General features: G+C 47.4%; 51 protein-coding genes (1 of these 51 running past the window's edge). 35 read left to right on the top strand and 16 right to left on the bottom strand.

The window, feature by feature from the left end; all coding sequences use genetic code 11:
• A protein-coding gene (recO, locus tag Q0171_RS01670; RefSeq protein ID WP_299325994.1) for a recombination protein RecO crosses the window boundary here: on the top strand, positions 1–216 show its 3' portion. The gene continues 585 nt to the left of window position 1, outside the view; the window shows 216 of its 801 coding nt (coding positions 586–801); the start codon falls outside the window, past its left edge; the stop codon is at positions 214–216.
• A gap of 20 nt (positions 217–236) precedes the next feature.
• On the opposite strand, the gene Q0171_RS01665 is transcribed toward recO, so the two are convergent.
• Both Q0171_RS01665 and Q0171_RS01660 read right to left on the bottom strand, forming a co-directional pair.
• The gene (locus tag Q0171_RS01665) at positions 237–1,757 is read right to left on the bottom strand and encodes a hypothetical protein (RefSeq protein WP_299325992.1); all 1,521 of its coding nucleotides are present in this window, start codon (positions 1,755–1,757) and stop codon (positions 237–239) included.
• 190 nt (positions 1,758–1,947) lie between these two features.
• Positions 1,948–3,492, bottom strand: coding sequence for a flagellin B (locus tag Q0171_RS01660; protein ID WP_150336946.1), 1,545 nt, complete (start codon positions 3,490–3,492; stop codon positions 1,948–1,950).
• A 153-nt stretch (positions 3,493–3,645) separates the two neighbouring features.
• Here Q0171_RS01660 and trpC point away from each other — a divergent pair, with 153 nt between their 5' ends.
• The 12 genes from trpC (at position 3,646) to Q0171_RS01600 (ending at position 14,992) form a co-directional block, all read left to right on the top strand.
• A complete protein-coding gene (trpC, locus tag Q0171_RS01655) occupies positions 3,646–4,446 on the top strand; it encodes an indole-3-glycerol phosphate synthase TrpC (protein WP_299325988.1) in 801 nt (266 codons plus the stop codon).
• Between the two features lie 48 nt (positions 4,447–4,494).
• A complete protein-coding gene (gene dapF / locus Q0171_RS01650) occupies positions 4,495–5,529 on the top strand; it encodes a diaminopimelate epimerase (RefSeq protein ID WP_299325986.1) in 1,035 nt (344 codons plus the stop codon).
• 302 nt (positions 5,530–5,831) lie between these two features.
• Entirely contained in the window at positions 5,832–8,042 is a 2,211-nt protein-coding gene (locus Q0171_RS01645; protein ID WP_299325984.1) for a TonB-dependent receptor, read from the top strand.
• A 234-nt stretch (positions 8,043–8,276) separates the two neighbouring features.
• Positions 8,277–8,777 (top strand): peptidylprolyl isomerase, encoded by a 501-nt coding sequence (locus Q0171_RS01640; protein ID WP_299325982.1) that lies wholly within the window; start codon positions 8,277–8,279, stop codon positions 8,775–8,777.
• A gap of 33 nt (positions 8,778–8,810) precedes the next feature.
• Positions 8,811–9,428, top strand: coding sequence for a lysophospholipid acyltransferase family protein (locus Q0171_RS01635; protein ID WP_299325980.1), 618 nt, complete (start codon positions 8,811–8,813; stop codon positions 9,426–9,428).
• Positions 9,429–9,431: 3 nt separating this feature from the next.
• A complete protein-coding gene (locus Q0171_RS01630) occupies positions 9,432–10,412 on the top strand; it encodes a hypothetical protein (protein WP_299325978.1) in 981 nt (326 codons plus the stop codon).
• The gene (locus tag Q0171_RS01625; RefSeq protein ID WP_299325977.1) at positions 10,412–10,981 is read left to right on the top strand and encodes a hypothetical protein; all 570 of its coding nucleotides are present in this window, start codon (positions 10,412–10,414) and stop codon (positions 10,979–10,981) included. Before Q0171_RS01630 ends, Q0171_RS01625 begins: the two co-directional genes overlap by 1 nt.
• 5 nt (positions 10,982–10,986) lie before the next feature.
• A complete protein-coding gene (locus Q0171_RS01620; protein ID WP_299325976.1) occupies positions 10,987–11,733 on the top strand; it encodes a hypothetical protein in 747 nt (248 codons plus the stop codon).
• A gap of 18 nt (positions 11,734–11,751) precedes the next feature.
• Positions 11,752–12,453, top strand: coding sequence for a hypothetical protein (locus Q0171_RS01615; RefSeq protein ID WP_299325974.1), 702 nt, complete (start codon positions 11,752–11,754; stop codon positions 12,451–12,453).
• Positions 12,431–13,159: a metallophosphoesterase gene (locus Q0171_RS01610; RefSeq protein WP_299325972.1), complete on the top strand. Its 729-nt coding sequence runs from the start codon at positions 12,431–12,433 to the stop codon at positions 13,157–13,159. The genes Q0171_RS01615 and Q0171_RS01610 overlap by 23 nt, the downstream gene beginning before the upstream one ends.
• Positions 13,160–13,272: 113 nt before the next feature.
• Positions 13,273–14,040, top strand: coding sequence for a flagellar basal body L-ring protein FlgH (flgH, locus tag Q0171_RS01605; protein WP_299325970.1), 768 nt, complete (start codon positions 13,273–13,275; stop codon positions 14,038–14,040).
• Positions 14,041–14,056: 16 nt separating this feature from the next.
• Positions 14,057–14,992, top strand: coding sequence for a pseudaminic acid cytidylyltransferase (locus tag Q0171_RS01600; RefSeq protein ID WP_299325968.1), 936 nt, complete (start codon positions 14,057–14,059; stop codon positions 14,990–14,992).
• Here Q0171_RS01600 and Q0171_RS01595 read toward each other — a convergent pair.
• On the bottom strand, positions 14,989–16,737 hold the full coding sequence (locus Q0171_RS01595; RefSeq protein WP_299325966.1) for a DUF262 domain-containing HNH endonuclease family protein: 1,749 nt from the start codon (positions 16,735–16,737) through the stop codon (positions 14,989–14,991). The genes Q0171_RS01600 and Q0171_RS01595 overlap by 4 nt on opposite strands.
• A gap of 84 nt (positions 16,738–16,821) precedes the next feature.
• On the opposite strand from Q0171_RS01595, the gene Q0171_RS01590 reads away from it, so the two are divergent.
• The 4 genes from Q0171_RS01590 to Q0171_RS01575 all read left to right on the top strand — a co-directional run bounded on the left by Q0171_RS01590 (position 16,822) and on the right by Q0171_RS01575 (position 19,505).
• Positions 16,822–17,001 carry a hypothetical protein gene (locus Q0171_RS01590; protein ID WP_299326102.1) on the top strand — a complete coding sequence of 60 codons (180 nt, stop codon included), beginning with the start codon at positions 16,822–16,824 and terminating at the stop codon, positions 16,999–17,001.
• 176 nt (positions 17,002–17,177) lie between these two features.
• A complete protein-coding gene (locus Q0171_RS01585) occupies positions 17,178–18,485 on the top strand; it encodes an argininosuccinate synthase (protein ID WP_299325964.1) in 1,308 nt (435 codons plus the stop codon).
• Positions 18,486–18,493: 8 nt separating this feature from the next.
• The gene (locus Q0171_RS01580; RefSeq protein WP_299325962.1) at positions 18,494–18,802 is read left to right on the top strand and encodes a TRL domain-containing protein; all 309 of its coding nucleotides are present in this window, start codon (positions 18,494–18,496) and stop codon (positions 18,800–18,802) included.
• A 148-nt stretch (positions 18,803–18,950) separates the two neighbouring features.
• Positions 18,951–19,505: a phosphatase PAP2 family protein gene (locus Q0171_RS01575; protein ID WP_299326100.1), complete on the top strand. Its 555-nt coding sequence runs from the start codon at positions 18,951–18,953 to the stop codon at positions 19,503–19,505.
• A gap of 92 nt (positions 19,506–19,597) precedes the next feature.
• Here the strand turns inward: Q0171_RS01575 and Q0171_RS01570 are convergent, their stop codons facing one another.
• From Q0171_RS01570 to Q0171_RS01560, 3 genes are read right to left on the bottom strand one after another with little or no spacing between them, the layout of a single operon-like run.
• On the bottom strand, positions 19,598–21,355 hold the full coding sequence (locus tag Q0171_RS01570) for a GDSL-type esterase/lipase family protein (protein ID WP_299325960.1): 1,758 nt from the start codon (positions 21,353–21,355) through the stop codon (positions 19,598–19,600).
• A complete protein-coding gene (locus tag Q0171_RS01565; RefSeq protein WP_299325958.1) occupies positions 21,348–22,526 on the bottom strand; it encodes a DUF459 domain-containing protein in 1,179 nt (392 codons plus the stop codon). The genes Q0171_RS01570 and Q0171_RS01565 overlap by 8 nt, the downstream gene beginning before the upstream one ends.
• Positions 22,527–22,563: 37 nt before the next feature.
• A complete protein-coding gene (locus tag Q0171_RS01560) occupies positions 22,564–24,003 on the bottom strand; it encodes an MBOAT family O-acyltransferase (RefSeq protein WP_299325956.1) in 1,440 nt (479 codons plus the stop codon).
• Positions 24,004–24,372: 369 nt separating this feature from the next.
• Here Q0171_RS01560 and Q0171_RS01555 point away from each other — a divergent pair, with 369 nt between their 5' ends.
• The 15 genes from Q0171_RS01555 to Q0171_RS01485 all read left to right on the top strand — a co-directional run bounded on the left by Q0171_RS01555 (position 24,373) and on the right by Q0171_RS01485 (position 43,140).
• On the top strand, positions 24,373–26,628 hold the full coding sequence (locus Q0171_RS01555) for a TonB-dependent receptor (protein ID WP_299325954.1): 2,256 nt from the start codon (positions 24,373–24,375) through the stop codon (positions 26,626–26,628).
• 127 nt (positions 26,629–26,755) lie between these two features.
• Positions 26,756–26,986 (top strand): hypothetical protein, encoded by a 231-nt coding sequence (locus Q0171_RS01550; protein WP_299325952.1) that lies wholly within the window; start codon positions 26,756–26,758, stop codon positions 26,984–26,986.
• A complete protein-coding gene (gene asnB, locus Q0171_RS01545) occupies positions 26,904–28,703 on the top strand; it encodes an asparagine synthase (glutamine-hydrolyzing) (protein WP_317279164.1) in 1,800 nt (599 codons plus the stop codon). Before Q0171_RS01550 ends, asnB begins: the two co-directional genes overlap by 83 nt.
• A 186-nt stretch (positions 28,704–28,889) precedes the next feature.
• Complete coding sequence (locus tag Q0171_RS01540) at positions 28,890–30,305, top strand: hypothetical protein (RefSeq protein WP_299325950.1); 1,416 nt, start codon at positions 28,890–28,892, stop codon at positions 30,303–30,305.
• Positions 30,298–30,822 (top strand): hypothetical protein, encoded by a 525-nt coding sequence (locus Q0171_RS01535; RefSeq protein WP_299325948.1) that lies wholly within the window; start codon positions 30,298–30,300, stop codon positions 30,820–30,822. Before Q0171_RS01540 ends, Q0171_RS01535 begins: the two co-directional genes overlap by 8 nt.
• 5 nt (positions 30,823–30,827) lie before the next feature.
• Entirely contained in the window at positions 30,828–31,175 is a 348-nt protein-coding gene (locus Q0171_RS01530; RefSeq protein WP_299325946.1) for a hypothetical protein, read from the top strand.
• Between the two features lie 26 nt (positions 31,176–31,201).
• Positions 31,202–32,770, top strand: coding sequence for a pilus (MSHA type) biogenesis protein MshL (gene mshL, locus Q0171_RS01525; RefSeq protein ID WP_299325944.1), 1,569 nt, complete (start codon positions 31,202–31,204; stop codon positions 32,768–32,770).
• Positions 32,771–32,809: 39 nt separating this feature from the next.
• Positions 32,810–32,950 (top strand): hypothetical protein, encoded by a 141-nt coding sequence (locus tag Q0171_RS01520; protein ID WP_299325942.1) that lies wholly within the window; start codon positions 32,810–32,812, stop codon positions 32,948–32,950.
• An 8-nt stretch (positions 32,951–32,958) separates the two neighbouring features.
• Positions 32,959–33,765: a hypothetical protein gene (locus Q0171_RS01515; RefSeq protein WP_299325940.1), complete on the top strand. Its 807-nt coding sequence runs from the start codon at positions 32,959–32,961 to the stop codon at positions 33,763–33,765.
• A 76-nt stretch (positions 33,766–33,841) separates the two neighbouring features.
• On the top strand, positions 33,842–35,449 hold the full coding sequence (locus Q0171_RS01510; RefSeq protein ID WP_299325938.1) for a type I restriction-modification system subunit M: 1,608 nt from the start codon (positions 33,842–33,844) through the stop codon (positions 35,447–35,449).
• Positions 35,449–38,481 (top strand): type I restriction endonuclease subunit R, encoded by a 3,033-nt coding sequence (locus Q0171_RS01505; protein WP_299325936.1) that lies wholly within the window; start codon positions 35,449–35,451, stop codon positions 38,479–38,481. The genes Q0171_RS01510 and Q0171_RS01505 overlap by 1 nt, the downstream gene beginning before the upstream one ends.
• 65 nt (positions 38,482–38,546) lie before the next feature.
• Complete coding sequence (locus Q0171_RS01500) at positions 38,547–39,674, top strand: restriction endonuclease subunit S (protein WP_299325934.1); 1,128 nt, start codon at positions 38,547–38,549, stop codon at positions 39,672–39,674.
• 116 nt (positions 39,675–39,790) lie between these two features.
• Positions 39,791–40,432 carry a hypothetical protein gene (locus tag Q0171_RS01495; RefSeq protein ID WP_299325932.1) on the top strand — a complete coding sequence of 214 codons (642 nt, stop codon included), beginning with the start codon at positions 39,791–39,793 and terminating at the stop codon, positions 40,430–40,432.
• 52 nt (positions 40,433–40,484) lie between these two features.
• Entirely contained in the window at positions 40,485–40,685 is a 201-nt protein-coding gene (locus Q0171_RS01490; RefSeq protein WP_299325931.1) for a hypothetical protein, read from the top strand.
• 1 nt (position 40,686) lies between these two features.
• Positions 40,687–43,140 carry a ribonuclease R family protein gene (locus Q0171_RS01485; protein WP_299325929.1) on the top strand — a complete coding sequence of 818 codons (2,454 nt, stop codon included), beginning with the start codon at positions 40,687–40,689 and terminating at the stop codon, positions 43,138–43,140.
• Positions 43,141–43,202: 62 nt separating this feature from the next.
• On the opposite strand, the gene Q0171_RS01480 is transcribed toward Q0171_RS01485, so the two are convergent.
• The 9 genes from Q0171_RS01480 to Q0171_RS01440 form a co-directional block, all read right to left on the bottom strand.
• A complete protein-coding gene (locus Q0171_RS01480) occupies positions 43,203–44,105 on the bottom strand; it encodes a hypothetical protein (protein ID WP_299325927.1) in 903 nt (300 codons plus the stop codon).
• Complete coding sequence (locus tag Q0171_RS01475) at positions 44,102–47,173, bottom strand: efflux RND transporter permease subunit (RefSeq protein WP_299325925.1); 3,072 nt, start codon at positions 47,171–47,173, stop codon at positions 44,102–44,104. The genes Q0171_RS01480 and Q0171_RS01475 overlap by 4 nt, the downstream gene beginning before the upstream one ends.
• A 47-nt stretch (positions 47,174–47,220) precedes the next feature.
• The gene (locus tag Q0171_RS01470) at positions 47,221–47,922 is read right to left on the bottom strand and encodes an HlyD family efflux transporter periplasmic adaptor subunit (protein WP_299325923.1); all 702 of its coding nucleotides are present in this window, start codon (positions 47,920–47,922) and stop codon (positions 47,221–47,223) included.
• Positions 47,923–47,931: 9 nt separating this feature from the next.
• Positions 47,932–49,410: a TolC family protein gene (locus Q0171_RS01465; protein ID WP_299325921.1), complete on the bottom strand. Its 1,479-nt coding sequence runs from the start codon at positions 49,408–49,410 to the stop codon at positions 47,932–47,934.
• A 181-nt stretch (positions 49,411–49,591) separates the two neighbouring features.
• Complete coding sequence (locus tag Q0171_RS01460) at positions 49,592–50,809, bottom strand: HD domain-containing protein (protein WP_299326096.1); 1,218 nt, start codon at positions 50,807–50,809, stop codon at positions 49,592–49,594.
• Between the two features lie 113 nt (positions 50,810–50,922).
• Positions 50,923–51,609, bottom strand: a complete 687-nt coding sequence (locus Q0171_RS01455; protein ID WP_299325919.1) for a hypothetical protein — start codon at positions 51,607–51,609, stop codon at positions 50,923–50,925.
• On the bottom strand, positions 51,606–52,373 hold the full coding sequence (locus Q0171_RS01450) for an MlaD family protein (protein WP_299325917.1): 768 nt from the start codon (positions 52,371–52,373) through the stop codon (positions 51,606–51,608). The genes Q0171_RS01455 and Q0171_RS01450 overlap by 4 nt, the downstream gene beginning before the upstream one ends.
• Positions 52,358–53,065: an ATP-binding cassette domain-containing protein gene (locus tag Q0171_RS01445; RefSeq protein ID WP_299326094.1), complete on the bottom strand. Its 708-nt coding sequence runs from the start codon at positions 53,063–53,065 to the stop codon at positions 52,358–52,360. Before Q0171_RS01445 ends, Q0171_RS01450 begins: the two co-directional genes overlap by 16 nt.
• Positions 53,066–53,178: 113 nt before the next feature.
• On the bottom strand, positions 53,179–54,285 hold the full coding sequence (locus Q0171_RS01440; RefSeq protein WP_299325915.1) for an MlaE family lipid ABC transporter permease subunit: 1,107 nt from the start codon (positions 54,283–54,285) through the stop codon (positions 53,179–53,181).
• Between the two features lie 141 nt (positions 54,286–54,426).
• Here Q0171_RS01440 and Q0171_RS01435 point away from each other — a divergent pair, with 141 nt between their 5' ends.
• From Q0171_RS01435 to kcuS, 3 genes are all read left to right on the top strand, one after another.
• Positions 54,427–54,573: a hypothetical protein gene (locus tag Q0171_RS01435; RefSeq protein ID WP_299325913.1), complete on the top strand. Its 147-nt coding sequence runs from the start codon at positions 54,427–54,429 to the stop codon at positions 54,571–54,573.
• A gap of 9 nt (positions 54,574–54,582) precedes the next feature.
• Complete coding sequence (locus tag Q0171_RS01430; RefSeq protein ID WP_299325911.1) at positions 54,583–56,805, top strand: carbon starvation CstA family protein; 2,223 nt, start codon at positions 54,583–54,585, stop codon at positions 56,803–56,805.
• A 130-nt stretch (positions 56,806–56,935) separates the two neighbouring features.
• Positions 56,936–57,169: a KCU-star family selenoprotein gene (gene kcuS, locus Q0171_RS01425; protein ID WP_299326092.1), complete on the top strand. Its 234-nt coding sequence runs from the start codon at positions 56,936–56,938 to the stop codon at positions 57,167–57,169.
• 114 nt (positions 57,170–57,283) lie between these two features.
• On the opposite strand, the gene rpsU is transcribed toward kcuS, so the two are convergent.
• A complete protein-coding gene (rpsU, locus tag Q0171_RS01420; protein WP_023949316.1) occupies positions 57,284–57,496 on the bottom strand; it encodes a 30S ribosomal protein S21 in 213 nt (70 codons plus the stop codon).
• Between the last annotated feature and the right edge of the window lie 175 nt (positions 57,497–57,671).

The following is a 57,671-nucleotide window of genomic DNA, read 5'->3' as shown; positions in this document are numbered from 1 at the left end:
GCAAGAGATAGAGCGCGCGAGACAGCGCGCCTGATACCACATGCCAACACGCCCATACGCGTGCTACATGCCTTTGTAAGCGCGCATGTAGAGTGTGCTACTGGGGAAATCCTGCCCTATGGCAAGCTAGAATCCTACCTGCGCAGCGCAAGCACCATAGCACTAGATGATGAGGAGATCGAGCGCGCTTATCGCGTGCTGCTATGTGGCATGTAAAGCGCAGAGACTAGGGAATGCTACTTGGATTGTGGCTTAAACTCTACCTTTATCTCACGGCGGATTATTCCAAACTGCCTAAGCGTGTGCGAAAATGCTGGGAAAAACCAGCTAGCCCAATGCTGGTGTGGCAGCTCGCGCGGGATAGTGATGACCACAGAATCTAGCCCTTTAAACTCTGCCTCTTGCATTTGCGCTACCCACGCTTTTGCATAGGCTCTATGCTGCAAGTAGGCATCTCTAGGGCGCTCATCATAGCCCTGAAATGGGTGCAAAAAGCTAAAAATCACAACAAACACCGCGGGTGCTATGAGCCTAGGCATAAAGCGCAGCAGCAGAGCAAGCCACACGCAAGCAGTGATCGCCACACTTAGTAGCAGCCCGCTCATTAGATAATGCTTCGCGCCACAAGATGAGACAATCCCCACATAGCCAATCGTCAAAATCGCAAGCCAAAGAATGTGCGCCGCAATAATGCCGCGAAGCTCTTTGTGCCTAAAGGCGAGATACACCACAAAAAGTGTCAAAGTAATAAAAAGCACCCAAAATCCCGCACGGAAGCTTTTGAGATGTTTTATCGCATAAGAAATCCCAAAGCCAAAGTCATAGCCCCCGCAGTAGCTCCCACGCCCCCCATGTAGCCCATACCAAACCGCCACGAGAAATAACCCCACACAAAGAGCTAGCACAAGCCCATAGAAGCCAAGGGATTTGATGAGGACTAGTGGGGCTAGGGACTTGTGCTGCTGGAGTCTAGCAAGGGTGGCAAAGAGTAGCGCGACTCCGCAGTAGCTTGATAGGATAAGCGCGGAGCTTGTCATAGAAAACTGCGCGAGATAGAGCGTTACCCCCCCCCCCCCGATTATGAGCGCGCGCGTAGTGGAGTCAAAGCTCTTAGGCAGGACTTGCTCGCTTGGGCGCAGAATCTGCGCAAATTGATAGCGCATAAGCAGGGTAAGCAATGCTAAATTTAGGAGATTTGGGATAATGTAGAAAGCTGTGAGAGTGAGCGTGTAACCCACACCCTCTTCTTGCAAATCTGCTGGGAGAAACAATGGCATAAACGAAGCCTTGCTCGCGCAAAAGCCGATGATGACAAAGCTGCTCGTGCTAAAAAGCGCTAGAATCTGGTGGCGCGTGATAAGCAGACTCAAGCGATAAAGAAGATAGCACACAGCAAGCGTAGAAGCACTTAGCACAAACGCGCAGGTATAGACCATCGCATCGACAAAATCTAGCCCACTAAGCGGCATAAACACATACGCACACAGCACGCCAAGCCCCGCGTGTGCAAGTAGCGGTAGAATCCTATCTGGGATCCAGCCATTATCGCCTGGCTTCATCGTGCCATAGACACTAAGGTATTGCCAATCATCACCCCAAAATGGCAGCGTAGGGTAGGCATAGCCAAAAAAGAGCAAAAATACACCCAAAAGCAGGGCGAAATACACCGCGGTAAGCACACGCGAGTGGTGAGAAGCTTGGGGGCTTGGAGATGAGTTTTGGGCGGATTTTGTAAGGGATTGTGGCTCATGTATCATGGTTAAACCTTATGTGAGACTATAAAAATTTGCGCATTATAGCTTGTCTTTATTAAAATGGGCTTGCCTAATTGCAGAAATAGGGAGACGAAGAGTCGCCTACGCAGAGGCAGGCAAGCAGTAAAATCTATGTAGCTGAAAAAATTCCACACTACTAATGTGTGAGCTAGCTGGTATAAGTGCTTTAGCCCTATTGCAAGAGCCTAAGGACATTTTGCTGCACGGCGTTTGCCTGCGCCATAGCGAAGCTTCCACTCTGTGCCAAAATGTTAAATTTAGAGAAGTTTGCTGACTCGCTAGCGAAATCCACTTCACGGATTTGCGATTCTGCGGCTTTGACATTGACTTGGGTAACAGAGACATTGTTGATAGTCGCTACTAGCTGCATTTGCACAGATCCAATGTCTGCTCGCACTTTATCAAGCTGCGTCCTAGCAGAATCTGCCATATCCATAACAAGCATAGCACCCTTCAGGCTTGTAACCCCAGCACCAATGCCCTTCCAGTTCAAATCGCTTTGCGCGGTGTTGGCGTTTGCCCCATAGGCACTTGCGACATTCGCGCCAAAAATCCCACGCAGCTCGCGCAAGTTTGCAGTGTATTCTGCGATACCTTGTGCGGAGTGGAATCCTATGTGGCTGTAATTTACCCCACTCACAAGAATATCCCTAGCATCCGTGCGGATAAGCGTGAGCCGCCCAACGATAGCGTGATTGACCCCAGAGATACCATTAAAATCCCCACCGCCAAAGACTTGCGCCGCTTCGCCGCCGCCTTGGATTTGGATAGCTCTGCCATCTGGGGAGCTAAGGTTTAGCCGCCCTGTGATGTCAAGGTAGGCATACACGCCTGTGCGCTCTTTGACACTATTTATCGCGTTAATGAGCCGTCCATCAGAGTCGTTTTTGCGCACATCATTGATATTCCCAATGGTTGTGCCGTTAATCACTAGATCTCGCACCGTGCCAGACATCACCGGCAGCGAGCTTGTGGCTTGGACATTATAAGAAGCGCGGATACCTAAAGTATCAGAAAATTTGTTGATAATCTCACTTAAAGCGCCCACACCTGTGCCAGCAGAAGTAGAGATTTTTGCCGCTTCGAGTTGGAAAGAATTGACCCCATCAGTTTGCAAGAAATTTAGGCTTACTTCGGAGAGATTTAGCCCCCCAGCACTCGCTAGCATTCCCTCGCCTAAGATTGAAGAAGACTCCATACGGACATGCCCGATTTTGTTGGAGTTGGTAGGACCGATAGAGGCTTTTACCGTGGTGTTAGAATACGCGCCGATTTGGAACTCTTTGTTAGAGAAAGAGCCAGAGAGCATTTGCTGTCCGTTGAAGCTTGTAGTGTTTGCGATATTATCAAGCTCTTCTAGCAAGCGTTGTATATCGCTCTGCAAGGCGCGGCGAGACTCTAGCGTCTGCCCATCTTGCGCGGCTTGGATAGCCTTTGTCTTAATCGTGTCTAAAATCTTTAGCTGCTCGTCCATCGCTTTATCTGCGACTTGGATCATACCAATGGCGTCATTGGCGTTGCGAATCGCCTGCCCCAAGCTCTCGCTTTGTGAGCGCAAGCTATCGGCGATCGCCATACCAGAAGCGTCATCAGCAGCTTTATTGACCCTAAGACCAGAGCTTAGCTTCTCTAGTGATTGCCCTAGCTCACGATTGACCTGCACGCCTGTGGTGTGCGCTGTCAGCGCGGCGATGTTTGTGTTTATCCTAAAGCTCATAATGCATCCTTTGCAATGTGATTGTGCTAAGGGTGAAGCAATAGGCGTTCCAAAATTAAAGGTAAATGGATTTTTGCCGATTAGGGTGGGCTATGAGCAGGGAAGAAAGATTGTGCTAGAATCCACTTTTAGATTCTAGCTAAAGGGTGGCAAATGGGCGATATGATACTCTCACGCATTATAGATAGCACCAAGGAGCGCGTAGCCCAGTGCAAAAAGCAGCTCCCACTACACGCCTTGCGCGAGCAGGCTGAAGCCCTGCATAAGGCAAAGCCCCATACAAGAAGCTTTGAAAACGCCCTGCGCACTAAGGGTTTAAGCGCGATTTGCGAGATTAAAAAGGCTTCGCCATCAAAGGGCATTATCAATGCTAGCTTCCCCTACCTTGACATCGCTAGAGCGTATGAGAGAGCTGGGGCAAATGCCATCTCCTGCCTCACAGAGCCGCACTACTTCCTAGGCAGTGATGAGATTTTCACACAAGTGCGAGAGATTTGCCCCCTGCCTATGCTACGCAAGGACTTCACAATCGACCCATATATGATCTATCAAGCAAAAATTATGGGCGCGGACGCGGTGCTGCTTATTGTGAGCGCGCTAGATTTGCCGCAGCTTAGGGATTTCTACGCGCTGGCAGAATCGCTTGGGCTATGTGTTTTGGTAGAGACACACACAGAGCAAGAGATCGAGCAAGCCTTAGAGCTTGATGCGCGGATTATCGGCGTGAATAATAGAGACTTGCACACCTTTAGTGTGAGCTTGCAAACAAGCCTAGATCTGCGCCCTCTCGTGCCAGAATCCAAAGTCTTTGTCAGTGAGAGCGGGATAGGGAGTGTGAGCGACTTGCGCAAACTGCTAGAATCTAAAGTCGATGCTGTGCTTATAGGCGAGTGGTTTATGAAAGAGGGTGCAAGCGCGCTTACAGAGCTTATGACTAGAGAGTTACAGGATTGAGCGCTAGAATCGGGCTTGCGCGATTTACCCAGAATCTAAAGGAGCAACATGACAATCCACAAATACTGCGCCAATGGCAATGACTTTTTGATTTTCCATACATTTATGCAGCAGGATTTCGCCACGCTTGCACGCGGGCTCTGTCATCGCCATAGTGGGATTGGCGCAGATGGGCTTGTCGTGCTGCTACCTCATCTGCCACCCCATACACTAGATTCTGGAGCTACATCAAGCACTAAGCCCCCAGAATCTACCCCCACACTCCCACCAATTGCCTATCGCTGGGATTTTTACAATGCTGATGGCTCGCGCGCAAATATGTGTGGCAATGCCTCGCGCTGTGTCGCACACTATGCCTACCACATGGGACTCGCCCCTGCTAAGCATGCCTTTATCACAAGTGTGCAGCACGATATCATCGAAGTATGCGTAGAATCTAGCTCACAAAATCATACACAAGCGCAAGAGTCTATGCCACAAGTCTCAGGCGCTATGGCTTGCGCGATTGTCGCAAGCAATCTCGGGCGCTATCGCGATCTCACTACACTCCCTGCCGGGCGCGATGTCCTGCCGGATATGCCTATGCCAGCGAGCTTGGCAGATTTGGGTATGGAGTGGGCATATATCGATACAGGCGTGCCTCATGTCGTGGGGTTTTTGCCAGATCATGGGCTTTTACAAGGCTTAATCGCTAAAGATACCAGCATAAGCGCAGAGATTCTAAGCTTCATGCGCGCCCTGCGGCGACACTATAATGCCAATGTCAATCTCGCATATGTGCAAAGCCCTGACCTCATCTATCTAGCCACCTATGAGCGGGGAGTGGAGGATATCACACTAGCTTGTGGGACAGGCATGGCTGCGGTGCTGCTAGTGGGACATATCATGCTAGGGCTAGATTCTCGCGCAACACTTATCCCACCAAGCGGGGAGAGACTCTGTCTCTGGTGCGAGCATGTAGGGCTAGAATCCAAAGCAGATTCTAGCGCGAGGGGTGTAGATTCTGCCTATCCAGCTATGCGCGTATTTTTGCAAGGAGAAGTGCGGCTAGTGGCGGTGTGTGAAACAGGGCTTGGCTTTTAGAAGTAAGCATTGATCTTGCGATTTTAAGAAGCTAGACTCTGCTTAGTTAAGCGGATTTATCCCGCATACTCCACAGACTAGAATCTGGTTTTGCACTAGATTCTAGTCTTTCATAGATATTCTTAGTCTTCCAACGCCCATTGTGAGCGGTATTTATGGAATTTATATTATTTATATAAAAATATTCACACTTAAGTCATAAAGTTTTTTATATAATCATACTTTGCATTCTGTCGCACTCATCGTATCAAATCACGAGAATTTGCGTTTGACTTGCCATATTTTATTATTTGGAGATTATCATGCGTGCTTTAGTTATGCTAGGTGGAGTTTTTATATGTATAGGGGCGGCACAGGCGCTAGAGAAGCCAGAGCAACGCACACTACACGAAGTCTCCACGATCGCCTCGCGCATTCCCGCCCCCATAGAGCAAGCTCCGGGTAATACCACCATAATTGACAAGCGCGATATTGCCCTGCGCCCAAATTATCGCTTCACCGATACGCTGCGCGGACACGAGGGCGTGCTTCAGCCTAAAGGTAGAGGTATGGAGACCTTTGATGGCGCGATGATTCGAGGCATTAGCAATGGTGCGCTGCTTATGGTAGATGGCGTGGTGCTAAATGATATTAACAACAACACCAAAATGCTAACCACAATGCGCGCACACGACTTAGAGCGCGTGGAAATCACGCGCGGAGCTAGCTCGGCTCTGTATGGTTCAGGCGCGCTTAGCGGGGCTATCAACTTTATCACCGCTATGCCTGATTCGCTCTCTGTGTATGGCAGCCTAGGCTATGGGAATCCATTTAGCCACAATGGCGCACCAGAGAATCTCACAAATTGGTATCTAAGCGTGGGGGATAGCTTTTTTGACAAATCCTTGCGTGTGAAAGCCACTTATGGCGGGAGCTTCTCTAGCGGCTATGCAGCAGATAATGCGTGGGTCAATGCAAGTGGTGATAATGGCATAGGCGGCTTAAGCGGCAGCGTCCCATCGCACAAAACCGATGGCACGCCGATTGTGCTTGTGGGCGATATGGGACGCCAGCGATACGCCACACACGATGCTAGACTCAAAGCCCAAGCAGATATTGGCAGTAGTGGCGTGCTAGATGCGTGGGTGCAATACTCTAACTACAACTATATCCACCACCGCCAGCAAAGCTATTTGCGCGATGAAAACGGCAATGTCGCGTGGGGTTCTGCCACAAGCCCAAACAGCACACAAGGCAGCGCACCTTATGCGTTTGTGGGCGGTATGGGCAATGAAATTTATAATCAAGTCATCTCCGCCCTAAGCTATACACACTACTTTGGCAGCAATGAGTGGCGCACAAGCCTAAATCACACTTATGGCAATGATATTTGGGCTGGTCCTAGCGGCGGGGCTTCGCCCTTTGGCGGAGCTGGGAGCAAGCAAGATCACCACTACAACACGCTAAACTTTGAAAGCTCTTTTACTCTGCGTTTGTCCCAAGCCCATAGCCTGCTATTTGGCGTGCAGGAGCGATATAGCGGCTATAAGCAAAATGCCTATACTCTTAGCGATTGGCGCGAGTTTGCTTCTAGCACCGCACTTAGCAAGACAATCACCGGGGAGCATAATTTCCTAGGCGCATTTGTGCATTATCAGGCAAAGTGGGGCAAATATTTTAGCACCGGGCTTAGCGGGCGGTGGGATTTGTGGCAGGGCTTTGGCTACACAGACACCACCAAGCCCAATGCCCCAAATGCTACGCATAATCAGTTCTCCCCTAAGCTCTCACTAAATTTCACGCCCTTTTCTAGCGGCTTTAGCACGACAATCATCAAGGCTTCAGCTGGCAGCTCATTTCGCGCCCCTACTTTCAACCAAAAATTCCGCGACTATATCCGCAACGATGGCGTCCAAACTTCAGGCAACCCTAACCTAAAACCAGAAGAGCTATATAGCTATGATGTGGGGCTAGAGCAGTCCCTATACCCAGAATCCACTTTTGGCGCACAGGCGAAAATCTACTACTTTGATAGCTTTTTCACCAATGCCATAACCACCATCGGCAAAAATGTAGAAAACGCCCAGAGAGCGCGCATAAACGGCATAGAGCTATCATATAGGCAAAAGCTCTTTGGCTATGGGGGGCTGTTTGCAAGCTATACGCTCTACAATGCCAAGCTCACCCAAGATCTCGTATCAGGCAGCACGACAATCGCTGCGGGCAATCGCCTGCCCGGAGTCCCAGAGCATTCAGGCTATGTGCAGCTCTACTATGATGATGGCAGGCTCTTTGGCAGCCTAGGCTGTGAAATGGCAAGCAAGCGGTATAAGGACTTAGATAATGCGAGCCAAAAAGTGTGGGGCGTGTATTCTAGTAGTGATGCCTACTATTTGCTTGATATGCGGCTAGGGTATAGAATGAAATATCTTGAGCTAAGTGCTAACTTTACCAATTTGCTTGACTATCAATACTACGCCTACTACCGCGCCCCAGGCAGGGCATTTTACCTAGAAATCGCCGGAAGATTTTAAAGAAATCTGGCTTTTATGATATATGCAAAAGTGGTGAAAACCACTTTTGCAATCACTACTTTGGGCAACTCCCGCGCAATTTTTCTATGCTTAAAGCGCATGCAATCAAAAAAATAATTCAAATCACGCAAGCCTCAAATCATCAATGCGACACTGCAAAAATCCAAACCCCATTTATGCTACAATCGCGCACAGCAATTTGCCCAGAATCTACCAACACTAAAGGAATACCCAATGAGAGATGAGCTAAAGACATTTACACCAAGCGAAGAAGAGCTAGAATCCTACGCTTACGCCACGATTACCACAGACAAAGGCGACATACATATAAGGCTTTTTGGCGAGCATGCACCCCAAGCCGTAAGCAATTTCGCCACGCTCGCGCAAAGTGGATTCTATGATGGGCTAAACTTCCACCGCGTTATCGCAGGCTTTGTCGCCCAAGGTGGCTGCCCTAGAGGCGATGGCACAGGTGGTCCAGGCTATAGAATCGCCTGCGAGCTTAGAGGCAACCCCCACCGCCATAAGCGCGGCTCACTCTCCATGGCGCACGCTGGACGCGATACAGGCGGAAGCCAGTTTTTTCTCTGCTTTGTGGATTTGCCGCATTTAGATGGCGAGCACACGGTGTTTGGGCAGATTGAAGATGAGGCGAGTCTCGCAGTGCTTGACTCTCTGCGCCAAGAAGACAAAATCATGACAATCACAATCTCTAGCCAAGCCCCTCAAGGATAGCCTGCAAACCTAGCAAAATCTATCGAGAATCCCATGAATTGGAAACAACGCGTTGCAGAAAGAATTGTGCCTAGGGTTGGGTGGATTCTGGTGTGGCTACTCTATGCACTTAGCCGCAATCGCTTCTATATCCACCCAAGCGTGCGCGAGAGCAATGCGATTTTGGCGTTTTGGCATGGCGAGATTCTCATGCTTCCTATACTTTATCGCAAGCTTCGCAAAAATCCCGATATTTATATCCTCTCTAGCAGTCATTTTGACGGAGGGTTGATTGCTAGAATGTGCGGGCATTTTGGGTTTAAAAATGTGCGCGGTAGCACCGGAGGTAATAAAGGCGGCGTGCGAGCTCTGCTGCAGCTAATCTCTGTGCTAAAGGCTGGCAGCGATGTTGGGATTGCCGTAGATGGACCCAGAGGACCATATCATCATATCGCTGATGGAGTCATCATGATGGCACAAAAAACAGGCAAACCCATCAGCGTGTGCCGTGTAGTGCCCAGCTTAGGCTATAAGTTAGGCACTTGGGATAGATTCATGCTGCCCATGCCTTTTGGGAAAATATGCTATTATATGGACGAGAGTTTCACACTAGATGCGAGCCTTAGCCTAGAAGAGGCTCGGGCGGTGGTAAAGAAGCGTATGCAAGGGTAGGAAATGGGGCTTTTTAGTGCTGTGGTATCGCCGTTTTTTAGCAAGGTATTTATTGCGATAGATATCGATGCGCTTACCTGCACGCTCAAAATTGTGAGAATCAAAAATCACCGCACCATAGAATCTATCACCAAAGAATTCCGTGCCACCGAGTCCAAACTCCCCATGGACGCTATTAAGCTTATCCGCAGATACAAGCGCGCCTATCCTTTCACCTATGTAAGCGCAATGATTAAAGCTCTCTCACAGGGAGTAATTTTGCAAAAAGATTCCAAAGACTTCGTGCCAGGCAATATCCGCCTAGGTGAGTGTGGAATCGTGAGCAATGGCGAGATCAAGGCATTTGCCAAGCGTGGCGCGATAAAGGATTTCATCACTAAGTGCTATGCCAGGATTGATGGGATTGACTTCCTTTTCTCGCCATTCTCGCTCATCAATTTTAACGCCCACGAAATGCCAACGCTTGGGAACAATATCTATGTCTTGCTCCAGCGCAGCAATATCGCACTTATGGTGGTAAGTAAAGGTCGCACGACATTTAGTGGGTTTTTCATCGCTGAAGGCGAAGTCCCCATACTGAACAAAGAGGATACACACATGGGTGTGGAGCTAAAAAATTTCGATGATTTTTCGCTTGATGAGGATTTTGATGAATTTGCCAAAATCGAGCTAAATCCAAGTCTCGAGAATCTCCAAACCGATATGTTTATCCCAAATCTCGATGAAACAAAGATTGTTTATGACGACATGCCAAAAGCCAAAATCATCAGCAAAATTATCCTTGATGCCATCAAGGAATACTACCAAAATCCCCTCTATCGCGGTGAGTTTATCGATAAAGTGATATTTCTTGATGCGTGCAAAATGAGTGATCATGCCTTTGAATTTATTGCCAAAGAAATGATGCTAGAGACGATTAAGCGAGATTTCAATCTCCCTGACATGCTCATAAAATTTGCGCAAAAAGAGCTGAAAGGAGCATAATGGCACTAAGCTTTATCCGCCCCAAAGTCAAGCATATTTTTGCCAAAATCACCAAAATCTGGTGGCTATATTTTGGGCTGACAATTATGATTTTGGTGGGATTTTATATATTTTTGGAGCATGAGATTGGCGCTTCGATTGCACGCACAGAGCACTATAAGCTCGAGCAAAAAACCCTCCAGCAGCATATTGTGGAGGTAGATGAGCACTTCGAGCGACTAGTCTATGAAGCCACGCTTGTGCATCAGCGAATCGACAAAAACGATATCCGCCGAGACAAACTCCACGATCTCCTTGAGCTAGTCCCTGATAAAATCACGCTGCGCTTTATTGAAATCAATGATAGCACGCTGGTGCTAAAAGGCGTAACACCTTCTAAGGAGTTTTTCTTTTTCGCGCTTCAAGACCCGCTCAAAGCCAATTTCGGGCATTCAAATGTGAATTTCTACGCGCTCTCAAATGGCTGGTATGAGTTCATCTCCATAAGCCACGCCCCCACCCAAGCGAGCAAAAGTGTGGATTCTGCGCAGAGACAGACAGGCACGCCTGTGGAATCCACAAAGGAGTAGGCTAGATGAAACCTTTTCCTAGTCGCGTCGATACAGACTTAGTTATCCGCAATCTCATCTACTCCGTGCTGTATGCGAGCATGATTCTGGCATTTTTTAGCTATTTGCTTTGGCCGCTTATTTTAAAATTCAAATCCCAATATGTCCAAGAGCGCCGTGAGAAAATCATCTACACCGAGATTAAGAAAAACTATGACGCCTCCGTGCAGCGACTAGGGGATTTTGTGATAAACAATAGCCCATCATTTACCAAACTTAATAACCAAAAGGCATTTGATGAGATGCAGGCACTTGTGAAAGAATACCTGCAAGTAAAAAGCCTTAAGCGCATAGCAGAATCTACGCAAGAAGATGACCAGACACGCAGCGTTACCTATGCGTTTGTCGCAGAGACAAAGCAGGTGGAGAAAATTTGGCAGCTCATGGATAGGCTCACCTCTCTGCAAGCAAGCGCGGTGATAAAGCCTCCTGTGAGAATCCAGCGTGCGAGCATGCGCTCAAGCACCTATGAAGTCGCTTTCAGTCTTGAGCTGCGCTACAGCACCTACCAAACCCCAGCGCATTTGCAAGCTATTCTCGCCCAAAGCTCAAGCAAACATGAAAAAAGCCCACAAAAAAGCACAGATAAAGAAAAAAGCGCCAACACAGATTCTAGCGCAGAATCCACCCAGTCGCAAAACCCCATACAGCCCAAAGCCACAGAGTCAAACGAGCATTCTACCAACAGCGCAGAATCTAGTTCTGCAAGGTAGCCACGCTAAAGCCCTAACATGAAAATCCTTGCCATTATCGCGGTGATTTTTGCGTTTTTGCTTGGGAGCAAAATCTATATCTATCGCCGTGTGTTGCGATACTCGATATTTTTTGTCAATCATCGCAAGCTTTTAATTCTCGCACTATCAGTGCTATTTGCTGCTGAGGTTGGATTCTGGCTACTGGCTAAGGACACTCGATTTAACGCTGTGAGCTATAGTCTGCTTGGCTCATGCGTGGCGATTACTTACTGCCTCTTTGCTGCGTGCATAGTAGCAGATGTCGCTGGAATCTTTGTGCGGGCATTTAGGAAGCTTACCTGTAGAATCCGCGCTATGCAAACACAAAATCCACACAAGATGTCAAGCCCAATCTCAAAACAAACAAGCGCACAAGAGCATGGATTGGATTCTAATGCACTAGATTCTGGCAGCTCTGTCTCTCCTGCTGCCATGTCCAGCCAGTGTGGCACTGACTTTTGCGCTGCCATAGCTCCTAACGCCACCAAAGTTTCTAGTAGATTCTCCCCAGGACGGCGCAGATTTTTAAAGATCTTGCATGATTTGGGCATTTTTATGCTGTTTTTCTTATTTTTCTTTACTAGCAGAAATGCCGCGCTCCACACTCCACCACTACGCCATGTCCAAATCCCTCTCCCTCGCCTGCGCGAGCAAAAGCGCATAGCTCTTATCTCCGGTGCATATTGGGCATACGCTTAAGGGCGATTTTCTTGCTAGAATCGTGGAGCAAATCAATACGCTAGATGCTGATATTGTGGTGATTGTGGGGGATTTGGTAGATGACTATATTGATAGGATCGCGCATGAATTTGCTGCGCTGGATTCTATAAAAAGCAAAGAGGGTGTATTCTATGTCAATGGCAACCACGAATACTACCACGACATAGAATCTATCATGCGCTTCCTGCGCCAAACTAGCGTGCGTGTGCTGGCAAATGAGAGCATAGAGCTTAGTGGCTTCAATCTCGCAGGTGTGAATGATCTCGCGGGCTTGCGCTTTGGCATGGAGGCGCCAGATCTAAAACGCGCCAAGCAGAATCTAAACCCAGCCAAGCCAAGTATCCTGCTCGCCCACCAGCCTAAATTCTCACGCCGCTATGATGTGAGTGATTTTGATCTCGTGCTTTCTGGGCACACGCATGCGGGGCAAGTTTTCCCCATGAGCGTGTTTGTGTGGCTTGATCAGCGATATGTGCATGGACTCTACACGCTAGATGAGAATCCCCAGAATCTCCACGATAAAAGCCCCCAAGATAAGAGATTCAAAGACAGCCCAGCCCAAGCAAAGCCACCCAAGAGCAAGGAGACCAAGCTCTATGTCAGCAGTGGGGCAGGATTTTGGGGACCAAGCTTCCGCTTCCTCGCCCCTAGCGAAATCGTCTGTATCGATCTGCTCCCAGCATAGTGTCTAAGCCACCCAACCTACCCACGAAATCTGCGTCTGCTATGTGGATTCTCACTTCTGGAATGCACTTTGCTTCAGCCTCTACCAAATACGCACGCCACAAGGACAGCATAATGAGCATTGTAAGGACACAAAGCCCCAAAAATAGAGCAAAATCTCGCGCAAACCGCGCCAAAGCAGGACTAATTGCCACGCTAGCCCTAGCCACCGCCCTAAGCCTAGCCCACGCATTCACCCCAGAAATCGACTTCAATCCCCCAGCCTATGTCGATGAAATGCCTAGCAAGGAGTTCCTCCCAGCTCCAGCCCAAGCAGGCTCACTCTTTGGGCAGGGCGATCGCCCACTTTTTGCCGATAGGCGAGCGATGCGCCCAAATGACCTCATCACCATAAATATCGATGAGAGCTCCAATGCCTCTCTCTCTAGCTCCAAAGACTACACAAGCACAAGCGGTGGCGCAGTCAATGCCCCTGTGCTAGGCTACAACGGCAGCGATGAGCAAGCCGCCAAAGACACCCAAGATTTAAACAACCAAACCAACTACACCCTGCAAAAAACCGCCGATAACTCCAACTTCAAAGGCAGCGGACAGCAAAGCCGCAATGACGCGCTCAAATTCTCCATAACCGCTAGAATCCTAAAAGTGCTAGAAAATGGCAACTACTTCGTCTATGGGCATAATGAAGTGCTAATCGATGGTGAAAAGCGGCTAGTAACCATTAGCGGTGTGATCCGCCCCTATGACATCGAGCGCGACAATAGCATTTCATCAAAATATATCGCCGACTCTAAAATCGCCTACACAAGCATTGGCGCGATCGGGCAGACCAACCACAAAAAAGATGGCACAAAAGCCATAGAAGATGAATTTCCATTCTAAAAGTGGATTCTAGCCCTTGCACACTTCTCCAAACACTGCCCAAAAGATCGCCCCCCAAAGCACTCAAAGCACCGCTGCTCTAACTAGCGCGCCAAAGATTATCGCGCTAATCCCAGCGCGAAGCGGAAGCAAGCGAATCCCGCATAAAAATATCAAGCCCTTTTGCGGCAAGCCCATCATCGCCTACCCTATCACCACCGCGCTAGAATCTAAGCTTTTCTCACGCGTGATTGTTAGCACAGACTCACAGCACATAGCCGATATTGCCCAAAGCTTTGGCGCGGAAGCTCCATTCCTGCGCCCAAGCTCTTTAAGCGATGACTTCACGCCCACTGCCGCTGTGGCACGGCACGCGATCAAAGAGCTAGGGCTAGATTCTAGCGATGTGCTTTGTGTGATCTACCCCACCGCCCCACTACTGCGCCCAGAGAGCCTAAAGCGCGCGCTTGAAATGCTACTAGAATCTCATACACTAGATTCTAGTAGCTCTCCCCTGCAATCCCCAAAAGCTTGTGCAAAAGCCTTAGACACAGAATCTAGCGGTGATTTTTTGGATTCTGGTGTGTTGTTTAGCTTTGCAGCAGTGGGCTATGCGTATAGCCCTTTTCGCAGCTTTTGTATCCGTGGCGATGATAGCGCGAGCCAGCCAAACAGCAAGAAACAAGAAGAAAGGCTCGCCAATCGTGGCAGTGGAGAGTGGGGCAGAGTGGAAATGCTTTTCCCGCAGCACTTTGCCAAACGCTCGCAGGATCTAGCACAAGTCTATCACGATGCAGGGCAGTTCTATTTCGGCTGGGCGTGGGCTTGGGAGCGTGCTTGGCGAGATGGGCTAGCGCTATTTGCCCCGCATTCGCGCGCGCTGATTCTCCGCCAGCATGAAGCGCAGGATATCGATACGCTAGAGGATTGGACACTCGCTGAGATGAAATACCGCGCCATGACTAGAATCTAGCTTACAAAATCTTTGAAAAATTCTTCTTTGAAAAATTTCTCTGCCTCTGCACTGCGATCTTTAATGCGATTTTTATCAAAGCCATCGGTGTTAAATCTCTTCACGCAATCAAGCTTAGATTTTTCATAAATGGGCTTTTTACTCATTAAATCCTTGTCTTTTGCCTCCCCATTTAGCGTCTTTTCAAGCGATAGGAGATTGCCGTATTGATCACAATACCTATCAAAATCCTCTTTGCTATCAAATCCATACTGCTTAAAGCCATTAGCACTATCTTTTAGAGCCTGTGGGAGGATATGCTCTATCTCTAATGATAATTCTTTTTTCACAATTAAACTCCCAAATGTAGCCATTGTCGCCTTATGACAATGTTGTTTAAAAAACAAGTAGTGGAATATCCGCTTATAAGCAAAGCTATTTTGCACAAAGGAGCTTATGCGACTATTTAGATCAACTTTTTTATCTTTGCACGATTGCATAGCCTTTTGCTTTAGGCTCTCTATGCGATCTTTTATATCTTTTGTGCTATCAAATAGCTCTTCTCGTAGTCCATACGCCGTAGCCTCTGCTCCGTTAAACTTTAGCAAAGCGCAATCTACCTTCGCTAGAAAATCTATCATTTCCCTACTTAGCTCGCCCAACATCTCTAAGCGTATAAATGTAGGGTAAAGCAAGGAGTTTAGATTCTCCAAAAACATACACTCAAACATCGCCTCATCAGTCCCTATGCGATCAAGTATGCGCACTGTAGCGGTAAAAAACTCTGCCAAATCCTTTGCATAGGCGCGTAAAAACTCCTTGAGATCTGCAGGATCACTTGCAGCACGAGCTTTTAGCTCTTTTTTAATCTTGTCATAAGATGTTTCTGTGGAGTCTCTATAATGCGGTCCTTCCGCTTTGGCTATAAAGTTCGCACTTCCTATGTGGTAGCGCACCATATCGCCATCTTTGAAGCTTGTCCCACCGATTGCGGAGCTGTATTTATGATCCACAATTTTTTGCGATTTGCAAAAAATATCTCTAAAACACCCATTTATCTCATCATCAAGCCCATTTTCTCCGCCTTTGCAATAGCGATTGGAGTAGTAGATCAAAAGAGACTTAAGCTTATCAAGTATATTGAGCTGCACGCCCCTGTCATTGACACTTTGGAATGTGCGGATAGCCTGCCCAGCACTATTTTCTTTCAATACAAGCATTTTCATTTTTAGCAGCGTGTCGATATAGGTGTTTATGTCGCTTTCGCCAAGACCTCTAACCTTAATCACAATAGCTTTAAAGACTTCACGGAGATTTTTCTGCCCTTGCGTAGTGGCTTCTATCTTATCGATTTCATTAGAATCACTTACACCCACTTTTTCAAGCAAGCTATCAAATACTTTTTTATTTGCCTCAATGACTTGGAATCTTTTGGTTTGCTTCCCATCATCTGCTTCTACATAGATTCTATTTCTACTAGTTCTTGCTAAAAGCGCGTAAAGCAGCATAAATATCGTAGTCATTCGCTGCTGCCCATCGATTAGGTCATACTCATTATCGCCACTTCCATGCGGGGCGATGACAATCGTGCCCAAGAAATGCCCATCAGGCTTGCTAGATTCTTTGGCGATCTCAACGCTCTCCTTTAAATCTTCCCAGAGATCATCAAACTGCTCGCTCCCCCACGCATAGTCGCGCTGATAGTTTGGGATATGGAATCGGTGGTGAGTTTGTAGCACACTGCCTAAAGTTGTATTATCGCTCATTGCTTTCTCCTTGTGTATTGCCCTTATATTTGGGATAAATCGATTCTACAAAAAAAACATAATGTCAATAACGCACAGCACCATATCTACCCAAGAATCACCCGCACACTCCAGCGCTGGAAGACGACCAAGCCAGAGCTTTACGCACTCATTGAAGCAGGCTTTAAAATGCGCGAGAATCTAGCAAGCCAAGAGCTCTACCACCAAGAGATTTTAGAGCTTATCAAGTCCATAGATCCAAACTCCACCCACTCTATCAAATAGCCACACAAATACCGCACACAGCGCGCCAGAGAACGCTCACAGCCCCAGAATCCACCCCCAGAAATCCACGCCAGCGCGCCAGAATCCGCCCGCCATTTCGCACCAATCGCCCCAAAACCATGTATAATAGAGCAAATGACTTGCGCACCAAGTCTAATCCATACAAGGAGTAAGTGATGGGCAATGCAAAAAAGCAGGTAAAAAAGGTCGTGCTAGCGTATTCCGGTGGGCTTGATACAAGCGTGATCCTTAAATGGCTGGGCGATACCTATGGCTGCGAGGTAGTAACATTTACTGCAGATATCGGGCAAGGCGAGGAGGTCGAGCCAGCGCGCGCCAAAGCACTAAAGCTTGGAATCAAGCCAGAAAACATCTTCATCAAAGATTTGCGCGAGGAGTTTATCCGCGACTTTGTTTTCCCTATGTTTCGAGCAAATGCAATCTATGAGGGCGAATATCTGCTAGGCACTTCAATCGCGCGCCCGCTGATTGCCAAGCAGCTGGTAGAAATCGCCAAGGAGTGTGGTGCAGATGCTATAAGCCACGGCGCCACGGGCAAGGGCAATGACCAAGTGCGCTTCGAGCTAGGCGCGTATGCGCTAAATCCAGATATCAAAGTCATCGCACCTTGGCGAGAATGGGATCTAAATAGCCGAGAGAAGCTTCTAGCTTATGCCAGAAACGCTGGAATCCCAATCGAAAATGCGAAGAAAAAATCCCCCTACTCCATGGACGCAAACCTCCTGCACATCAGCTATGAGGGACAAAATCTCGAAGACCCAAGCATAGCACCAGAGGAGAGCATGTGGCGCTGGAGTGTCAGCCCCAAAGACGCACCAGACAAACCCGAAATCATCACCATAGAATTTAAACGCGGCGATGGCGTAGCGATAAATGGCAAAGAGCTAAGCCCGGCAAAATTCTGGAGCAAGCTTAATGAGCTAGGCTGCAAGCATGGCATAGGGCGGCTGGATCTTGTCGAGAACCGCTATGTAGGCATGAAATCGCGTGGGTGCTATGAGACCCCAGGTGGAGCAATTTACCTTAAAGCTCATCGAGCCATAGAATCCATCACGCTCGATCGTGAGGAAGCCCATCTCAAAGATGAGCTTATGCCCCGATATGCGAGCCTTATCTATAATGGATTTTGGTTTAGCAAGGAGCGCGAAGCTCTCCAGGCACTCATCGACCACACGCAAAAGCATGTCAGCGGACTCGTGCGTCTTGAGCTCTACAAAGGCAATGTCTGCGTGCTAGGACGAGAATCTACACACTCACTTTTTAGCGCAGCATATAGCACATTTGAAGAGGACAATGTCTATGACCAAAAAGATGCTGCTGGGTTTATCAAACTAAACGCACTGCGCTTCATCATCGCTGGCAAAGCAAAAAACGCAAGAAAAGCCGATAAAAAAGCTCAAAAATCTAGCAAAAAGGCTGAAAAGCATAAAAAAGATACCGCTAAAAAATCCAAGAAAAAATAGCAAAAGCCATGCGCCCACACTCCCTACCAGCACCCGCAATGCTTAGTATGCTTGGAGCACTTGTCATTCTTGCACTTACCATGCTGCAAGGCTGTGGCACGGTCTATACGCCGGGGCATGCCACAGGTATGGCAAGTAGCAAAAAGACAGGTATAGGGATTTGCAAAAATTTCTTTTATTTCTTTGACTTTGGAGACTGCACGATTGCCGCAGCTGCGCGCAATGGTGGGATAGAGAAAATCGCCACAACAGACTTCGCACGCAATGGCTTCCCCTACATCTACACCAAACGCACAACAATCGTTACAGGCGAGTAAATCTACTAATTTTAGTGCGCCCAAATCGTTTGGATAGAGCAAGAGAGATAAAACAGAAGCAATGGTATAATGCGCCCAATCTTTAAGAGACTCACATCAAGGCAATATCGTGTGCAAACTTCATGCCAAGCTTATTTTCATCACGGCGATGTGCTTCGCTTCTATCATCACCGCGCACGCACGAGAACCTTTTGAAAAAGTGGGCGATGTGCTAACGCTCGCACCTGTGGGCGTGCTCATCGTAAGCCTTGGCATGAAAGACTACGAGGGTGCGGCACAGCTCGCAGCTGGCTCGCTTGTTACCCAAGGGGTGATAGAAGTGGTCAAAAAGAGCTTTGAATTTGCGCACGATAGGGGGGGGGCTTCATTAGATTTTGCCAAACGCCCTTGCTGCGATGACTGGAAAGGTATGCCAAGCGGGCACGCGGGTGGGGGCTTTAGTGCGGCTGGATTTGTGTATTACCGCTATGGGTGGAAGCCAGCACTGCCACTCATAGGGCTTGGGATCATCACTGATGCCTCGCGCGTGGTCGCTAGGAAGCACACCATCTGGCAGGTGCTTGCTGGAAGTGCGATCGCGTGGGGAGTGGCGTGGATCTTTACCACACCCTACAAACCACGAAATGTCCTTATCCTCCCAGACATCGGCACAGATGTGGCAGGCAGGGCGACATACGGAGTAAATCTATCTTACACCTGGTGAGATTTAGTGCCATTCTATTGCCAAGGCTATTGCCATGCGATAGCCTCTTGCAAATCCACCACAAGCAAGAGCCTAAGCCTACAATGTGGGGTCTAAAACTCCTTCATCTCCAGCTCCTGCCAAATCTCCTGTGCCGCGCTAGAATCTGGCGGAAGCGGGATTGCACTTTTGCTTTGGGTGCTATTTTTAGCAGCAGTATCTTCTCTTTGCATGCCCTGATTATCTCGCTCTTGCTCATTTTGCTCATCTGTGCTTGCTGGTGTGAGATTAGGCTCACTATTTTGTGTGTTTTGTTTTGTTTGAGTAGATTCTGGAGGGGCTTGGCGGGTTTCAGGCTTTGACCCCAAATAGGAATCCTGTGCGGACTCTATCGAGTCTTGGGGTGGGCTTAGTGCATGAGAAGAGGCAGAATCTAGTTCAAGAGCCTTAGTAGATTCTGCGGCTTTGGGGAGCTTTTGCTTAGCTAGCAAAGCTTCGAGATGATAGGCGATAGACTCTGCGACAAGCTTGTAGCCATAGGGGCTAAGATGGACATCTTGCTTTGAGAGAGCTTGGGCAATCCATTTTTGCTTACCCCCACTCTCCTCGATAAAATCCTGCATATCAAAATACAGCGTGTGGTTCTCCCGCGCGACTTGCTTGGTAGCTTTGCGCACAGCTTCGTAGTTTGTTGTTGGTTTGTAGGTGCCAGTATCTTTGCGCTTGATGAGCACTTGGGGTGCGCCGATGAGAAGAATCGTAGCATTTGGGTGGTATTGGCGTAGGAGCGCGATAAATGCAGAAAAATTCTCGCGATAGAGCTTGTCATTGAAGCTCGCAGAAATCGCGTCATTTGATCCATAAGAAATCGCAATGAAGTCAAGTTGCGTAATAAGCTCGAGCTCACGCTCTAGTAGCGCACGATTCCACTTCAGCCACACATCACTTCTAGCGCCATTTATGCCAAGATTGATAACAAAGCTCTCTGGAGTATCTACGCCATAGCTTTGATTGTGCGCTGGTTTTGGAGCGGGGCTTTTGCGTGAAGCTGGCGTATCGATGAAATATCCACCAAGCATGGCATTAGGCAGCAAGGCATTGATACGCACAGGGAAGCGCAACGCCATGGGCGATGAGATCTCCCAGCGATCTTTTTCACTCGCCCCTAGCCGCACTTCTTTGCCATTGCTATCACGCAAGATAAATGCCCCTAGCGTGCTTGGCGCCCTAAATACAACGCGCACAAGAAAGTCCTGCTGCTCTTTTGGGAAATTTAATCCCAGCTGCACAAATGCTTGCTCACTCTTAGCACGCGCGATAATCCCGCCCATGGGATAGTCGCTGTATGCGTCCTTGCGCGAGTTTAGGATCTCAAAGCCTTTATGCTGGTAATGAATAAGAAGATTTTGATGAAATGGTGGGAAAATAGGATACGCAAAGCCGACAGAATCCACTTCCATGAAGCGCGCTCGCCACACGCGCGGCATAAAATCCCCCGCAATATGTGAGTCGCCAAAAACCGCCATGCGCACCCCACTAGAATCTAGCTTGCTGGATTCTGCTTGCAATGCGCCTTGGACTTGGAGCTTGAGCCAAGATAGATTCTTTTCACCAAAGTCGATGAGGTCGCCCTTTTTAGCCATAGAATCTAGCACGCTTTGCGCTGGGAGCTTGGGAAAAGATTTTGACTTTTTGGTATTTTGGGATTTTTTGGCTTGGGGTTTTTGTGGGCTTTTGGAGGTTGTGGGCTTGGAGTTTTTGGATTTGGCACTAGTTGTGGGCTTGGCGGTAGATTTGGCAGATGTGGATTGTGCATGTGTGAAAAGCAGACACGCACAAAGCAGCGCGAGTGCAACAGCGATTCTACTCATACGCGCCTTGACCACCAAATACACCAAAATCCTGGCTTGATTCTTCTGCGCTGGGTGCTGGAGAAGCAGGGAGAGAGTGAGATTCTGGCATGCTAGATTCTGCCTTGCTAGCAGGATCAGCGCGCGAGGCAGAATCTAGTAAGGTAGAATCCAAACTAGATTCTACGCTCTTTGCTACCATGCCTGCTTCTTGTTCTTCTGCCTCCTGTTTTTCTTGCGGTGCAGGCAGAATCTCCAACCGCTCTAGCAGTAGTGCGCCCAGCGCGCGCGAGCCCTCTCCACTAAAATGTATTCCATCATTAGCGCGGAGCTTGATAGATTTGCCATCAGCGTTTTTCCCATAGGCAGTATAGCTACCATTTGGCGCGAGTGCATTGTTTGAGTGCAGCAGCAGTGCTTTATTCTCTTTCTCCACAGCCTGGGCGACTTTGGCAGCATAGAGGGTGTTAAGAAATGCAAGCTTGGTATTGAGTGGCTCTTTTTTGACAATAGGTGCTTCATACCATACCACCAGTGCGCCATGTGCATTCGCACTCTCCAAAATCTCCTCTATGCGGCTCTCATAGATCTCCACCCACTCTGGGCTAGCATATTTGATTTTGGGCATATTGTAGGGATCATTCGCGCCTACCATAATGACAACCACATCGATACGAGGGTGCTTGTCGAGGGTGTCTTTGAGCGTTTTACCCCAATCAAAAAAATCCGTATAAGTGAGTCCTGTGCTCTGCTTGGCGATATCGATAACAGAGAATCCAAGCTTCTTAAGCTCCCTCCCAAGCGTCATGCCCACACCCTGCATCATAGAATCCCCAATGAAAAGAAATGTAGAATCTGCTTCAAGCACGATATGCCCATCTTCACTAATGAGCGGGTATTTGGGTACTTCTGGCTCTATCTGGCTCGACTCTGGCTCTTCGCTGCCACTTTGATTTTGGGCGTGATTCTCTGCATTGGCGATGATGAGATCTTGGGATAATGGCAGCAGAGCGTTGCGGGCAGATTCTAGCCAGAGGGCAGGTAGGCTTAGGAGCTCTAGGATAAGATTTTGTGTATCAAATGGCGTGATGTGGTATTTTTGCTCGATATAGGTATGCACACTCCTATTCATCACTAGCAAAACGAGCAAGAAGCTCAATACCAGCGTAGTGTAAAATCCTACGATTCTCATACCTTCTCCCTACTCCAAGATCATGTGCAAGCGCATACTAAAATCCCGCATAGATGAAATTAGGAATCCCATCTGGCATAAACACAAAAATCACACACAAAATCGCGCCAAGCACAAGAGGCTTTAGGATATTTGGGATCTTATACAAGTAGAGCACGCACATACGCTGGAGATTTCGTAGCAATGGATAGCAGCTAAATACCACAAACCCACAGAGCAAAATCACACTCTCCCTAAGCCCCACAGGCTGGGCTAGATTCTCTCCAAATGCGCTAAGAAACCCCACAGAATCCCCAAAATCCTTGTAGCAGAAAAATAGCCACGCAAATGTTACAAAGCAAAAAGTGCAAACCCTAGCCACAAAGCCAGCAAGCGCCCCACTCCCTAGACCTAGCCCCAAAGCACGCAAGCTATTTAGCCACACAAGCCCAAGCCCGTGCAGCGCACCCCAGATAAGGAAATTTATCGTATTGCCATGCCAAATCCCAGAGAGCGAGAAAGCAATAAGCACAAAGAGCTGTGTGAGCCAGAATCCACGCTTACTCCCGCCAAGCGGGATATAAATATAGTCGCGGATAAAGGTAGAAAGGCTAATATGCCACCTCGCCCAAAAATCCTTGAGATTGCGCGCCATGTAGGGCATATTGAAGTTTGGCGGCAGCGTGAAGCCAAGCATAAGCGCAAACGCACACACCAAATCCACATACCCACTAAAATCACAATATAGCTGCACGCTATACCCAAATATCCCAAGTAGCAGCTCAATAGCGTTGTAGTTAAGCGGGTTGCGCAAGATTGGCTCGCTGTATTCTTGGATATAAGTAGCGAGCAAAACCTTTTTCACAATCCCAAAAAGCAACAGAGTAATGATGAGATTGGCAAATTTTGCACGCCAGAATCTCACACTATGAAGCTGGGCGAAGAAAAAATCACTTCGCATAATGGGACCAGCGATAATGGTGGGAAAAAATGAGAGATAAATCGCGAGATTTGGCAAGGATTCTAGCTTAGGGTTTTGCAGGAGGACATAGTCGCTTGGCGCACCTTTGCCTACTCGTTTGGCTTCATAAACTGCACGCAGATAAGTGATACTCGCAAAACTATAAAAACTAAGCCCAAGAGGCAAAAGAATATCAATATCAGCCACATCAAGCCCGAAAAATCGCAATAGATTCTCAAAACCATCTTTGAAACTGGCAAAATACTTAAAAAAGCTCAAATTGCACACCACAAGCGCGACAGAGGCTAAAAACACACTCTTACGATCAGTAGCAGCAATCGCATGGCTAGCAGCGAAGATAAAGAGCGTGAAAAGTGCCAGCACTAACGCGAAGTAAAGACTGCCAAAATACCATAAGATCGCGTAGTTGAAAAGCAAGAGCAGGGAGTTTTGCAAGCGCAAAAAACCCCGCAAAAGCCAGTAGGCGATGAAAAATAGTGCGAAAATTATCCCAAATTCTATGGAGAAAAAAAACATCTACTTCCTAACTATCTCAAAATCTGTCCTATCTAGCACTTAAGCCAGGCACTATGGACACACCAAAGCAAACAAGGCGGGCAAATCAAATCATGGGCGAAAGCGCAAGTATAGCAAAAATTCTCAAAAGCCGCCTCATCATGCTTTGGGCTAAGACATCACGCTATTGGGGTTATGGCAGGAAAAATATACATGAAAATCCAGCTCGCAGGGCTAAATCAGCCAGACGCAACGCTAAAATCTAGTCAAATTAAAAAATAAGAATAAAATTCATTTTTGATAGAATGTAATATAATAATAATTGTTATCATATAGATAATGATAACCCAAACAATCACGAATACAACACAACCATACAAAGGAGCTTCGATGAAACCCCATCAAAACCACGCACAACATCGCACACCAATAATCTCCAAATCATACACACTCGCAAACGCTGCAATCATGGCGCTTGCCCTACACTGCGCACAAGCACAATCCCACCAAACAACAGAATCTACTCAAGCAGATTCCCCCATGCTACAACACACGCTCAATGAAATCAGCACCTACGCGCGCCAAAACGCCAAGCTCGATGAGCTCAACCGCAATACCTACACTATCAATAAACACCAAATTCAAAACAAAGGCTACACATCACTGGAAAATATATTTTCCTATGCGCCTTTTGCGAGCTTCAATAACGCTGGGCTTGGCAGCAATATCGATCTGCGTGGTCAGGGCGCACGCGCCAATACCTCCGTGCAAGTGCTTATCAATGGCGTGTATGCCAATATGCTAGATTCTAGCCACGGCGTAACACCACTTAACACGCTTTCCCCCGCTAGCATAGAATCTATCGAAATCCTGCCTGGCGGCGGAGCGGTGATGTATGGCAATGGCACGCGTGGTGGCGTGGTCAATATCAGCACCCAAAAACGCTATGAGAAGCCTTATTTCTCCGCGGGACTTAGTTATGCCAATATCATCGCTAGCACAGGGAATAACTACAACGCAGATGCAAAATTTGGCACAAAGATTGGCGACAAAACCTATCTCTCCCTAGGCGCAGCCTATATCCACAAAGGCGGACCACGAGTAGGCGATCTCACACAAGGCGGACAGGGCAATCTAGGGCTCATCTATGACATGAGCGAGAAGCAGAGCCTAAGCCTTAGTGTAGATTACTTCAACGGCGTCATTGCCACTACGCCAAATAATTCATTTATGGATATTCCAAGCCCAGATAAAAGCGACCGGAATCGCAGTGGCAATGGCAGTATGCGCAACACCCAACAGCGACTAGATGTAAGCCTGGGCTATATCGCCAAGCTTAGCGAACATGCCAAGCTTGATATCAAAGCTTTCTACCACCTAAACAACATTGCTTATGTGGATTCTATCACGCGTCTAAGCCATTTTAACTACAACGGCTTGCCACTAGATAATGCCTCTGCTGATCAAAGCGGCTCGACCTTTAGTGATAGTCGCGCAGGGCTCATCGCCAAATACGATCTCAAACACACCAAAGGTCGCTTTATTGCAGGAGTAGAATCTATCTGGAATCAAGGCAAACGCACGATGGATCAACGCATACTATGGAAAGGCAGCGTGTCGATGCCAATGCCACCTGACACAAGCGTTACAAGCTATGATCATAAAATCTTTATCCCATTTACTGGGACAAAATGGAGCAGCGCACTCTATGGGCTAGAGAAATACGACTTCACCGATAGATTCTCGCTCACAGGTGGCGCTCGGTATGAGTTTGCATTCTATGACATTGATGTTACATACAAGAATGATATGAGCATTGGCATGAGTAATCGTCCTATGAAAATAGCATATTCCACCACAGGCGCACTCCAAGACACCCTGCACAACTATGCACTAGAGCTTGTGCCAAGCTATCGCTATCGAGATTCTGGCGCAGTGTATGCCAAATACGAAAAAGGCTTTTTCTCCCCCAGCCCCAATTCCATGCTAAAGCGCAGCGGCTCTGGCTCCACCTCTAAATACACTGCCACAGATTTGCGCAAAGAGGAGTATCATACATTCGAAGTGGGCGTGAAAGATGTTTTTGGTGAGTTTATGAGTATCTCTGCTGCAGCATTCTACACCCTCACGCAAAATGAATTCTACACCATAGGCAACGCCCACTCCCTAGGCGGTGTGCAATATCGCAACTACGACCTAACGCAGCGCGCTGGGGTGGAGCTATTCTCCCAGCAGTTTTTCTTCAATGATCGCTTAAGCTTTAATGAAAGCTTCACTTATGTCAATGCCACAATTTTGCAAGATAATGGCAGCAAAACTAATCGTGCTATCCCCTACACAAGCAGCTACAAAGCCACTTTAGGAGCAAATCTAGCCCTAGGGCGACACTGGAATCTATGGACACAGCATAGCTTCTTTGGCGCGCAGAAAGACATCGTAGGCACGACTATCCCCGCATATAGCCTAAGCGATATAGGCATAGGCGCGAGCTATGGTGGATTCTCTCTTACCGCAGGCGTGCGCAATATCTTTGACACCTTTTATTACACCTACTACAACAGCGACAAGACAGACCCCATCGCAGGCTATGGCTTCTTGATAGGAGCTGGGAGGAGTGTGTTTGTCGAAGGACGATATAGCTTCTAGCCGCTAGAGCTTTATGCGGTGATTGCGCGGATTCTCAGCATAGATATATTGCTTGCTAGAATCTGGCGACTTTGTTACAATGTCAAAATCAAGTATGAAGCTTAAACATAATCGTTAAGGAGAAAAAATGTGCGGGATTTTAGGGATTTTAGGGCGTGTTGATGAAGCAAATTTCACCAAAGCACTCCACACGCTCACCCACAGGGGACCAGATGCCTTTGGCGTGTATGCAGGGGAGTCTATCACGCTAGGGCACAGACGCTTATCAATCATCGATACCAACGAGCAAAGCAATCAGCCAATGCACTTTACAAATAGTAATATTTGCGGGGGGGGGGGCGAAGTGGATTCTAAATAGAAGTGATCAAAGCCCGATTTATAGCATAGTTTTTAACGGAGAGATTTACAACTACATCGAGCTAAAAGAGCAGCTCAAAGCCAAAGGCTATATTTTCCACACGCAAAGTGATACTGAAGTCGCGCTAGCAAGCTTTATAGAGTGGGGGGAGTCCTGCTTAAACCGCTTCAATGGTATGTGGGCTTTGGCAATTTATGACCATAAAAAGCAACGCCTCTTCCTAAGCCGCGATCGCTTCGGCAAAAAGCCCCTATTTTACGCCTTTATCACCACGAGCAAAGGAGAGAAGCAGCTCATCTTTGCTAGCGAGATGAAAGCGATTTATCCCTACTTAGCACAAATTTCCCCATCACACACCTTTAGCGCGATGAGTGCTAGGGCGAACATCTTCTCCTATCCACAAACCCACGACACCCTAGTAGATGGGATCTACCGCTTCCCCTACTCACACTATGCTTTTATCAATCTAGGAGATGGCAGCCTCACCCCCACGCGCTACTACAATATCCTAGACCACTTGCGCCTAGCTCCTAGCACCTATGAGCTAGCGAAGCAGGAGTTTTTCACACTCTTTTGCGATGCAGTGAGAGTGCGAATGCGATCAGATGTAACCATAGGCACTGCGCTTAGTGGGGGGCTGGACTCTAGCGCGGTGATTTGCACGATGGCACACCTTGCCAAGCAAGGGGCAGAAGCGCAAAAAGACTGGCAGCACGCCTTTGTCGCCTGCTTTAAAGACACGCACCAAGATGAGAGCTGGTATGCCAAGCAAGTAGTCGATCATATCGGTATAAATGCAACTTTTAAGGAGATTGAGCCACTAAAAGAGTGGGATAATATCTATAAATATTTCTATATGCTAGAAGATCTCTATGGGCGCATACTCCTGCACGATATTTTGATTTATAAAGAGCAAAGGAGCAATGGCATCACCGTGAGCCTTGATGGACACGGATCTGATGAGCTATTTTGCGGGTATGGGCATATCCCCTATGCTTTGTGGGATAGCCGCTATCACCCACTGCGATTATGGCAGCTTTGCCACACGACTAATGGCACGCGCCTGCACCCAGAATCCACTTTTAGCGTGCTAAAATCTAGCCTAAATATGTTTGCTCGCACGGGGGTAAAAAGGCTTATCGGCAGAGAGATTGTAGCAAGCACAGATTCTAGCCACCCAAATTTCAAAGCGATGGATACGCTTAATCAAGTGCTGTATGTGCTGTTTTTTGAGACGCTGCTGCCTGTGATTATCCGCGACTATGATAAATGCTCGATGATTTCAAGCATAGAGATACGAATGCCCTTTATGGATCATAGGCTTGTGGAGTTTATGTTTAGCCTGCCTTATCACTACAAAGTCGGTGGCGGCTATACTAAAAAGCTCTTGCGCGATAGCATTGGCACGCTTATGCCAAGCTCTGTTACTTGGCGCAAGCCCAAGCTAGGCTTTAATGCGCCTATGGCAGACTGGATAGCGCGAGATAAAAGCCACAATGGGCTAAAAGAGTGGTTTTTAGACATTGCGCACTCTCAAGACTTCCTAGAGTGCCCCCTTGTGCCTAATGCCAAAGAAACAAAGGAGCAGATCTTAGCCCTAGCTAGTGGCAACATCGCCCAAGAAAACGCCCAAAACACCGCAGAAGAAGTATGGTGCGCGCTCAATCCTTACCTCTGGCAAAAGTCCATAGCCCAATACGCGCTTAGATTTGCATAATCAAAGGCAGCTGGATTAGATAAGAGATACTGGATTTCACAAATCTTCAAGATTTTGGCAAAAATACTTGTAAATTTAGAGAGCTTGGGATAGAATCGAGCCATTTAGGATTCCACCATTACTCCAAAAGCCTAGTATCGCTAAGAGAGTGGGCAGCGTTTAGGATAATTAGCTCAAAGGATTCTTATGAGTATGAATACCCGTCCCTACGAGTGCTTGCGCGGGGTTGGGGATTTTGCCTATGCTTTTGGTGGCAAGTTTCTCGATATAAATGGGCGGCGCGCACGACCGAGTTTTCGTTATATCAAGACTTCATGCCTAAATTCCCACTCCCTGCAAGTCGCCACAATCACCTGTGCGCTTGATGATATCAGTCGTCTCAATGCGCCTGCTTCAAGCGACATCACGGCAGACTATATGGAGCATATCAGCCAAGGCTATACAAACGCAATCCTAGCAAGCACGCAAGAGCACGAAAATCTCTTGCGTATGCTCTATGGATTATGCGTGCGAGAGCAGATTCTTGCTCCAGAGCGCACCTATCTTTTTACTGCCATGGCGTTAGATTCTGGCGCGCATAACCCGCTTTCTAAGCAGTTTAAGGTGTTTGCTATCGATATAGAGCAGACCAAAGACCAAAACACAGATAAATCAGCCCATGCCTACCAGAATCTACACGCACAAATCCTTATCCCTCTTATCATGCTTCCACTTGGGCACAAAAGTGCTAATGATCAAAACACCAGCGATACAGACATTGGCAAAAATGGCGCGAGCGGGATGTTTTTGCTCGATGATTGGTTTTGCTTCTATCGTGGAGGTAGGCTTGTTTATGAGTGTATATGCGCGGATTCAAAAGCCCTGTGCGATGCAGTGGGGTTTGTCGCCTCAATGTATGACCATGAGGGGAGAGAGGTTTTCTACCCTAGCGATCTTGCGCCAAAGGCACTAGATTCTAGCCCAGAATCCACGGCTCATGATTTCGTTTTCACTCCACTAGATAAATCCCTATCCCAAATGACACAAGACTTTCTCCGCGCCCACGACAAGGAGCATGCGCCACTCTATAACCCATACGCCAAGCCCCTTTTACAAAGCACGAGCTTTTATTCTATGCTTTGGCTTATTGCCTGCTGCGCGCTTATCCTCGCTCTCCCCTATGCCAAGCTCGCCTACGCCACACACCTAGACAATCGCGCCAAGGAGCTCCAAACCCAAAACACACAAAACGCCAAAACCATAGAGTCTCAAAAGCAGCTCTCCGCCAAGCTCCCAGCCCAAAGCGCACAAATCTCCCAGACCATAGAATCCCTAAGCAGCCTGCATGCCAAATACACGCCGCGCCTCTATATCCTCTCTACTCTTTCGCAAATCGTGCGCGATGCGGAAGCATGGATCATCGAGCTTTCGCTCCAAGGCACACTCGAGCGAGGCGAGACGCTCCTAGCGCTCTCCTGCCAAGCGCTCAAAGAAGAGAGCCTCCATACTCTCCTAAACGCACTTCAAGCCAAACCAGAGCTTGAAATCATCTCCACAGAGATAGACAAAGACCTTGCTAGTGGCTTTCGCACAAATATTACGCTAAAGATCAGCCATGTCTAGGGTATTTGCTAGAGGATTTGCGCGGCTAGATCTCTGGCTAGCGCGCCACAGCAAGCGCGAGAATCTAGCGATATTCTGCCTGCCCTTGCTGCTATGTATTGGCGTGGCGTTTGCGGTAGTTTTGCCACCTATCGATGAGACCTACACCCAAAGCCAGCTTCACCTAGCAAGAGAGCAAGATCTCGCAAATGCACTCGCAGAAATCCCGCCAAATCACGCAAACCAAGAGCTGCAAGAGACCCTCACTTACAAGCGCCAGCTTCTCCAAGCACTCAAAGAGCGTGCGATAAAAAGCACAACTCTTGCCAAAAAGCTTGGCACATTTACGAGCAATATCCGCCATAGCAAAGAGAATCTCACTATCCAAGCCCTAGGCGATGTAGAAATGCTAGAAGACATTATTGAGCTGCTTGAAACCCAGCATTTTGTGTTTATTCAAAATCTCTCTATCAGCGCACCATTTGCTAGTAGCCTTGATATGCGCTTTGATGTGCTAAATTTTGGCGAAAGGCTATGAGCACTATGAGAAGCGCGCGGGCTGTTTTTGTGCTAGGAAGCGTGCTAGGAGCTATGGGGCTTAATGCCATAGAGAGTGGCGCACAGAGCCTGCAAGAGCGTGTCAATGCCCTGCTTCAAGCCCCACGAGCGCAAAGCTATCGTATATATAATGTCTTTGGCGAGAAAGAGATTGATCTCAAGGTGCATGCGATTTTAAACGACAAAGCCCTAATCCAAAACACCTGGTATAAGCGCGGCGACAAAATCGGCGCATTTGTGGTGGATTCTATCGGGGCAAATCGTGTCGTGCTAGTAGATAGAAAATCTCTCCGCAAAGAGCTACGACTGCAAAAGCAGCTCTTTGGCAATTAAAAACAACCAAGGAGCGATATACCCAAATGAAAACAAGACAACACACTCTCCACAATCCCACCCCAAAAGCACCTCCAGCCCGCAATCCTGCCCGAAGCCTTATAGCGATTTTGCTCTGTGCCCTTAGCGCACTCACTCCACTAACACTTAGCGCGCATGCGTGTGAGAGCAGGACATTTACCCTGCAAAGCAAATCCAACCTCTCGCCCAAAGTCCTGCTTGAAGAAATCGCCCTAGAATGCGCCCTAAGCCTAATCCTCGATGACAACGCCCAAGACGCATTAGAGCGCACAAAAGTCAGCCTAGTTTTCCGCAATGCCAAGCTTGAGCATATTCTCTCCACCATAGCCAAAGCCAGCGATACACACTACACGCTAGAGTCAAACACCATGCGCTTTAGCCACCTACGCACGCAAACTTTCCATATCAACTACATCGCCACCGCACGCGTGGGCAGCTCCAATACCGATGTCGTCTATGGGCAAGAGTCCCAAACCCAGTCCCTAACCCCCCACACAAGCTACTACAACTACAACCAGCCCCTAAACCCCCTAGGCGATGATATACAGACCAAAGCCCTAACACAAGGCACGCAAAGCCCCATTTTTGGCAAGTCAGGCACGAAAATCTACTCCATTGATGAGCTAAATTTCTGGGGCGATTTAGAAAATGAGCTAATAGCCATAATCTACCAAGAAAACGACAGCTACAATCCCAAGCACCCGCGTATCACTATCAACAAAGGCGCAGGACTCATCACCATAAACGCCACGCCACGCCAGCTAGAGCGCGCGCAAGCCTACATCGCCGCCCTACAATCACGCCTCAAAGAGCAGGTGCAAATCGATGTGCAGATTTTCAATGTCGATCACAGCAATATCAACACCATAGGCGTGAATTGGGGCAAGCTCTTTGAGCTAGGGCTCAACACCCAATCCCCCCAGCCCCCACTCCTAAGCACCACACCTAGCGGGCTAAATTATGGCGTGTATGTATTCTCGCAAGATCTATCAATCGGGCAAATCGTGCAGTTTCTCCAAGAATATGGCAAAACCAGCTCAATCTCCAACCCAAAAATCATCACCCTAAACAACCAGCCAGCCATCATCTCCGTGGGCAATGTCCTGCGCTACTCCCAGAGCCTAATCTACCAAACCTCCACCAACTCCAGCACAATCCAAAACACCGGCTACCAATACCCAAGCGTCTTTAGCGGTGTGCTGCTAGATGTAACGCCCTCAATCTATGGGCAAGAAATTATCCTAAAAATCAACCCCTCCATAACCGCGGCAAAAGACCCCTCCATAGAAAACCAGCCCCAAGCCCTAAACGCCCCGCCCAATCTCTCTACCAATCAGCTCTCCTCTATCGTGCGCATACAAAATGGGCAGCGCGTGATTTTAGGCGGACTTATCAGCGAGACAGACTCTACAAGCACCAAAAAGCTCCCCCTGCTAGGCTCAATCCCCCTGCTTAAATACCTCTTTTCCTACAAAAAGACCATAAAGCAGAAAAAAGAAATGATCATCATCATAACGCCCACAATTATCAATGATGAGAGTAGCGATTATAGAGCCAACACCGAGCAAGCTTAGATTCTAAGCATATCAATCTTTACTTGCGCAGATTCTAGTGTGAAAGCACATTTTCCGTCATCGCGAGCAGTGCGAGAGCCAAGCGTGGCAATCTACAAGCACAAAACCCAAATCACAAAACCCACTCCCGCCAATTATGATAAAATCCGCCGCAAATCAATCTATACCCACCCAACCTAAGGCAGGCGATGAAAGCAAAAGCATGGAGCGATGTGTATAAAAAATACCGCCAAACCCTAGCGCCCAGGCTCTCGCGCCTCGCAGCCACACTCTCCGCCAAAGCCAAGCCCCTATACGCACTCGCGTGCGGTCTCCTTGCAAAATCCACCCACGCACTCGCGCAAATCTCTGCGCAAATCCGCCCACATCTGTGCTTCGCACGAAGCAAAAAAGCCCTGCGAGCCTATTTCCAAGCAGGGCAGAAACGCTTGCAAGCATATTGGCACACCTTGCGTAAAAACCCTGCGCGAAGCGTCGCTGGCGTGCTTATGGGAGTAAGCGTTAGTTTTGGACTTTTTAGCGTGTTTGTCGCTGGGGGCTTGTATGAGCGCCATGAAAGCGCCACAAGACAGCTCGCCCACTCCCAGCCAGCCACTCACACCGCTACGCCCGCCAGCACACCTGCCGCGCCAGAATCTAGCAGCCCAGAATCCCACGCCAAATCTCCCCCAGCGACAAATCTCACCACCAGCGACACACGCCAAGCCCTGCAAACCACCGCACCCACCATGCCTAAACCCGATGAGAGGGAGAGTATCATCGCTGGCTCACTCACCTATGGCAACGCTATCGCTATCGCGCGCCAGAATCTCCTAGAGCGCGATTTCACACGAGCTAGAATCTGGATCTACCGCGCCTACCTCATCGCGCCAAATGTCCAAGAAGTCTGGGACTTGTATTGGCAGAGCTGGGATAGCGACGCACACGCAAGCATAAAGCAGAAGCAAGAAGCCTATGCGCTTACACTCTATGCTAGAAGCTATTATAGACTCTAAACCCTGTCTAGCTTATAAGTGCTTTATATGTTACTATGTCGCTCAAATAGCATAAACAAATTCCTAAGGAGACCCAATGCAGCCCACATCAAACACCGCAAGAGATACAGAGAGAAATGCCCTGCACGCTACCATTTGGAGAGTTGCCAACGACTTGCGAGGAAGTGTCGATGGCTGGGATTTCAAAATGTATGTGCTAGGTATGCTTTTTTATCGCTTCATTAGCGAGAATCTAGCCGCCCATATCAATATCAAGCAAGGCATAGACCCTGCCACTACTCAAACGGGGGCGCACCCTAAAGCTTACGAAAATCTAAGCGATGAAGAGATAGATGAGAGCCCAGAAAATCGCGAAGCTATCATTAAAGAAAAGGGCTTTTTCATCTACCCAAGCCAGCTTTTTTGCAATGTCCTAAAGTCCCACGCCCAAGACACTACAAGCCTAAACGAAACTCTAAGCAACGCCTTTGACAGCATAGAAGCCTCCACCATAGGCACGACAAGCGAGAGCGATTTCAAGGGGCTTTTTAGCGATATTGATGTCAATTCTAGTAAAAATCTAGGAGAAACCCTCCTAAAGCGCAACGAAAAGCTTTATAAAGTGATGCAAGCTATAGCCGAGCTTGATTTGCGCTATAGTGATAATACTATCGACACCTTTGGCGATGCGTATGAATACCTTATGCGTATGTATGCAAGTAGCGCGGGTAAAAGTGGGGGCGAGTTTTTCACCCCGCAAGAAGTCAGCCACCTACTAGCAAGGCTTGTGAGCTATGGGAAGCAAAGTGTCAATAAAGTCTATGACCCAGCTTGTGGGAGTGGCTCGCTGCTCTTGCAGTTTGCCAAGGTGCTAGGCAGAGCGAATGTCAAGCAGGGATTTTTCGGGCAGGAGATCAACCCCACTATTTACAATCTCTGCCGTATCAATATGCTACTGCACAATGTAGGCTTTGAGAATTTTGACATAGCCCTAGGCGACACACTCCTAGAGCCTAAGCACGCAGATGATGAGCCCTTTGATGCCATTGTGTCAAATCCTCCTTACTCTACCAAATGGATAGGCGATGATGACCCCAAGCTTATCAATGACCCGCGCTTCGCCCCTGCTGGTGTGCTAGCTCCTAAAGGCTATGCCGACTTAGCTTTCACTATGCATATGCTCTCTTGGCTCTCTCCTAGCGGCACTTGCGCTATCGTTGAGTTCCCGGGCGTGCTTTATCGCGGAGGCAAAGAAAAGCAAATCCGCAAATACTTAATCGATCAAAACTTCATCGACACCATTATCCAGCTTCCAGATAATCTCTTTTTCGGCACAAATATCGCCACTTCTATCATCGTGCTAAAGAAAAATAAGCCCAATATGCACACCCTTTTCATCGATGCAAGCGAGCAATTTACCAAAGTTACCAAGAAAAATATCCTAGAATCCACCCACATCGACACCATAGTAAATGCCTATGCCACGCGCCAAGATATAGAGTATTTTTCGCGTTTGGTAAGTGTGGAAGAAATACGGGCAAATGACTACAACCTAAGCACCTCCACCTACATCACGCCAAAGGATACAAGAGAAGTCATAGACATCACCGCTCTCAATGCACAAATCGCCCAAATCGTAGAGAAGCAAGCCGCCCTAAGAGTGCAGATAGATTCTATCATCAGCTCCCTAGAAGGTGCTAACTAATGCGAAGCCTAAAACTCCTAGCCCAAAGCACCGCCTCCACCATAGCCGTAGAATTTACCCCAAGCAAAAAAGTGGATTCTAGCTACCAAAGTGAATCCCAGCTAGAAAAAGAGCTTATCGCCACACTTGAAGCCCAAGGCTATGAATACGCCCCTATCAGTGATGAAAAATCCCTAGAATCCAATCTGCGCACAAAGCTAGAGACGCTAAACTCCACCACCCTAAGCGACACAGAGTGGCAGAGATTTTTCAAGCAAGTGCTAGCTAGGGCAAATGCCTCTATTGTAGAAAAAAGCCAGCTAATCCAAGAGGACTATATCCAGCCCCTAGAGCGTGATAATGGCAGCACTATCAACTTTAAGCTAATCGACAAAGCCGACATACATAAAAACTCCCTACAAGTTATCAATCAGTTTCAAGCCCAAAGCCCCACGCGCTCCCACCGCTATGATGTAACTATCCTAGTCAATGGACTGCCTTTAGTGCATATCGAGCTAAAGCGGCGCGGCATAAGCCTTAAAGAAGCCTTTAGGCAGATCAATCGCTACGGGCGGGAGAGCTTTTTTAGCGGGAGTGGGCTCTTTGAGTTTGTGCAGATTTTTGTCATCAGCAACGGCACGCAGAGCAAGTATTACTCCAACACCACGCGCGATTTTCATATCAAAACACAACAAGGCATCAAAACGACCAAAACCTCCAATAGCTTTGAATTTACCAGCTATTTTAGCGATGAGAAAAACACCATTATAAACGACCTTATAGACTTTGCGAAAAGCTTTTTTGCTAGACATACGCTGCTAAATATTCTCTGTCATTACTGCGTGCTTGATGTGGATAGAAAGCTCCTAGTCCTGCGCCCTTATCAAATCGCCGCGTGTGAGAAAATCCTGCAAAAAATCGCCATAAGCTACCACAACAAATTCTACGAAAAAGCCAGCGAGCAAAAAAGCGGCGGCTATATCTGGCACACCACAGGCAGCGGCAAAACGCTCACCAGCTTTAAAACCGCCCAGCTAGTAAGCAAAATCCCAGAAATCACTAAAGTGCTTTTTGTCGTGGATAGAAAAGATTTAGACTATCAAACAATGCGAGAATACGATAGATTCCAAAAGGGTGCCGCCACCGGGAGCAAAAACACCAAAGAGCTCCAAGCCAGACTCCATAGCAAAGACAAAGATCATAAAATCATCATTACCACCATTCAAAAGCTCTCCCGCTTTATCGCCCAAGCTAAAGATAGCGAGATTTTTGATGAGCATATTGTGATGATTTTTGATGAGTGCCATAGAAGTCAGTTTGGGCAAATGCAAAAAGACATTTCCAAAGCCTTTAAAAAGCTCTATCTCTTTGGCTTCACAGGCACGCCCATTTTCGCCGCAAACGCGCTAGGCTTTGAGACGACAGAGCGCGTCTTTGGGGCTTGCTTGCACCGCTACACAATTATCCACGCCATACGCGATAGCAATGTCCTGCCCTTTCGCGTGAGCTACCACGCCACAGCTAAGCTAAAAGATGAGATTACAGACAGGCAAGTCCCAGCCATAGACACAGAAGAAGTCCTGCTAGCTAGGGAGCGCATAGGGCATATCACTAGCTACATTTTAGAGCATTTTGCCACCCACACCAAGCGCAACGCCAAGTCCTACACCCTAAATGGCAGGCATACGCTAGGCTTTAATGCCATCTTTGCCACCCAGTCTATCCCTATGGCTATGCGCTACTATGAAGAGTTTCAAGCCCAGCAAGCAAGCCTGCCAGAATCTCAAAGGCTAAAAGTAGGCATTATCTACAGCTACGCCCCAAACGATGAGCAAGAGGAAGAAAACAGCGAAGACACCGCCTCCCTGCCGCCCTCCCAGCGCGATTTTTTGGATTCTGCTATAAATGACTATAACGCAGCGTTTAGGTGCAAGTTTGATAGCTCCGCGGATAATTTTCAAAACTACTACAAGGACTTCTCCCTAAAGCTTAAAAACAGAGAGCTAGACCTAGCCATCGTGGTCAATATGTTTCTCACAGGCTTTGATGCCACCACGCTAAACACTCTCTATGTCGATAAGTCCTTGCGCCATCACGGACTTTTGCAAGCCTACTCCCGCACTAATAGAATCCTAAACTCCATAAAAAGCTTTGGCAACATCATAGCCTTTAGAGACTTGCAGAAAAACACCGATGACGCCCTAGCACTCTTTAGCGATGAAAATGCTAAAGGCATAGTCTTTCTAAGAAGCTTAGAAGAGTATCTACACGGCTACACCGATGACAAAGGTGAGCACAAAGGCTACCACGAGCTGCTACAAGCCTTGCACACACGCTTCCCTCTAGATAGCTTCCTAGAATCCACCCTAAAGCAGAGCGACAAAAAGGACTTCCTAGCCCTTTTTGGCGAGATTTTGAAGCTCCGCAATATCCTTGAAGTCTTTGATGACTTTAGCGACCCACTAAGCGAGCGCGACCGCCAAGATTATCAAAGCTACTACATCGACATCTATGAGAGCCTCCGCGCCAAAGACCAAGCAGAAAAACACAGCGTGCTTGATGAAGTGGAGTTTGAAGTAGAGCTTTTGAAGCAAGTAGAAGTAAGTATCGAGTATATCCTAGAGCTTATCGCCAAATACCACAAGCACAAAGATAAGCACAGCTATGAGCATATAGTAAAGCTGCTAGATTCTAGCCTAAGCCTACGGAGCAAAAAGGAGCTTCTACTGCGCTTTATAGAGTCCCTAAACCCGCAAAGCGATGTCGCCAAAGACTTTAGCACCTACATCAATGCGCGCAAAGATGAGAGCCTAAACTCTATCATCACCGAGCTAAAGCTAAAGCCTGAAAAAACAAGGGCGTTTATACAAGATGCCTTTGAGCGAGGGGAGCTAAGAGACTATGGGCAGGCATTTGGCGAGATTTTGCCCCCTAGCCCACTCTTTGGCAAGGGTGCAGAGCAGACGCATAAAATCCGCAGCCAAGCCCTGCAAAAGCTACAAGCATTTTTCGAGCTTTTTAAGGGACTAGATATGAGCAACAAGGAGCAATGATGAAACCCCTAAACAATAACGCCCACCCCCTAGAATCCTTACTGAAACAGCACTGCCCTAATGGCGTGGAGTATAAAGAGCTGGGGGAGCTAGAATTAAACAAGATTTTAAATTTAGGCAGGGGGAAAATTATTAGTCAAAACGATTTAAAAAACTGCCCAGGCGAATACCCTGTATATTCTAGTTCGGCAACTAAAAATGGAGAAATTGGCAAATATGGAAGATATATGTTTGATGATGAAAGAATAACTTGGAGTATTGACGGAGGTGGAAAGTTTTTTTATAGAAACAATTTAAAATACTCGGTTACTAATGTTTGCGGCTGGATAAAAGTTACAAATACAAATGAGCTAAATACAAAATATTTATTCTATGCGTTAATAAGTGAATGGACAAAGAAAAAGTTTGACTACACTAAAAAAGCTCACCCATCAGTTATTAAAAAAGAATATCAAATCCCCATTCCGCCGCTAGAGATTCAGCAAAAAATCGTAGAGATTTTAGACGCCTTTACAGAATTACAAGCAGAATTACAAGCAGAATTACACGCGCGCCGCAAGCAGTATGAATATTATCGAAACAAGCTTTTAAGCTTTGAGGAACTACAAAGACGCACTGATATGCTAAACGGGGGGGGTCTTAAGCTTGTAACCTTAGGCGAAGTGTGTGAAGTTAAAAGAGGTGTGAGGGTAACAAAAAAAGATTTGACAGAAAACGAAAAATATCCCGTTTTTCAAAATTCTCTCACTCCTATGGGATACTACAATCAAAGTAATGTTAATGCTAACACGCCCTTTATAATCGTGGGCGGTTCTGCTGGAGAAATCGGCTGGAGTTCAAGCAGTTGCTGGGCTGCTGATGATTGTATTTATTTTATATGTGAAAAATCCTTAATGAATAGATTTTTATATCACGCCCTATGTAATCAACAACATTATTTTTTATCACAAGTAAGAAAAGCAAGCATTCCAAGATTGTCGCAAGATTGTATTAAAAATCTCAAAATCCCCCTACCGCCCTTGAAAGTGCAAAATGACATTGTAGAAATTTTAGACAAGTTTGACACGCTGGCAAATGACCTAAGCGCAGGGCTGCCCGCCGAGATAGAAGCTAGGCAAAAGCAGTATGAGCATTACCGCGAGCAGTTGCTAAGCTTTAGAGAAAATGCCAATAAGCGCGCCACGACAAAGTAGAGGCTGTGCGGCTCGCGATGAGCCAGCTGCTCGCTTAAATATTATGTGAAGCATTGCCCCCTATGTTTAAACATTTGCTACAATCTGCGCTTAGATTTTAAACAAGGAAAGCAAGAATGAAGCCATATTTGTGCAATTTACTTCAGCTTTTTTCGCAAAGCCGCTTAAGTGGCTATACCAATCCACAAGAACACGAGCAAAACCTATATTTAATAGCCCATATCGCGCATAAAATAGGAATCCTAGAAATTATCATAAGAAACAAAATAGACTTCTTACTATCTCAAAAGGATTCGCAATGGCTTGAAAAGATTGTTTTGCAAAATCAAAGCAGAGATAGCATCATCTCCGCTCAAAACTTAGGATTCTGGCTAAAAGTAGTGGATTTTTATAAAATCCATAATGCGATTTTTAAAGCAGAGTTTTTGGATACCTTAGATTTTAAGAAGTATTTTGATAAAAACAAAGATACTTTTCACACAAATCACACAAGAATAATGCGACATCACAAAGCAAAAGCGATTTTATTACTTCTGCGACTTATTCGCAATCGCGCCTTTCATTTTGAGAATCTCTATAAAATCGTAGGCAATGGCTATCCTAGATTAAATGTAAAAATCACAAATAAGCACAATGAAGCAGTTTATATAGCAATCCACCCAGACAAAATTGTAGAGTTTTTAAACGATCTGTTAGGGAGCTTTCATAAGGATTTGGTGCATTATGGAGAAGTAAGGGTGGGGGCAAGTGCCCCCTAGATAGAACCGACATTATAATGCAAAATTGTAAATTCAAGCTTAAAGGACGAGTATGGATATAAAGGAGCTTTTAGGGTTTTTAGAATGTGAGAAGGTGGAGCGTTTTCAAAAAGTGGATTCTAGTGTGAGAATGGATTACTTAAAGAAGCTGCGGCTACGCCTTGCTTTGCCACGCCTTGCCTTATCCCAAGAGCTTCTTAAGAATCTAGCTCCCACTAGATTCTGCCCCAAAACAAAGGACAGCAAGGAATAGCATGCAGGAATTTCTCCTAAGCCTTATCGCTGGGCGGCGCGATATACCCAGGCGTTTTGCCCCACTCTATGAGCAGCTGCGGGGCTGCGGGGCTATCGATGAGAGCAGCCATACTCATAAGCTCCATAGCGCATTCATACTCGCCAGAGTCCAAAAGCCCGCCATATCCACCAAAATCGCCCAATCTCGCGGAAAATCCCACGCCAAAGCACCAATCCTCGCATGCAATCTCGCTGATAAAAGTGCCAAGCCCATGCGCGTAAGCGGTAGGGTGCTGGGGCTAGAGCAAGGCGATATTATCCTACTCCTAACCAGAAGCAAGACCCCGCGCCTCATCAAAGTCCTGACCCGCCCCAGCTCCCAGCTCATCTGCCTAGTCAAAAAGCGCGGCAAAATCATCGGTATAGACTGCCAGAGCCTGGAGTCTATCGCGCTTCCTTTCTCGCAAAAATCCCTGCTCGAGCTGCCGAAATACTGCGTGTTTGAGCTAGAGCGCGGGGGTAAAAACAACGGGCTTAAAAGCGGGAGATACAGCGGAGATGGTGCGCGTATCGGGAGGATTCTGGGGAGCTTGCTTGATCCTGGGATTGATGAGGGGCTTATCCTTGCTAAACATAGGCGCGAGGCGGAGTTCCCTAGCGCATGCCTAGAGCTGGCAAAAAGCTATGAGAGCATAAGCCATGATAGATTAAGCCAAATCGCGCCCGGAGAGCAGGAGAGCCAAGAGTATCCAGCGAGAAAGGATTTGCGCGATAAGCCTTTCATCACCATTGACCCAAGCGATGCCAAAGACCACGATGATGCGATATTTTGGGAGCAGGATTCTCATACGCTCTATGTCGCTATCGCCGATGTGAGCGAGTATGTCGCGCCAAACACCGCGCTCGATAGTGCCGCCAGGGAGCGCTGCTTTAGCCTATACTTCCCGCATATCTGCTACCCCATGCTACCAAATGCGCTTAGTCAATCGCTCTGCTCCTTGCGCGCTAATGAGTCAAAGCTCGCACTTGTGTGGGAGATCCGCCTACATAGACGCACACACGAGCCACTAGAGTCCAAGCTCTATGAAGCACTCATCACACCAAGCGCAAATATCAGCTACGAGCAAGCAAGCACAATCATCGCCAAAGCGAGCAAATCCAAAGCAAGAAAACCTCGCGCGATAAAAGCGTGCGAGCTAGATTCTGGCGCACTAGATTCTAGGCTGGATCATGGGGCAGAATCTAGCCTGCTATGGCTTGGTGAGTTTGCCCACATCGCGCAGGTGCTTAAGACCAAGCGGCTGGAGAGTGGATTTGACTTCTGGACTAAGGACATCACTCCTGTGCTGGATTCTGCTGGTAGGCTAGAGGCGATCCTAGAAAAATCCCCAAGCCCAAGCCACGCGCTTGTCGAAGAGGCTATGCTGCTAGCCAATGTCCTAAGCGCGCGAGCATTTCACGCACTCATGCCAAACTCGCACCAAGCTATCTACCGCACACACGAGCCGCCCACGCAGGAGAAAATCTACACCCTATTCCGCACGCTTAGCGACTCTGGCTACACAATCCCCAAAGGCGACTTCCACAGCCAAATCCGCGAGCTCCAGCGCCAAGCCAATGCGCATGAGAATCTAGCACGAGAATCTAAGCCCAAAAAACACAGCACAAAAGCCAAGACAAACCCTAAGCGGGCTTTGGATTCTGGTGTGGGGGTGGAGTGTGGGGGGAGTGCGCTAGATTCTGGCGATTTAAACGCGCGCTATAAGCTTGATATCCAAATCATTCGCGCGCAGAAAGAAGCCCGCTATGACACACAGCCAGAGGGGCATTTTGGGCTTGGATTTGTGGCTTATACGCATTTCACTTCGCCTATTAGGCGATATAGCGACTTGCTCGCGCACAGAATGCTAAAAACTCTCATGCGCGACTTCCCCAAGCGCACAATCGTGCTAAAGACCCACACCAGCACTGCTAAAACCCCAAGCCCAGCACCCCTCACGCCCAAAACTCAAAAGCTCCTTGCCTACCTGCTAGAATCCACAAACGCGATGATCCCTCTGCTCAATGACAAAGAGCGCGACATCGCTAAGGCTGAAGCGGAGTTTCGCGATAGAAAATACGCGCGCTTCGCGCTTGCGCTCCTAGAGGGCAGCGAATATGGAGAATCCACAAATACCACAGGGGGCGGGGATTTGGGCGAGATAGACACTTGCGTGCTTGTGCGTATCCTCGATGAGCGCTACCCAGCGCTTGGCGTGGTAGAATCTCACAAAAGCTCCGCGCAATCACAGCAAAACACACCAAAACACAGCGAAAAAGAGTGTCCTGGTGTGGTGCGGCGATTTGGATTGTTTGGCGCGCGGGTGATCATCGAGCATGCAGAATACGAGCTTATGCGCGGCGGAGTGTATGAAGCGTTTATATCGCGCGTAGATTTGATAGGGGCGAGAATCTATGCGCAGATTGTAGAGTAGATTCTAGGGCTTGCGGATTCTGGCACAGGCTTAGGGGCGGAATCGATATGCCCAAAATGACTTTAGAATAAATAGCTATACGCAAACAGCACATGCAGCTCTTGGTAGGTGCGGGCGGGCGCGAGATCTAGCTTAACGATAGGGAACTTCAGCAAGGCTTCCAGCCTATGCGCGCGATCAATCTCTGCGCCAAGCCCGGCATTAGCAAACATCACAAAGCCTTTAGCAAGGATAGAGTCGCTAGCGCTTGGGTCTTCTTTGACTTCTTTGCCATAGGTCCCATAGCCAAGCCCAAGCCCCGCAAACACACCTAGGCGTAGATTCTCTAGCACGCGGTGGTAGTAGCTCACATCGGCATTTAGGAGAAAATTGCTCGTGATTGTGCTTTCAATCCCCACAGGCGCAATCCCAACCATATAGTCCAAATACAGCCGCAGCGGCATAGCGCCAAAAAACTCATGCTCATAGCCCCCGCGAAGCGTGATACTAAGCGCGGGGTGGAGGTGCTGAAGCGCTGGGGAATCTTGCGAAATATGATCTTGCAAGACGACTCCGCCGCCCATGCCAATAAAGATTCTCGAAATGCCTACGCTAGAGCTAGCTGGCTTGGCAATGGGCTTGGCTCTGGCAGAATCTTTTACCTCATCGGGGGACTTGGATTTGGCGGGAGGGGTTTTGGATTTGGCAGATTTCTCTGGCATAGGGGAGTCCAGCGCAGGCTCTATGGGGCTCGCACCAGAATCTATGGCGCTAGATTCTGCCCTATCAGTATCTAAACTCGCGCTGGAGTCTTTGGCTGCTGCGCCTGTGGTTTGTGTAGATTCTGTGGGCTTGGGAGACTTGTGGGATTTACTAGGGCTTGGGAAATCTGTGGATTCTGGTGTGGCATATAGAGTGGGTGCGGAGAGAAGCGCGCACGCCAGCACTGCTAGGGAAGCTTTCAGCAGCTGCTTGGTAGGGATCACTGGATTGGCGCTTTTTTGTAGAATTTTTTGATTTTATCATCGATTGGCGCTAGGATTCTGTAAAACACCGGCACGATAAGCAAGCTCAAAAACATCGAGACAATAAGCCCACCAATCATACAAATCCCAATGGCTGATTTCATCGATGAGCCCTGCCCTGTGGCAAAGGCTAGGGGCAGCATACCAAAGACCATAGCAATGGTTGTCATAAGGATTGGGCGCAGTCGCAGCTCTCCTGCGAGTAAAATCGCTTCAGCGATACCATAGCCCTCTTCGCGCTTTTCATTTGCCACATCAATGAGCAAGGTGGCGTTTTTCCCCACCATACCTATGAGCAAGATAAGCCCCATAAGTGAGAACATACTAAGTGGCTGCCCCACAAGCCCCAGCGCGAAAAACGCACCTGAAAAGCTTAGAGGCATTGTTACCATAATGATAATTGGCTCTAAAATCGACTCATACAACGCCGCTAGGATTAAGTAGATTAGCACAAAGGCGGTGGCTACGGCTATCCCAAAGGCTTCTTGTGTCTCTGTGAGATTGTCTGCCTCCCCACTAAAGACATAGCCCACGCCCTCGCTTGCCCACTCGCTATGCTTATCATCGATAGTGCGTAGCAATGTCGCTAGATCCACCTTTTTGCCATCTTTTTCTGCTGGGTTGGCATAGATAGTGATACTGCGCTGGCGATTGTAGCGATTGATGATAGAGGGCGTGCTAGATTGCTCTATCTCTACAAGCCCATCGATAAAGATGCTCTCTCCATTAGCAGCTTTAATCTGTATGCGTTTAATATCTTCTACACTCACGCGGCGATTATCTGGCACGCGCAAGGTTATGCTGTATTCTTTTCCGTTTTCTTTGTAGTAGCCAATTTTATTCTCCCCAGCAAATGCCGAGCTAATCGCCTGCCCTATATCTTGGGCGGTTATGCCATATTGGTTGGCATTTTGGCGCAGGACATGCAGACGATACTCCGGCGTCCAGTCCGAGACACTCTCGTGGTAATCCACCACACTGCCCTTAAGCGCACCTTCAAGCAGCATAGATTTAAGTTTTGCCGCACTCTCATCAACTAGGGCTTGAGAAGGCGAGTAGATGACCACCTGCAAGGCAGAGTTGTCCCCTCCGCCAATAAGTGGGACTTCCGCTGGGATAATCACAAGCCCTTGCGCTTCAGGCAGTGCATAAAGCGTTTTTGCCATATCTCTAGCCCAGCTAAATTGATCGACATTGCGCTGCTTTTCATCTTTCAAGCGGACATAGATTTTGGATTTGTTGGTGTTTTGCGTTTTGCCGTAGGCGACTTGGATTGTGGTGTATTCGACATTGGCAGAATCTGCCATGATTGTCTTTTGCAGGGCTTCGGTTTTCTTGCGCATGTCATAGATACTAATGCCCGGCTTTGTCTGCACCCAGAAATACATCTGCGAGCGATCTTCTTTAAGCATAAAGTCCATTCCAAGCTTACTTAGCACAAAAATCGAGCTAGCAAATACTGCGAAAACAAGGATTGTTACGATAGTTTTTTGACTCATAACGACTTGTAGTGTTTTGGCATAAGCATTTTGCATTTTGACAAAATATGGCTCACTCCAGTGGTAGAATCTGGACTGCTTAGGGCTAACTACAAGCGAGCTAACCATCGGCACCACGGTCATTACCACGATATATGAGACACCAATAGCAAGTGCTACGGTAATCCCAAAGCTTTGGAAAAACTTCCCGATAATCCCAGACATATTCCCCACAGGGATAAAGACGGAGAGCAACATCGCAGAAATAGCAAAAATCGCAAAGGCAATCTCACGCACGCCCTCATACGCCGCCTCGCGCTTGCCCATACCGGATTCTAGCTTTTTGTGGATATTTTCAATAACGACAATCGCATCATCGATGATGATTCCAATGGAGAGCGTGATTGCCATCATGGTAAGCATATTGAGCGAGTAGCCCATCATCTGCACCAGCGCAAATGTCCCAAGCACAGATACAGGGATAGAAATCGCTGAAACAAGCGTGATTGTTACATTGCGCAAGAAAACAAACACAATGCTCACCGCCAAAATCCCGCCCAAAATCAAATCCACTTCAATATCATGCAAGCTCGCGCGGATAAACTCTGTGGTATCTAGGAATGTGCGCACCTCATAGCCTGGACTTACTGCTTGGATCATCGGCAGGGCTTTATACACACCATCAGCGATAGCAATATCATTTGCCCCTGCGATTTTCTGCACTTCCATGATGACGCCACCTTTGTTATCAAAAGCCGCGTAGGTTTTATACTCTTCTAGCCCGTCTTCTACCACCGCAATATCGCGGAGCAAAACATTATCAGCGATACGGATATCGCCTACTTTTTCCACGCTCGCACTATTGCCATCAGTGGTGATAGCAAATTCTCTGGTCTCATTGACAATCCGCCCGCCATCAAGCTCGATGTTTTCCTTGCCTATCGCGCTGCCTAGCTGGGCGTAGGTGATGTTGTATTTTGCCATGAGCGTGGGGTCTGGATAGACTCTCACATGGCGCTCGCGATAGCCATTTAGCTGCACACCGCCCACACCGCTGACCTTTTGGAGCTGGGGCTTAATGATTGTATCAGCGTGCTTCATCAAATCAGGCTGGGAGTGCGTGTCGCTGCTTAGGAAAAGCGAGATGATCGCCTGCCCATTTGTGTCGATTTTATCAATGGCAGGCTTGCGGATATCTGCGTCTGTAAAAGTAACAGATGAGACTTTGTTGATGACATCACTCACTGCTTGGTCCATAGGCTTATCAAGCTGGAATTGCACGATGACAAGGCTGGTGTTACGCACGCTCATAGAAGTAACTTGCTTAAGCCCATCAATCCCTAGAACTTGCTCCTCGATTTTATCAGTAACCTTGCTCTCGATAGTCGTAGGAGACGCGCCCGGATACACAGTGCTCACAAGGATAATGGGAAAATCGATATTAGGGAATAGTGCAGTCGGGAGCTTTTTAAACCCAAGCACACCAAAAAATATAACCCCAAGCACGAACATTAGCGTTGAGATGGGGCGATTTATGGCAAATTTATACATTATCTTCTTCCTTACTTTGGGCTAGCTTGAAGCTAAGTGGCTAGAATCTAGCGTGTCTTGATGAAGCCATCACCAAAAAGCCCGGGCACCATGGAGTTCTCCACCATGGCTTCTGCAGTCATTTTTCTTGTATTGGTATCTATGGCTGGATAGATTTTGGTGATTGTCGTGCTTTTTTTCACACCTCCACCATCGATACTATACTCATACAAATCCCCCACACGCACTTTGTCCTGGTATTTAGAGTCAAACTGCAATACAAGCTTTTTCTTATGACTCACAAGACGGAAAAGTGCTGTCCCAGCACCGCTAACGCCATCGCCTATTTCGATTTTTTTCTCTGCGATTACGCCATCAAATGGTGCGCGCAAGACACTTTTATCATAGGTTGATTGGTAGTAGTTGTAGTCAGCTTCAAGCTTTTTGTAGTTTGATCGGTATTGATCGAGCGTATTTCTATCCACGACATCGGCACTTTTGTTATAGCGCTCATATTGTGCTTTGGCAAAGAGATATTGCTCTTTTATGGCTTGGAGCTGGGAGACTTTGTCTTTGTTAGCAAGCGTTAGGAGGGTATCGCCCTTTTTCACCTGCGTATCTACATCGACTAGAATCTTATCCACAATACCGCCAGAATCTAGCGAGAGATTGGCATCTTGCACGGCTTTGACATTAAAAATCGCATACACATCTTCAGCATGCAGTATGCCTGCACACAAAATTGCCGCTGTAAATAGTAGGTTTTTCATCGTTGCTCCTTATTTCACATATTCTTGGATTTGCTGTCCGCTGTAGAAAATATAATTTGCCTTTTGCAGCTCATAATTGTTGAGCGCTTGGTTGTAGGTGGCTTCGGCGTTGTATTTGGTGCTTAGGGCGCGTAGGTAGTCGGTGAAATTTACTAGCTGATTGTTGTATTTCTTGCGCACATTTTCAAACGAAATATTGGCTGATTTCAAGCTTGCTTCTGCGGAGGCGATTTTGCTTTGTGCCACTTCAAGCGTTTTGCGATAGAGCTGCTCGTCTTTTGTTTTCTCTGCTTGCTTGTAGGCGAGCTGCTTTTCTTGCGCAAGCTGGGAGAGACGCAAAGCCTGCTTCTGGAAGCTCACACCAATATCATCAAAAAGCTTTAGCGTAACTGTTACACCAAGCACATTGGCGTGAGTTGGAAACATACGCTGATAGAATGACGCCATCGATGGGTCGCTGCCAAATTTTGTGGGGTTGGTTACATACTCTGGCTTTTGAATCTGCCAAGTATAGGTATCAGTAAGTGTTACTATAGGGTAGTAGTGCTGCTGCTTGTTTTGGTATTTAAGCGCGTTAATCTGCTCGCGTAGCGAGATGATATCTTGACGCTCGAGATTATCTTTGAGTGCGGGGATAGCGAGATCCTCTCGCTTTAGCCCATCAAACTCCATATTTGTCAAATGCTTAAGCATGAGGATATTTTGCTCCACGCTTAACTTCATGTCTGCGATTTGATACTCGCTTGATGAGACTTGCGAGCGCAGGGACTCTAGATCATCGATAGTAGCAAGCCCAGAGGAGTAGAGACTCTCGATACGCTTCATATCTGTGCGAACTTGCTCGAGCTGACGCTTGAGAGAGAGAAGCTGGGAGAGATTATTAAAGTAGCTGTAATACTGCTGAATGACTTGGAGATAGATGTTTTGCTTGGCATATTCTACATCAGCGACTGATGAGCGGTATGTGGCGTTTTTCTCCCGTATCATGTTAATGGTGCTAAAGCCACTAAACAAATCAAGTGAGAATCTCGCATTTGCTGCTTGGGTTTGATAGTTGCCAAAGTTGCCAAATTGCATCATATTGTCGATGGTTTTGTAGTTATACTGATAGCCATAATCCACATCTAGTCTTGGAAGGAAAGCGGCTTTTGCCACAGAGGCGATTTTTTTGTTGGACTCTGCTTGGAGCATTTGGGCTTGAAGGGAGTAGTTATTATCCGCGCCAAGCAGCAAATCTTTAAGCCCAACTTTCTGCTTGGAATTATCCGTCATCGCCTCAATCTGTGCAAGCAACTCATTAAAACTTAGATTCTCGCTGGCTTGGGGACTCTGGGCAGAGGAGCCAACATAAGCACCAGAATCTGCCATGCTAAGCTTCTTGCCAGATTCTCTGCCAGCGCCTCCGTCAGCTTCTGGGAGCTGGGCAGGCTGGGCGTGCAGCCCAGCGAGCAAAACACACAAAGCACCGCTTAAGACCATATATCGCATATTCTCTCCTAACATATCACTGCGCATATTTTCATTGAATAAAAGTCCGGGATTCTAACACAAAATTTTTAATATAGTCTTAAATACTTGTATGTGCAACTATATTTGCAGCCCCGCATTTTGCGCGATTTCACCGCTAGCCAATTTCACAATGACGCAATGCCAAAATCTAAGGCAAAGCCTACACAAATTCGCGGAAGAGCGCACCTAAATCTAGCCCATTTACCACCATATCCTTGCGTTTATCCAAAATCCCCTGCGCACCCTGGATAAGATCAGCACTAGAAATCCCATGTGCTATGGAGATTCTGGCTTCCAAAAATGCGCTTAAATGATCACAGGCTTTGAGAAACTCGCCACACACCGGACTATACTCATCGCTGTTGTAGCTAGCAAAAAGCTCGACAGAGTCTTTGGTGTAGTGCGTGAAATCCTCGATTTTGTAGCGGTTGGCAAATTCATTTTGCGTGAAATAGATAATATCTGTGCGCATAGATTCTGGCAGGTGGGCAAGGATTTTCTCCTCTACTGCACGCGCCTCGATAGCTTTGATTTGCTCATCTAGCCCTGCGACAGAAGTTTTGATAGGCGAGATGATGTCGCGCGTTAGAATCTCTGGGAGATCGTGGAAAAGCCCGCCCAAGAAATGATTGATACGCATTTGCCTGCACGCGCCTAGATCAAGACTTAGCAAATACCCACAGAGTGCCACTACTAGCGTATGTCCTAGCACAGAAGTCGCAGGCACTCGCGGAGTCTGGCTCCAGCGCTTCTGGAATCGAAGCTGACCAAACATCGTAACAATCTCACCAATCTGCTTAAATAGCACCATTTGCTTCATGCCATGTAGATTGTAATGACGCTCGACCTCTTTGTCGATTATGGCTTTGATATTGCCCACATCAAACATATAGGGATTGAAGTGGTAAATAATATCAAACTCCCATTTAGAGGCATAGTAGTGCGCTGCTTGGAGAATCTGCTTTTCAATGTGTTGAGGTGGATGCTTGAAATAATGCTCCATATCGTCAAAAAACTCATACTCCCCAAGATCGCTTTGCAGCTCGCTAATCACAAAATGCGCAAACTCTTTGCGGTGGTATCTTTGTAGCTCATGGAAAACGGGGGGCTTAATATCTGTAAGCACCACACGCTCGAAAAAATCAAAGCAAAAATACTCGATCAACCGCTCCCAGTCAATCTCCCCACCCTCGCACTCCTCGTATTTGGCAAACAAATAGGCGATGACCATTTTATGCGCTTGCTTATCGAGCTCGACAAACTCCACCGGACAAGCTTGGTCATTCCACCTGCGGATAGAGGCGGCGACAAAGATTCTGCGCAACAGCTTAGCATTTAGGCGCGGCTTTTTGAGGGGCGCTGGATTCTGGGCAGACAAGTGAGCTTGAGGGGCGCTGGATTCTGGGCTGATTGTAGATTCTGGCACAGAATCTACAAGTGATTTGTCATTTTGCAAGAAGATCCTTTCGTGCTTGGGTTGTTAGCTATGCACTATTTTTTGGGTTTGTAAGCCTTAATATCCTGCTGCATTTGGCGGATAATGCTATCCAGCGCGTAGTCAAACGCACCTTGGAGTGCGAGAATCTGCCCATGCGTATTCCACGCCCGCCCTTCATTGACAACATCATTTGTGATAGTAAGTGTATTGCCCTCTTGGATTTCTTGCCCAAGGAAAAGCATGTAATCCATACTGACAAACGCAACTTTCTCATCTTCGATGATCCCCATATCGCGCAGCCGCACACGCAAAGTCATCGGCGTAGTAGTAAGTGGGCTTAGCAGTGTGCATGTATCTACTGCACGCGCTTGGAGCGCTTGAGCCATCAGCTCTGCTGGCAAGCCTAGTAGCTTTGTATCTGGCAGCGGGGTGAGCTCACCAGAAATGGTATGGAGCAAAATCTGCTGGGTGTTTATGTATGTGGGGATTTCAATCTCTAAACGCAGCGTGGTAAGACTTGGGCATTGGTCTTTAGATTCTGTTTTTAAGCGTGATTGTATAGTCGCGCTAGACTCTAAAGTATAGTAGTGCTGCTTGGGCGTGGAAACTTTGAGATTCACACAGCCACTAATGGCAACTACAATAGCCACACTAGCACATAGAGTCCCTAGAGTCTTGACAAAAGCGCGTGGGCTTTGGCGTGGATTGTGAGCAAGATTTTGGATTATTAGGCTTCTCATTTACTAGCTCCAAAAATAGTAGGATAAGGATTGCGGTCAAATTTATCAAGCAAATTGGTGGTTTTTTGCAAGAGTATATCGACATGCTGGAGGGATTTTTGTGTCTGGTAGAGTGTCGAGCTAGCCGCACTTAGCACGCCGCCTTGCACCTCATCGAGCTGCTTGTTGATTTGATGAAGTGTGTGGTTTAGATTCTGGCTTAGAGCTGGGAGCTGGGCAGAGAAGCCATCAAGCGCGCTAAGCGTGCGACTTAGGTTAGAAACATTGCGCTCGCTTAGAAGCTGCTCCACGCTGCCAAGCACGCCTAGCATTTCTTCTAACGCAGAATCTGCTTTATCACTAAGCTTGCCCAAAAAGCTTTGCTCAAGCTTTAAAATCGCATCGTTGTCATCGACGATAGGCTCGCCCTTTGGATTCTGGCGCAGGGCAAGATAGCTAAGCCCAGCTAAACCTTGTGAGTCGATAAGCACGCTAGAGCCCTTAGCCACAGGGATAGCACGATCGATAGAAAGAAGGATTTTCACTACGCCCACTTGCTCTTTGTCAAAACTGATACTTTTGACACTGCCGATAACTATGCCTTTATATTTTATGGGGGTTTTTACTGAAATGCCCGAGATGTCATAAGTAGTGCGGATCGTATAAGTGCGAAGCTTGCTCTCATCAAACCCAAGCCTCCCAAACCACAAAATAAATACCACAAACCCAATCAATATGGCAAAAAATATCCCGCCAATAAGCACATAATTCACGCGTCTTTCCATAGCCGCTCTCCTCGTTTGCTGAAAAATAAATTACTAGAATCTAGGCTGTGTATCGCACCTGCAAGCTCACTTAGATTGCCCAGGAATTCGATTTTGCCCTCATAGAGCATGAGAAACCTATCGGTGGTGTCTTTGATAGAATCTAAATCATGTGTAATCATCACAATTGTCATATCAAACTCCTGCCGTAGCGCACAGATAAGCTCATCTAGCTGCTGCGCACTAGCTGGGTCAAGCCCACTGCTTGGCTCATCAAGAAACAATATACTAGGATTAAGCGCAAGCGCGCGTGCTAGCCCTACGCGCTTTTTCATACCGCCACTTAGCTCATGGGGATAGAGATGATAGGCTTTAGGGCTTAGACCTACGCGTGAGAGAAGATATTTTGCCACCTCGGCAACACTTGAGCGTGGATAGGCGCTGTATTCTTCAAGCAGGATTCCTACATTTTCCAGCACGGTTAGCGAGCTAAAAAGCGCACCAAACTGGAACAACACGCCACATCGCGTAAGCAGTGTGCTAGGATCACGCAGCTGCCAAATATCTTGCCCAAATATCAGCACCTGCCCGCTTCTAGGGCGATTGAGCAAAATCATAGATCGAAGTAAGGTGGATTTCCCGCTACCACTCCCGCCCAGAATCCCAAAAATCTCACCTTGATAGATATCAAAGCTAATGTGATCATGGATCATACGCTCGCCATAGGCTGTGCAGAGATCGCGCACCTGGATAATGGGCTGGCGTGAAGCTAGATTTGGCAAAGCTAGATTCTGGGAGGTGGGATTTTGGGCTTGGATTTGCACACTCATATCCCAAGCCTTGAAGTGATAAATGAGAAAATCGCGTTAATAGCAATGATCCAAAAAAGCGCATTTACCACGCTTATGGTCGTGATCCGCCCAAGCTCTTGAGTGTTTTCTTTGATACAAAATCCGCGGAAACACCCCACAAGCGCAATTGCCGCACCAAAAAACGGCGCTTTAACAATGCCGATGAAAAAGTGCGTCCAGCTCACACTCTCATGCACCCTATCGATATAGGAGCCCATGTCAATCCCCAGCTGCAAATACACCGCCAGCATACCTCCTAACAGGCTAAAAGCATCGGCTAAAAACACAAGCAAAGGCATAACAATGATAAGCGCAAAAAGCCTTGGGATAACCAGAAATGGCACGGGGTGAAAATTCATCGTTTTCATCGCATCTAGTTCATCAGTTAGTCGCATGACACCAATCTCTGCGGTAAAGCTCGAAGCACTGCGCCCAGCAATGACAAGCGCCAAGATAAATGGTCCCATCTCACGCAGTGAAAGCTTGGCTGTCATCTCGATACTCAAAAGCGGCGCACCCATGAGCTCTAGCTGCACTGCGCCTTGCAGCGCGATAGCAAACCCTACGATAAATGCTGTCAGCAGGCTTACAGGCAGGGCTTTGAAACCTGACTCGTTGATATGATAGAGTAGCGGGGTTAGGCGGATATTACCATGGAAAAGTGAAATCACAAGGTAGTAGAAGCTCATTCCTACAAAGTTAAGAAAATCTACAAAACTTTGAAAAAACTCATACACACCTTTCCCAAGCTGTGCGAAAAACAGCTTTACAAAACTATGCTTAGGTGTAGGCGGGATAGAGGCGATGAGGCATTGATTAAGCGTAGCGTTAATCTCGTTGCTAGCGATGATTTCAGGGGTGCTACGCAAATGTTGCTTCAAAAATATCCCAAAGGCAAGATCAATCCTCGCATCATCAGCAAACATAATTTGCGTGATTTGACGCTTATTTTGATGTTTGTGCAGGGCACTAGCAAGAGAATTTAGCTTAGATTTAGCAATGCGAAAATCCCACACGCCCCCAATGGTTATGCAAATAGCGCCTACAGAATCTCTATGGATATGAAAATATGGTGCTTGCACTGGTAAAATGCCCTTATCATTTTAAATTGCATAAACAAAAGCGAGCCGGCATTATACTACAAGATTCTATGTCCAGAAAATTGGGCAAGGATTTTAGTAAATGTTACATATCGAACATTTTTTGGATTTATTGTTACTTTTATGATTGGGATTCTTGGATTTTTCGCAGAATCTGCTACACTTTGGAGACTTTGGCATTGTATAGGGGATCGCGTGATTGTGAGCGCATTGACGCAAGCGCGCGTAAGCCCACTTAGCGATGTGCAAGTTTTACACCCTGAAAATTAAGGAGCATAGATGAATGCAGTGGTAAAAAATCTTGTGTGGCTGTTGGTTGCTGTAGTAGGGGCATTCTACTTCGGCATGCTAGCGCTAAATCATGGCGAGGAAGTGAGCGCGACTTGGCTTGTAATCGCTTCTGTGTGTATTTATATGATTGGCTATCGCTTTTATAGTAAATATATCGCAGAAAAGGTCTTTGAGCTCGATGATAATCGCGCGACACCTGCGCTTATCAATAATGATGGCAAGGATTTCGTCCCTACAAATAAAATCGTGCTTTTTGGGCATCATTTTGCTGCGATTGCTGGAGCTGGTCCGCTTGTAGGTCCTATCCTAGCAGCACAAATGGGCTACATGCCTAGCATGATTTGGCTGCTTGTGGGAGTCGTGCTAGCAGGTGCGGTGCATGACTTCACTGTGCTCTTTATCTCTATGCGTCGAAATGGTCGCTCGCTAGGCGAGATTATCAAAGACGAAATGGGCAAAGTTACGGGCACGATTGCTATGGTGGGGATATTGTTTATTATGCTTATCATCGTGGCGATTTTGGCGATGGTTGTTGTCAATGCGCTGGCTGATTCTCCTTGGGGACTTTTCACAATCGCTATGACAATCCCTATCGCGGTGCTTATGGGAATCTATATGCGCTACTTGCGTCCTGGTCGTGTGGGCGAAGCTAGTGTAATTGGGTTTGCACTACTGCTGCTAGCTCTCTACTATGGTCATGCTGTGGCAGACCCTGCCCACCCTTGGCATGCGCTTTTCACACTAGAGAAAACCACCCTATCTCTCATCATCATTGCCTATGGATTCATCGCTTCAATTTTGCCTGTGTGGCTACTCCTAGCGCCCAGAGATTATCTCAGCACATTTTTGAAAATCGGTGTAATCGTAGCCATGGCTGTTGGGATTTTGCTTGTCAATCCTACGCTTAAAATGCCTGCGGTTACAGCATTTATCGATGGAACTGGTCCGGTGTTTGCTGGCTCAATTTTTCCATTTCTTTTCATTACAATTGCATGCGGTGCGATAAGCGGATTTCACGCACTCATCTCTAGTGGCACCACGCCAAAAATGATTGAGAAAGAATCCCACGCCCGCGCGATTGGCTATGGCTCCATGCTTATGGAATCGCTTGTAGGGATTATGGCGCTCATTGCTGCGTGTATCCTCGAGCCAGGGTTGTATTTCGCGATAAACTCCCCGCTAGCTGTGCTTGACCCTGCTGCTGCAACTGCGCTGGGAGCAGATATGGGCGCTGTGGAGCAGAGTGTGAAAGGGATCTTGCAAAACGCAGGCTTTGTCCTCCAGCCTGAAATGCTCGCAAATGGTCATATCGCCAATCTCATCACAGAATCCGCAGCAAATGTGGGCGAGCCTACACTGATTGCCAAAACAGGCGGTGCACCGACATTTGCTGTAGGACTTACACAGATTCTCCACGAAGTTGCTGGGGGTAAAGAATCCATCGCATTCTGGTATCACTTTGCGATTTTGTTTGAAGCGCTTTTCATTCTCACTGCTGTTGATGCTGGGACTCGCTCTGGACGCTTCCTTATCCAAGATGTGCTAGGGAATATCTACAAGCCCATGGCTAATACAAAATCCGCTACTTGGGGGACAATCGCTTCGGCAATCTGCGTAGCAGGCTGGGGATATCTACTCTATCAAGGTGCGATCGACCCACAAGGCGGAATCTATACACTCTGGCCACTCTTTGGCGCGAGTAACCAAATGCTAGCAGGGATTGCGCTGCTACTTGGCACAGTGGTGCTATTTAAAATGGGGAAAGCAAAACACAGCTGGATCACAATTGTGCCAGCATTCTGGGTGCTACTTACTACACTCTATGCCGCGATACAAAAGCTCCTCCCAGCCAATGGCGAGCGCGTGCATGATGCGGTAAGTCATGTCGCTACAGTGCAAAATCAAACTGCATTAAAAGAAAAAGCCTTAACATTCATCGCCAAGCTACAAGAAATGGGCGCAGATGCTAGCACAATGCTAGAGGGCAAAAGCCTCGAAGGCTGGCAAAAAGTCGTAAGCAAAGCCGATATTCTTATCCATAATCATGCGCTTGATGCAGTGCTGTGTGCGATATTTATCTTTGTAACGCTTGTGGTGATTGGCGCAACAATTAGAATCTGCTATCTCACAGCTATTGGCAAGGGAGAGAGATTCCCACTTAGAGAAGAACCATATCAAGAGAGTAAAAATTTCTCCTTGCAGCCAAACTAGACTGATAAATTGGCAGCGAACATAAGGAGCATAGATGCTAGCACGACAAACGAGCACAGAGCCAGATCACAATAGTATAAATAGTAGCCCAGCAAGTGGGGTAGAATCTAGATTCTACCCGCCAGTGCTTGTGCGCGGAGAATCTACCCTAGCAAGCACCTGCGCTCGTGCATGGAATACACTACGATTTCTCTATAAACGAAGCGATAGGTTTTTTCATTTGCTAGTAGGCATGCCAAGCTATGATAAATATGTCGAGCATATGCGCACAAAACACCCAGATAGAGAAATCAAATCACAAAAAGAATTTTTCAAAGAAGCACTTGAAGCTCGATATAACGGCGGAGTAAATCGCTGCTGCTAGAATCTATGTCTTTCACAAAACTTACGCAACACTACAAAACAAGCAGAATCAAGAAAATCAAATAGCAGAATTAAAGCAGATATAGCTAATCCCTGCCCAAAAGGGCTAGCGGGATTATAGTCGAGACTCGTAGCGTCGCAACATATAAAGTCGTTTGAGCATTTTTTTCTTAGCGTTGATCTTTTGTTTTTTGCGTTTTTCAGTCTTGGATTCAAAAAACCTTCTCGCGCGACACTCGGTTACGACAAGATTTCTATCGGTTTGCTTTTTGAATTTGCGATACGCCTCATCAAAAGACTCGCCTTCTCTAACTTTTATGCCCGGCATCTACATCACCTACTTTCTGTTGTATTTTAGCCATTTAAGGCGCGCAGATTCTAGCATATTTAAATTAACTTTAAAACACTTTGGCTATAATTCCAGCTCTTTGTGCTCGTAGCTCAGCTGAATAGAGCAACAGGTTGCGGTCCTGTAGGTCGGGGGTTTGAATCCCTCCGAGCAC

It is taken from the genome of uncultured Helicobacter sp. (assembly GCF_937906905.1).
In the GTDB taxonomy this organism is placed as follows: Bacteria; Campylobacterota; Campylobacteria; order Campylobacterales; family Helicobacteraceae; genus Helicobacter_B.
This window is presented reverse-complemented; position numbering and strand designations above follow the sequence as displayed.

Coding starts and splice junctions, on each gene's coding strand:
- Q0171_RS01665 (WP_299325992.1), bottom strand. CDS start 1,757: ATGATACATGAGCCACAATCCCTTACAAAATCCGCCCAAAACTCATCT.
- Q0171_RS01660 (WP_150336946.1), bottom strand. CDS start 3,492: ATGAGCTTTAGGATAAACACAAACATCGCCGCGCTGACAGCGCACACC.
- trpC (WP_299325988.1), top strand. CDS start 3,646: ATGGGCGATATGATACTCTCACGCATTATAGATAGCACCAAGGAGCGC.
- dapF (WP_299325986.1), top strand. CDS start 4,495: ATGACAATCCACAAATACTGCGCCAATGGCAATGACTTTTTGATTTTC.
- Q0171_RS01645 (WP_299325984.1), top strand. CDS start 5,832: ATGCGTGCTTTAGTTATGCTAGGTGGAGTTTTTATATGTATAGGGGCG.
- Q0171_RS01640 (WP_299325982.1), top strand. CDS start 8,277: ATGAGAGATGAGCTAAAGACATTTACACCAAGCGAAGAAGAGCTAGAA.
- Q0171_RS01635 (WP_299325980.1), top strand. CDS start 8,811: ATGAATTGGAAACAACGCGTTGCAGAAAGAATTGTGCCTAGGGTTGGG.
- Q0171_RS01630 (WP_299325978.1), top strand. CDS start 9,432: ATGGGGCTTTTTAGTGCTGTGGTATCGCCGTTTTTTAGCAAGGTATTT.
- Q0171_RS01625 (WP_299325977.1), top strand. CDS start 10,412: ATGGCACTAAGCTTTATCCGCCCCAAAGTCAAGCATATTTTTGCCAAA.
- Q0171_RS01620 (WP_299325976.1), top strand. CDS start 10,987: ATGAAACCTTTTCCTAGTCGCGTCGATACAGACTTAGTTATCCGCAAT.
- Q0171_RS01615 (WP_299325974.1), top strand. CDS start 11,752: ATGAAAATCCTTGCCATTATCGCGGTGATTTTTGCGTTTTTGCTTGGG.
- flgH (WP_299325970.1), top strand. CDS start 13,273: ATGAGCATTGTAAGGACACAAAGCCCCAAAAATAGAGCAAAATCTCGC.
- Q0171_RS01595 (WP_299325966.1), bottom strand. CDS start 16,737: ATGAGCGATAATACAACTTTAGGCAGTGTGCTACAAACTCACCACCGA.
- Q0171_RS01585 (WP_299325964.1), top strand. CDS start 17,178: ATGGGCAATGCAAAAAAGCAGGTAAAAAAGGTCGTGCTAGCGTATTCC.
- Q0171_RS01580 (WP_299325962.1), top strand. CDS start 18,494: ATGCGCCCACACTCCCTACCAGCACCCGCAATGCTTAGTATGCTTGGA.
- Q0171_RS01575 (WP_299326100.1), top strand. CDS start 18,951: ATGTGCTTCGCTTCTATCATCACCGCGCACGCACGAGAACCTTTTGAA.
- Q0171_RS01570 (WP_299325960.1), bottom strand. CDS start 21,355: ATGAGTAGAATCGCTGTTGCACTCGCGCTGCTTTGTGCGTGTCTGCTT.
- Q0171_RS01565 (WP_299325958.1), bottom strand. CDS start 22,526: ATGAGAATCGTAGGATTTTACACTACGCTGGTATTGAGCTTCTTGCTC.
- Q0171_RS01560 (WP_299325956.1), bottom strand. CDS start 24,003: ATGTTTTTTTTCTCCATAGAATTTGGGATAATTTTCGCACTATTTTTC.
- Q0171_RS01555 (WP_299325954.1), top strand. CDS start 24,373: ATGAAACCCCATCAAAACCACGCACAACATCGCACACCAATAATCTCC.
- Q0171_RS01550 (WP_299325952.1), top strand. CDS start 26,756: ATGTGCGGGATTTTAGGGATTTTAGGGCGTGTTGATGAAGCAAATTTC.
- Q0171_RS01540 (WP_299325950.1), top strand. CDS start 28,890: ATGAGTATGAATACCCGTCCCTACGAGTGCTTGCGCGGGGTTGGGGAT.
- Q0171_RS01535 (WP_299325948.1), top strand. CDS start 30,298: ATGTCTAGGGTATTTGCTAGAGGATTTGCGCGGCTAGATCTCTGGCTA.
- Q0171_RS01530 (WP_299325946.1), top strand. CDS start 30,828: ATGAGAAGCGCGCGGGCTGTTTTTGTGCTAGGAAGCGTGCTAGGAGCT.
- mshL (WP_299325944.1), top strand. CDS start 31,202: ATGAAAACAAGACAACACACTCTCCACAATCCCACCCCAAAAGCACCT.
- Q0171_RS01515 (WP_299325940.1), top strand. CDS start 32,959: ATGAAAGCAAAAGCATGGAGCGATGTGTATAAAAAATACCGCCAAACC.
- Q0171_RS01510 (WP_299325938.1), top strand. CDS start 33,842: ATGCAGCCCACATCAAACACCGCAAGAGATACAGAGAGAAATGCCCTG.
- Q0171_RS01505 (WP_299325936.1), top strand. CDS start 35,449: ATGCGAAGCCTAAAACTCCTAGCCCAAAGCACCGCCTCCACCATAGCC.
- Q0171_RS01495 (WP_299325932.1), top strand. CDS start 39,791: ATGAAGCCATATTTGTGCAATTTACTTCAGCTTTTTTCGCAAAGCCGC.
- Q0171_RS01490 (WP_299325931.1), top strand. CDS start 40,485: ATGGATATAAAGGAGCTTTTAGGGTTTTTAGAATGTGAGAAGGTGGAG.
- Q0171_RS01485 (WP_299325929.1), top strand. CDS start 40,687: ATGCAGGAATTTCTCCTAAGCCTTATCGCTGGGCGGCGCGATATACCC.
- Q0171_RS01475 (WP_299325925.1), bottom strand. CDS start 47,173: ATGTATAAATTTGCCATAAATCGCCCCATCTCAACGCTAATGTTCGTG.
- Q0171_RS01470 (WP_299325923.1), bottom strand. CDS start 47,922: ATGAAAAACCTACTATTTACAGCGGCAATTTTGTGTGCAGGCATACTG.
- Q0171_RS01465 (WP_299325921.1), bottom strand. CDS start 49,410: ATGCGATATATGGTCTTAAGCGGTGCTTTGTGTGTTTTGCTCGCTGGG.
- Q0171_RS01455 (WP_299325919.1), bottom strand. CDS start 51,609: ATGAGAAGCCTAATAATCCAAAATCTTGCTCACAATCCACGCCAAAGC.
- Q0171_RS01450 (WP_299325917.1), bottom strand. CDS start 52,373: ATGGAAAGACGCGTGAATTATGTGCTTATTGGCGGGATATTTTTTGCC.
- Q0171_RS01445 (WP_299326094.1), bottom strand. CDS start 53,065: ATGATCCATGATCACATTAGCTTTGATATCTATCAAGGTGAGATTTTT.
- Q0171_RS01435 (WP_299325913.1), top strand. CDS start 54,427: ATGATTGGGATTCTTGGATTTTTCGCAGAATCTGCTACACTTTGGAGA.
- Q0171_RS01430 (WP_299325911.1), top strand. CDS start 54,583: ATGAATGCAGTGGTAAAAAATCTTGTGTGGCTGTTGGTTGCTGTAGTA.
- rpsU (WP_023949316.1), bottom strand. CDS start 57,496: ATGCCGGGCATAAAAGTTAGAGAAGGCGAGTCTTTTGATGAGGCGTAT.